Raw genomic sequence first — 54,231 nt, forward strand, 5'->3', positions numbered from 1 at the left:
ACCTCCGCCCCGGTGCGGAAGCCGAGGCGGATGCCGCCCTTGGCGTACTGGGCGATCACCTGCTGCGCAAGCTCGGGGAAGATGTCGATCGCGGCGTGCGAGAGGACCAGATAACTGCCCGAGGGAAGGTTCTCGACCAGCCCCCGGACGATGCCGTGCGCGTCCTGGTCGTCCGGGACGAAGTGCATCAGGGCGATCAGCGACAGCGCGATGGGCCGCTCGAAGTCCAGGACCTCCCGGGCGTGCCGCACGATCTCGGCCGGCTCGCGGACATCGGCCTGGATGTAGTCCGTGGCCCCCTCGGGGCTGCTGACCAGCAGGGCCTCGGCGTGCCGCAGGACGATCGGGTCGTTGTCGGCGTAGACGACCCTGGCGGCCGGCACCGTCCGCTGGACGATCTGGTGCAGGTTGGGCTCGGTCGGGATGCCCGTGCCGATGTCCAGGAACTGGTCGACGCCCTGCGAGGCGAGGTGGGCCACCGCGCGGTTCATGAAGGCACGGTTCTGCCGCGCCGCGTCCCGCGCCTCCGGCGGCAGCGTCTCGCCCACCGCCTCGTCGACGGGGTAGTTGTCCTTGCCGCCCAGCAGCCAGTCGTACACCCGCGCCGGATGGGCCCGGCTGGTGTCGATGTGGGGAGGCTGGGAATGGTCCGTCGTCATGGCAGGCTCCGTGGTCCGGGAGGTGACGCTCCGCCGCATGTTTCGATCATCGTACTGCCCCGGACCCCGTGCCATGTGCCCGGTGGACCGCGGAAGTTGCCGACGCCCCTGGGGGTCACACAACGCTCCGGCACAGGGTACGCGGCGCACGGCAGGTCCACTCCCGGCCCGCGCCGGGCGGGTTCCGGGCGCCGGAGCGGGCTCAGCCGGTGGGCGTGTGCAGGACGGCCACGGCCCTGGGGGCGAGGACGACGGCGCCGTCGGTGTCGGTCTCGCCCAGCAGTGCCTCGCCGGCGAGCCCGGGGACGGTCACGGTCTCGTCGGTCCGGTTGACCAGGAACAGGAACCGGCCGCCGGGACCGCGGCGCACGGTGGCCTCGACCGCACCGCGCGCCTCCGCGGGCAGGTCGCTCGCCACCCCGGCCGGCTCCAGCAGCCGCGGCAGCAGCGAGGCGAGCCCGTCCGCGCCGAGGCGTGTGGAGACGTAGGTGGCCGAACCGCCGCCCGCGCGGCGCCGGGTGATCGCCGGGCGGCCCGCGTGCGCGCCGGTGCGATAGCGGGCGAGGACCTCCGTGCCGGGCGCGGTGACGGTGACGTGGTCGGTCCACAGGCTCCCGGTGCCCGTGCCGTCCAGCTCCACGGTCCGCCCGTCCGGCAGCGGACCGAACTCCTCGACCCGGATGCCGAGCAGGTCCCGCAGCGCGCCCGGGTAGCCGCCCAGCCAGACGTGGTCGTTCTCGTCGACGACGCCGGAGAAGTACGTGGTGACCAGGTGCCCGCCCTGCTCGGCGTACCGGGTGAGGTCCTCGGCCAGCGCGGCCGGCACCAGGTGCAGCACGGGCGCGATGAGCACCCGGTGACGGCCCGGGTCGGCGCCGGTGGTGACGACATCGGCGCGGATGCCGAGGGAGAGCAGCGCGGAGTACCAGTCGAGCGCCTCCCGGTGGTAGTCGAGCAGCGAGGTGGGGTGCGAGTCCTGCTCGCTCGCCCACCAGGACTCCCAGTCGAAGAGGATGCCGACCTCGGCGGGCTCCCGCTCGCTCCCGGCCACCGGTGCCAGCGCCCCCAGCGTGTCGCCGAGCGCGGTGACCGCACGGAACAGGTCGCTGTCGGCACCGGCGTGCGGGACCATCGCCGAGTGGTACTTCTCGGCGCCGGCCGCCGACTGCCGCCACTGGAAGAAGCAGACCGCGTCGGCGCCGTGCGCCACGTGCGTCAGCGAGTCCCGGGCCATCTCACCGGGCCGCTTCGCCTGGTTGACGTGCTGCCAGTTCACGGCGCTGGTGGAGTGCTCCATCAGGAACCAGGGCCGGCCGCCGGCGATGCCACTGGTGAGGTTCGCCGAGAACGACAGCTCGTCGCGGTCCCGGGGCCCCGGGACGACGTAGTGGTCGTTGGCGACGAAGTCGACCTCGCCGGCCCAGTCGGCGTAGTTCATGCCCTTGGTGCCGGGCATCACCATGAAGTTGGTGGTGACGGGGACGCCCGGGGTCAGCTCCCGCAGCAGGTCCCGCTCCGCGCGCAGATGGTCCTTCAGCGCGTCCGAGGAGAACCGCTTGAAGTCGAGCTGCTGGGTCGGGTTGGGGTGGGAGGCGGCCAGCCGCGGGGGCAGGACCTGCTCCCAGTCGCCGTAGCGCTGCGACCAGAAGGCCGTGCCCCAGGCGTTGTTGAGCGCCTCCGTCGTGCCGTACCGGGCGCGCAGCCAGTCGCGGAAGGCGCGGGCCGCGTCGTCGGAGTAGTCGTACACGTTGTGGCAGCCCAGCTCGTTGTTGACGTGCCAGGCGACCAGGGCCGGATGGTCGGCGAAGCGCGTCGCCATCTCGCGGACCAGGCGCAGGGCGTGCTCGCGGAAGACGGGCGAGGTCGGGCGCCAGTGCTGGCGCGCTCCCGGCCACAGGGTCTCGCCCCGGTCGGTGACCGGGAGGATCTCCGGGTGCGCGGTGGTCAGCCAGGGCGGAGGGGAGGCGGTGGCGGTGGCCAGGTCGACGCCGACGCCGTTCTCGTGCAGCAGGTCCATGACCTCGTCGAGCCAGCCGAAGTCCCAGGTGTCGGGGCCCGGCTGGAGGCGGGCCCAGGAGAAGATGCCCAGCGACACGATGTTGACGCCGGCCTCGCGCATCAGCCGTACGTCCTCCTCCCACACCTCCCGGGGCCACTGCTCGGGGTTGTAGTCGGCTCCGAAGGCGAGCCGGGGGGCGCCCGCGCCGTCGCAGCCGCGCCTCGGCCGGGACAGGAGGGTGGAGATCATGGAGGTCCTTCCGGTGTGGTGCGTACGGCGCCGGGGCGGCGGCGGGTCGCCCGCGCAGCCGCCCGCGGGCCGCCGCATCGTGTGCTGCCTGTGCTACTTCTCGACGGTGAAGCCCTGTTCCTCGCCGTACTTGACCGAGGCCTCCTGCCAGGACTTCAGCCCCTCGGTCAGTTTGGTGCCGGAGACGTAGGCCTTGCCGACGGTGTCGTTGAAGATCGAGTTGGCGTACACCTGGTAGGGCAGGTACGCCCAGTCGTCGGCGACGTTCGCGGCCGACTCGGCGAAGATCTTGTTGGCCTTCTGGCCGCCGAAGTAGGGGAAGGCGGTGTCCTGGAACGCCGTGGAGCGCAGATCCGCGGTGGTCGCCGGGAAGGCGCCGTTCGCCAGGCGGGTCCGCACGCCGTCGCCCGCGTTCGCGTACTCCACGAAGGCGTAGGCCAGCGCCTCGTTCCCGCCCAGCTCGGGCAGGGCGAGCGCGCTGCCGCCGTTCTCGGCGCCGGCCCTGCCGCCCGCCGTCCACTGGGGCAGCGGGGCGACGCGCCAGTCGCCGGAGGCCGCCTTCGCGCCGGATTCGAGGTTGGCGGGCATCCAGGCGCCGGTGGCCAGCGTCGCGATGCTGCCGTCGCCGAGGCCCTTGTACCACTCGTCGGTCCAGCTCGGGACGGACGCGAGCAGCTTCTCGTCGATGAGCTGCTGCCATGTGTCGGTGAACTGCTTGGCGCCCCGGTCCGAGAAGTCGATCTTCACCTTGGTGCCGTCCACCGTGTAGGGCCGCGAACCGGCCTGCCAGAGCATGCTGGTGGTGAACCCCGCGTCCCCGTTGTCGGCGGTGATGTACGCCTTCGGGTCGGCCTTGTGCAGGTCGCGGGCGGCGTCCAGGTACTCGGCCCAGGTGGTGGGCACCTTGATGTCGTACTTGTCGAAGACCTTCTTGTTGTAGAACAGTGCCATCGGACCGGAGTCCATCGGCAGCGCGTACACGCTGTCCGTGCCGGCCTTCACACCGTTCCACGGGCCCGGGGAGAAGGTGTCGGAGAGCTTCTCGGCGCCGAAGGACTTGAGGTCGGTGAGCTGCTTGGTCAGGGCGTACTGGCCCATCGCGTAGTACTCGATCTGGGCGACGTCGGGGACGCCCTTCTTGGCCGACATGGCGTTCTGGAGCGCCGTGTACTCGTCCTTGTTGGTGCCCGCGTTGACGAGGTCGACCTTGACCCCGGGGTGTTCCTTCTCGAAGTCGGCGGCCACCTGCTTGAGCGTGGGCTCCCATGCCCAGACCGTGATGGTGCCGCCCTCCTCGAGAGCCGCCCGGATGTCCGCCTCGGAGACCGCCTTCCCGCTCGGTTCCCCGCCGCCGGAGTCGCCGCAGGCGGTCACCCCCAGGGCGAGGGCGCAGACGAGGCCTGTGCCGCGCAGGAGGCGGCGCGTGTGCTTGGGCATGGTTGTGCTTCCACTTCTTCGTGGCCGGAACCGGCACCGTTGACGATCAAAGGGACAGGGGACCAGGGGACCAGGGGACCAGGGGACGGGGACACGTGGGGGAGGGAGGGGCGGGGGCTACTCCTTGACGCTTCCGGCGGCGAGACCGGACTGCCAGTACTTCTGGAGCAGCAGGAACGCGGCGATCAGCGGCAGGATGGTGATGAGCGAGCCGGTGACGACCAGGTTGAAGACGGCCTCGCCGCCCGCGGTGGCGGCCTGCCGGTTCCAGGCGTTCAGCCCCAGGGTCAGCGGATACCAGTCGGGATCCTTGATCATGATCAACGGCAGGAAGTAGTTGTTCCAGGTCGCGACCATGGTGAAGAGCAGCACGGTGACGATGCCGGGCGCCAGCAGCGGCAGGGCGACCTGGAAGAAGGCGCGCACCTCGCCCGCGCCGTCGATCCGGGCGGCCTCCATCAGCTCGGTCGGGACGGCCTCGCTCGCGAACACCCACATCAGATACAGGCCGAACGGCGAGATAAGGGACGGGATGATCACCGCCCAGGGGGTGTTGGTGAGCCCCATCCCGCTGAACATCAGGAAGGTCGGCACCGCCAGCGCCGTACCCGGCACCGCCACCGCGCCGATCACCACCGCGAAGACGGCACGCCGGCCCGGGAAGTCGAACTTGGCGAGCGCGTAGCCGCCGAGCACGGCGAGGAAGGTGGCACCGCCCGCGCCGAGGCCCACGTACAGCAGGGTGTTCAGCAGCCAGCGGGTGAAGACGCCGTCGTCGTACGTGAACGTCCGGCCGATGTTGTCCCACAGCGCGAAGTCGCCGTCGAACCAGAGGCCGAAGGAACGGGACATCCCCTCCTGCGTCTTGGTGGCGCTGACGACCAGCCAGGCGAGCGGCACCAGGCTGTACAGCAGCACGAGCCCGGTGAGCACGGTCAGCAGGACGCTGCGCCGGGGCCTGTCGGAGGAGTGCCTGCGCCGGGACGCACGCAGCCGGGGCGCGGAGCGCGCGATGCCGGGCGGTGGTGCCTGGCGGCGGTCGAAGACGGTGGCGACGGGGCCGGTCATCGCAGCTTCACACTCCCTTGCGCATGCCGCGAAGCTGGACCACGTAGGCGATGACCATGGTGATCAGCCCCATGATGATGGCGACCGTCGCGGAGTAGTTGTGCTGCTGTCCGTTGAAGGACAGCGAGTACGTGTAGTAGTTCGGCGTGTAGTCGGTCGTGATGGCGTTGCGCGCCAGCGGCTGGAGGATGCTGGGCTCGTTGAAGAGCTGGAAGCTGCCGATGATCGAGAAGATCGTGGCGATCACCAGGGCCCCGCGGATGGCCGGCAGCTTGATGGCGGTGATCACGCGGAACTGTCCGGCACCGTCGATCTGGGCCGCCTCGTAGAGCGAGTGCGGGACGACACGTAGCGCCGAGTAGAAGATCAGCATGTTGTAGCCGACGAACTCCCAGGTCACGATGTTGCCGATGGAGGCCAGCACCAGGTCGGCGGAGAGCGGGTCGGGCAGTGAGACCCCGAACGCCTCGTTGACGTCACCGACCAGCCCGAAGCGGGTGCCGTACATGAAGCCCCACATCAGGGTGGCCACCACGGCGGGCACGGCGTACGGCAGGAAGATCGAGATGCGGAAGAAGTCCCGGCCGTACAGGCGTCCGCTGTCCAGCGCCAGGGCGACCAGCAGGGCGATGCCGAGCATGATCGGCACCTGGACGGCGAGGAAGAGCGAGACCCGGCCGAGCGAGGCCCAGAACCGCTCGTCCCCGAGCGCCTCGCGGTAGTTGTCCAGTCCGACGAAGGTGGTCCCGCCGATGAGCCGGTCGCGGAAGAGGCTGAGATGGATCGAGTACGCGATGGGCGCGAGGAACACCAGGGCGAACACGGCCACGAAGGGGGCGAGGAAGCCCCACCCCGTCCACGAGCGGCCCGCCCGCCTCGCCGGGGGCGGGGCGGGCCGCGGTTCGGCGGCGGCCTGCGGTTGCAGCGTCGTCATGTCGTTCCTCGCTCGTCCACGTCCTGGAGCCTCGACGTGTTTGCGTAAACATCGAGCGGCGGCGGAAGCGCTCGGGTCCGTGGGACGCCGTCCGTGGACTGCTGTTATGTTTACGTAAACATTTGGTGGCGGCATGTCTACACCGCCCCGAGGACGAGGGTCAAGGGTCCTTCGGGAGCCGGTCCCGGGCGGCTGCGGAGAGGTGGGGAGACGGCAGTGGGCACGGCTGAGGAAGTCGCCGACGCGCGGAACGCGGGCACGCGACGCCGGCGCGGCGGCCGGGTGCCGACGGCGTCCATGGCGGACGTGGCCCGGCTGGCGGGGGTGTCCTCGCAGACCGTCTCCCGCGTCTCCAACGGCTACGCCGGAGTGACCGAGGAGACCAGGCAGCAGGTGCTGGCGGCCATGAAGGAGCTGGGCTACCGGCCCAACAGCGCGGCCAGGGCCCTCAAGCGGGGCGAGTTCCGCACCATCGGCGTCATCACCTTCTCGCTGGCCACCACGGGCAACGTACGCACCCTGGAGGCGATCGCCACCTCCGCGGCGGGCGAGGGGTACGCGGTGACGCTGCTGCCGGTCGCCGTCCCGACCCAGGACGAGGTGCGGGGCGCGTTCTCGCGGCTGGAGGAACTGGCCGTCGACGCGGTGATCGTCATCATGGAGGTCCACCTGCTGGACGCCGCGACCCTGAAGCTGCCGCCCCACGTGCAGGTCGTCGTGGTCGACTCCGACGCCGGCGACCACTACACGGTCGTCGACACCGACCAGGCCGGCGGCACCCGCGCCGCCGTACGCCATCTGCTGGACCTCGGCCACGACACGGTGTGGCACCTGGGCGGGCCCGAGGGCTCCTTCGCCGCGCAGCGCCGCGCCGACGCGTGGCGGCTGACGCTCACCGAGGCCGGCCGCACGCCGCCGCCCCTCGTCCGGGGCGACTGGTCGGCGGAGTCCGGCTACCGGGCCGGTCTGGAACTCGCCGCCCGCGAGGAGTGCACGGCCGTCTTCGCGGCCAACGACCAGATGGCCCTCGGCCTGCTGCGCGCCCTGCACGAACGCGGCCGGCGAGTCCCCGGGCACGTCAGCGTCATCGGCTTCGACGACATCGCCGAGGCCGGCTCCTTCCTGCCCCCGCTGACCACCGTCCACCAGGACTTCGCCGAGGTGGGACGGCTCTGCGTGCGGGCCGTGCTGCGCAAGATGCGCCAGGAGGGTCCCGAGCGGGGCACGACGCTCGTACCGACCCGGCTGGTGACGCGGGCGAGCACGGCACCGCCGCCGGCGTAGCGGCGCGGGCCGAAGGGCCGCGGTTGGGCTCGGCGGGTTCGGGCGTTGGCGCCGCCGATGCCGAAGGCGGAGACACCGGTGCGGCTGGGGCGGTCGGCGGTGGGCCGGTCGGCGGCCTCGGTGAGGAGGGCGACCGAGTCGGTGGTCCAGTCCACGTGGGACGTGGTACGTGGAAGCGTCGACGTGGAGACGCGCCGGACGCCGCCGTCACGCGGCTGCGCGAGGACGGCTGCCGGGAGGCCGATGTCCGTCAGGGTGTCCTCGGGTGCGGGGCGTCCGCCGGTCCGCTGTGTGCCGTGTCGGTGGGTTCGGTCTGTGAGAGCGCGGCGAGGAGTCGCAGCTTCTCGTCGCTGTCGCTGTCCTTGTCGGGGTAGTAGACGACGAGGATGACGTCGTCGACGGGGAGTTTGTCCCGGTGGAGCCGCAGCTCGCCGACGACGGGGTGGTGGACCGTGGTGGTTCCTCCGTCGAGGCCACGCACGTCGTGCCGGGCCCACAGGGTGCGGAACCGCTGACTGGACAGTGCGAGTTCTCCGACGAGTTCGATGAACCGGGGGTTGTCGTCGTCGTCCCCGATGGTGGTGCGAAGAGCGGCGATGAAGTCTGCGGCGGCCCTGGCCCAGTCCTGGTGAAAGGCCTGTTCCTCGGGATCGAGGAAGAGGGAACGAAGCCGGTTCTGGCCCGGCCGCAGGCGCGGGGAGAGCGCGACGGCCATGGGGTTGGCGGCCAGGACGTCGAAGGCACGCCCCTCGACGAACGCGGGGATCCGAAGGTGGGCGAGGAGCTGGTGCACCCGTGCCGGCACCTGCTCGGGTCGCTTGCGGCGCGGGGCCCTGGGGCGTGCCGCCGTGAGGCCGAGCAGATAGGTCCGCTCCACGTCGTCGAGGCGCAGGACACGTGCGAGTGATTCGAGGACCTGGGACGAGGGGTTTCTGTCGCGGCCGCGTTCCAGTCGCAGGTAGTAGTCGGGGCTGATGCCGGCGAGCAGGGCGACTTCCTCACGGCGCAGGCCGGGCACGCGGCGGTTGCCGCCGGGCGGGATTCCGGCCTGTGCCGGTGAGACCAGCTCGCGCCGGGCGCGCAGGTAGCTGCCGAGCCGGTTGCCGGATTCCTCGTCCTTCATACCGACACCGTAATGCGGTGCGCGTGACTCGGCGGGGGCCCTGGGAGGACCAGGCAAGACGGGGGTACTGCCACACCCGGCGGATGCCGCCGAGACTGCGGTAGCACTGTCCACGAAGGACTGAAAGCATTATTCGACGCGCCGCGGCCCTGACCGCCGTCGGCGTCCTGGACGAAGGGAAGATCTCGTGGATCTCTCCAATCGCACCGTTCTGATCGTCGGCGGGACCTCGGGCATCGGGCGGGAGCTGGCCCGCCGGTTCGCCGAGGCGGGCAGCACCGTGGCCGTCGGCGGCCGCAGTCCCGAGGCGCTCTCGGAACTCGCCGCAGAAGGCTTCGGCACCGTCGGGATCGACGTCACCGACAGCGCCTCCGTCGCGTCCGCCCGTGACGCCGTGCTCGCCCAATATCCCGGCCTTGACACCGTGGTGACGATGGCCGGCGTCATGCTCATGGAGGACCTGCGCGACCCCGCGCACTTCGAGGCGGCAAGGACGACGATCGACACCAACCTGGTGGGCACCATCCGGGTGATCGACGCCTTCACCGCGCATCTGGTCCGACGCGGCGAGGGCACCTTCGTCACGGTCACCTCCGGCATCGCCTTCCTGCCCTTCCCGCCCATGCCCACCTACGCCGCCTCGAAGGCCGCCGTGCACGCCTACTCCGAGGCACTGCGCGCGCAGCTCGACGGCACCGGCGTCGGCGTCGTCGAACTCGTCCCGCCCGCCGTCGCCACCGCGGGCCGGGAAAAGGTGAACCCGCACGCGCTGCCGCTCGACGGCTTCGCCACCGAGGTCGTGCGACTGCTCTCGGAGGACCCCACTCCCCGCGAAATCCTGGTGAAGGGGGTTCTCACGCACCGCTGGGCCGAGCGCGACGGCACCTACGACGACCTCGTCGCACAGCGTTCCCGGGCCCTGGCCATGCTCCCCGGCCGTGAAGGCTGACCCCGTCAGGGGCGGGCGGGTCACTTCCGGTCGATGGCGCGGGTCCACCAGTGGTGCTCGCAGAACCAGTTCCCGACCATCGCGCCGCCGATGACGACGAACCCGACCCCGATCAGCCAGGACTCCACCACGAGCACGATGCCGACCGTGCCGTAACTGATCGCGTTGTCGAGGATGAGCGGTGTGAAGACGAGGTAGGAGAACCCGCGCAGGCCGACCAGGCCCACCATGGTCGCGACCGCCCCCGGCAACAGGTCCCGCCAGCGGACCTGGCTGCCCAGCAGGAAGTGCTGGCCCCACCAGAAGAACAGTATTCCGGTGGCGGTGGACAGCGCGATCCGCGCCGAGCCCTGGAGCGTGGTCCGCGTCTGCACCTCCTGATAGAGGTAGGCGGTCAGCGCGACCACCCAGGTCATCTGGCGCCAGACCCGGTGCCACGGGCCCGAGGGCAGCCCCCAGATGCGCTCGTAGCCGTTCTGGACGCTCGCCGCGAAGGACACGCCGAACACGGCGAGCGCGATGCCGCCCCACACACTCGTGGTGCCGATGACCTCGGGCGGGGGACTGAAGATGTCGGTCAGCACCCGGGCGGACCGGCCGGACAGCCCCATCCCGTCGGCCAGCCAGGACGCGAAGCCCCCGCGTCCGAGGGGGTCGGCGGCGGCCACCACGATCAGCAGCGGCGCCAGGGTGACCAGGGCGAGCGTCGCGAATCCCATGGCCCGGTGCATCAGCTCCAGCTCCCGGCCGCGCCGGACCAGCGCGGACGCGGCCAACCGGTCCCACACACGGTGGAACGGCCGCCACAACCGGTTCACGGGTGCTCCTCGGGCGTCCTTTCGATGGCCGCGGTCGGGAGACTGACTGACCCGGGTGGCGCCCCGGCAAACGCGGCGCCACCCGGACGGCCTCACGCCGGTCCGCCCGGACCCTCGCCCGACGGCGGCGCCCCTGGGCTCAGGGGTCCATGCGCTGCTGCGCCCGCATACGCTCGTTGTGCCAGGCGATGGCGGCACGTATCTGGGGCTCCTGGAGGCCCGTCCGGCAGCCGAGCTGCTCCATGGAGAGCGCCTGCCGGCCCTTGGTCAGGGCTCGGGCGACCTTCGCCGCCCACAGCTCCTCCGTCACGTAGGGCCGGTGCGCGTAGCCGTCCTTGATCAGGTCGAAGTGCTCGTCGGAGCACGCGGTGACGAGCCGCAGCCCGTCGAACCCTTCGTCGGTGTGGTGCGCGGCGGAGGAGTCCGGTACGTATCCGCTCACGGACCGGTCCTGGGGGAAGACCTTGGCGCACAGGTCGCACAGTTCTGTGGGGACCGGCCGCGCGGTCCGTCGGCCCTTTCTGCCCTTGCGCTTCCACATGGCGACTCCCGGGATGCCACGAGCGGTGTCGACGCCGGTGTGCGGGAACGGGATCGGCGTCCGGAATGCCGGAGTTACCCGCGGGGCGGGAAGCAAACGAAGGAGATGCGCGGGTTCTCCGGCGCGGGACGCGTGGAGGGGTCCGGTTGCCGCCATCGGCCGCAGACGATTTCCTGGTCGGTGAGACGGTCGCCGTTCCCGGAGGCCTCGATCAGCGCGCTCGGCAGGTCCTCGTGGCCGGGGCGGGAGAAGTCTCGTGCGATCACCGCTCGTCACCGCTCGCCCTCCCCCCGGGGAAGCCCGCCGCGCTCGCAGACCTGCCGGGCGATCTCGCGGAGTTTGACGTTGTGGTCCTGCGAGTACCGGCGCAGCGTGGCGAAGGCCTGGTCCTCGGTGAGACGGTGGCTGCCCATGAGGATGCCCATGGCCTCGCCGATGGTGTGGCGGGTGCCGATGGCCTCCTGCAACTGGGCGTGCGTACGGGCGCTGGAGAAGGCGACCGCGGCGTGGGAGGCCAGCAGCCAGCCGGCCGTCTCGTCCGACTCGGTGAACGCGCCGGGCCGGTAGGAGTAGAGGTTCAGCGCTCCGAGGTCCTCGTCCTCGGTGAACAGCAGGAAGCCCATCATGCTGCCGAGGCGCAGCTTGCGGGCTTCGGGGACGTACCTGGGCCAGCGGTCCGCCTCCTTGCCGAAGTCGGCGATCCGGTAGTGCCGTTGGCCGCCGGGGGTGCGTGCCGCGTCGAAGCAGGGTCCTTCCCTGACGCGTCCCTGGAGTGCGTCGCTGTCGACGACCACCTGATCGGTGGGGGCGAGCGACTGCACCCGGTCGCCGCGCAGGATGAGGATGCCGGCGGCGTCGCAGCCCTCGACCAGTTCCGTGGCCGAACCGGTGATCCGCGCAAGTGTGTCGTTCACCGATTCCTGGGCCAGCAGATCACGCGCCAGCGACGCCATCTGCTGTGCGAACCCGCGCCAGTCCATGCCGTTACCTCCTCTGCCCCCGCGCTCTGAAGAGTGCCCGGAGAAGCCGGGACGCAACAGCTGGTGGTGGCCGGGGCATCTTGTTTCACGTTACATCTAAATGCATAATGCGCTTATGGACAGGCCCCTGGACCCGGACTGCCCCGACCGCCCGGACCATCCGGCCGACCGGGACGCCTCCCCGGACGACCTGATCATCGCCCTGGAGCAGATGATCAGGTATGTGCGGCAGAGCGCCCGCACCGGCGGTCTGAGCACCGCGGCCTCCTCGACGCTGGCCAGGCTGAGCCGCGACGGCCCCCAGCGGTTGACCGAACTCGCCAGGGCCGAGGGCGTCTCCCAGCCGAACATGACCCAGCTCGTCACGCGGCTGGAACGCGGGGGACTGGCCCGGCGCACCGCCGCCGCCGGCGACGGCCGCGGCGTGCTCGTGGAGGTGACCTCCACCGGGCTGGAGGTCCTCGCACGGCGACGCGCCGAGCGCGCTCGGGCCCTCCAGGGGCTCATGGAGGACATGACCGGTCCGGAGCAGCGGGCCACCGCGACCGGGCTCCTGGCCCTGGCCCGGGTCATCCACAACCATCAGGACATCTCGGAGGAGCACCGCACATGAGCGCATCGCAAGGAGGGGCCGCCGGTCCGTTCCGGCAGCCCAAGGCCGTCTGGGCCGTCGCCTTCGCCTGTGTCATCTCGTTCATGGGCATCGGCCTGGTCGACCCGATCCTGCCCGCACTGGCCGACAGCCTCGACGCCACGCCCAGCCAGGTCTCCCTGCTGTTCAGCAGCTATCTGATCGTCACCGCCGTCGCCATGCTGATCGTCGGCTGGGTCTCCAGCCGCATCGGCGCCAAGCGCACCCTGGTCACCGGCCTGGCGATCATCGTCGTCTTCGCCGCGCTCGCGGGCACCACCGACTCCATCAACGGCATAGTCGGCTTCCGCGCGGGCTGGGGACTGGGCAACGCCCTGTTCATCGCCACTTCCCTCGCGGTCATCGTGGCCTCCGCGAGCGGCGGCTTCGGCGGCGCGATCATCCTCTACGAGACCGCACTCGGCCTGGGCATCGCCGTCGGCCCCCTGCTCGGCGGCGAACTCGGCGCCATCAGCTGGCGCGGCCCCTTCTTCGGCGTCGCCGTCCTGATGGCCATCGCCCTGGTCGCCACCGTCGCCTTCGTGCCCGACCTGCCCAGGCCCAAGCGGGTCACCTCACCGATCGCCCCGCTCAAGGCCCTGCGCCACCGCGGCCTGCTCACCATGGGCATCATGGCCCTGCTGTACAACTGGGGCTTCTTCACGATGCTCGGCTACGCCCCGTACCCGATGGAGCTGGACGCCCACCGGCTCGGCCTGGTCTTCACCGGCTGGGGCCTGCTGGTCGCCGCCTTCAGCGTCTTCTTCGCCCCGCGCCTGCAAGCCCGCTACGGCACCGCACCGGTCCTGTACGCCAATCTGCTGGGCCTCGCGGTCGTGATGGCCGTCATCGCCGCCGGCGTCGGCGACCCCACCACCGTCGTCGTCGCGGTCATCGTCAGCGGCGCCTTCATCGGCATCAACAACACCCTCACCACCCAGGCCGTCATGCTCGTCTCCCCGGTCGAGCGTCCCGTGGCCTCCTCCGCGTACGGCTTCCTCCGCTTCATCGGCGGCGGCCTGGCCCCCTACGTCGCCGGGAAGCTCGCCGACGCCACCGACCTGAGCGTGCCCTTCTACCTCGGTGCCGCCACCTTCCTGCTCGCCATTCCGGTGCTTGCCAGCGGTCACGGACTGCTCCGCCGGGCCGAGGCGGGCATGGTGGGCGACGGCGAACCGGTGGCTCCCTCGCTCACCCCCGTCGGCACCCCGGCCTCCGCCGCTGCCGACGCCCAGCCCGTCGTGGTCGCCGTCGGATCCCACCAGGCAGCCGCCGCCGTCGTCGACAGCGCGGCACGCCTCGCCCGCGACACCGGCAGCCCCCTTGAGGTCGTCCATGTGCGGGAGACCGCCGTCGTAGAGGAGCAGGCCGTCGACACCGAGACCGACGCGGAGGCGAAGGCCGCCGTCACCGCCCACCTCGACCGGCTCAGGGGCCTCGGCATCGACGCCACCGGCCAGATTCTCGCCGGCGTCGGCGACCACGCCGCCGCGGGCCGCGCCCTGGCCCGGCACGCCGCCGAGATCGGGGCGCGCACGGTCGCGGTCGGCCGTTCGCCGCGCGGCCCGCTGGCCCAGTTCGCCGACGGAAGCTTCACCAGCGCCCTCACCCACGCCGCCACCTGCACCGTCGTCCTGGTCGACCCCGACGACGAGCCCCGGCCGCTGACCGCGCGGTCCCTGACCGAACTGCGCGCCGAGGTGCGTTGAGCCGCTCCGGTTCGGCGCGCAGGCGGGCCGGCCGGGACTTCGCAGCGGTCCCGGTCGGCCGCCGAGGAATCGCGGACGGGCGTTAGACCACCGCGGTGAACGCGGTGGTGATGGCGGTGTCGACGCGGGCGTGCACGACCAGTCGCGGACCCGAGGCGTCGGCGTTGTCCTCCAGCAGCCGCCGGACCGGCGCGCTGTGGGTGACGACGGACATCAGGACACCGAGCCGGCCGCACCACTGATGGGCCCGGAGCACCGCGCTGACCGCGGCGTGGCCGCCCGCCCGCTCGGTCAGGACGATGACGACGGGGGCCGGCCGATGGGCGTCGACCAGGTCGGTGATGTGCGCGGTCAGCGTGGCCCGCCCGTCGACTCCCGGGTCCTGGTCCACCGTGACGACCAGGACCCCGCGCTCCAGGGTGTGGGACAGCATCATGGCCTCCGATCCGACGCCTGACGGCGAGGTTGCCTTCAGTGAAGGCGCCCGACACCGGGTCCGCAACGCGCGCCCCCGGGGACACCGGCCCCGAGTACGGGGCGCCGCGGCGGCGCGCAGGCCGTCGCCCCCGAGCCGTCCGCTTCGAGGAGTGCGAACTGTCCTGGATCCGGCGGACCGGCCTCACCGAACTGCTCGGCCAAGGCCTCGACCGGCGGTGGCACACGTGAGCGGGGCGGTCAGCGCTGAGTGGTCTTCTGCAGCGCCTTGTCGAGGGCGGCCGTGAAGCCGTTGGCCCACAGCTGGTTGACCCGGCTGCGCTCGGTGGCGTCCGGGTAGGCGTTGGTGCAGGACGGGCCGGGGCCGCCGCCCGACATCAGCTCGCTGCACGGGCCGGAGTAGTGGTCGGGCAGACCGAGCACGTGCCCGGTCTCGTGGGCGGTCACCCGGGTCGAGTTGTACTGCTGGTTCTGCTGGTAGTCGAGGAAGATGTACCCGCTGCCGTGCCCGTTCGTGGAGGCGTACGAGCCGCGCGAGTCGTTGCCCTCGTAGTACGCGAAGTCGGCGCCCGAGCTTCTCTCCTGGAGCCGCACGTTGGCCACCGAGCCGTTCCAGATCTGGGCACTGCTGGATATCTGGGAGCGGAAGCTGGGCGCGTTGGTGGTGCTGTAGTAGACGGTGACCGCCGCCGCCGAAGTGGGGTTGGCGGCGCGCTTCTTCGCGACGGACTCGATGACCGCCTCGAAGAACTCCTGGTTGTTCCGGGCGTCTTCGCCCGATCCGGCCAGGGGTGCGTAGCCGAGGTGGGCGGCCGGTGCCGGGGCCTGGACCTGGGGCGCGGCGGCCGTCGCGGCCGGTCCGGTGCCGAGCACGGCCGCGGTGAGGCCGAGACCGACCGCGGTGGACAGCAGGGGCAGACTGATGCGCATCGATGACTCCTTGTGCGGGGGAGTGGGGGGAAGTCGTCACCGGTGAGTGTGGAGCGCCCATGAGCCCGCTGTGATGATGGCAACAGGCGATAGGACGGAGCTATCACCGCCCGAGGCCCTCTCCGCCCGAGGCCCTCACCGGTCGGCCAACACCGGTCGGCCGTCCGGGAGAAGCTTCGACCGGAGTGCAGAACTCGCCCTGATCCGCCGCCTTTTGTTCACCTGGCGCAGGCAACTGTTCCGCCCTACGCTCCCTGCATGGAGCTTGAGGTGAGGCACCTACGCGCGCTGTGCGCCATCGCCGACGCAGGCAGCCTGCACCGGGCGGCACGTCGGCTCGGCGTCGCCCAGCCCACCTTGAGCACCCAGCTCAGCCGGATCGAACAGGCCCTGGGCGGGCCCCTGTTCGTCCGGGCCCGCACCGGCTGCCGCCCCACCCCGCTCGGCCGGACGGTCCTCGGCCGGGCCCGTCCGCTGCTGGCCGACATGAGCACCCTGGTCCGCGAGGCCCGCGCCGCCGCGGCGGGCGGCGACGACAGCCGGCTGCGCGTCGGGTCCACGGCCAGCCGTGCCCTGGCCGGCTGGCTGCGCCGGCTGAGACGGCCGGGCCTGGAACCGACGCTCCAGATGGACGTCTCCGCCAACGCGCTGCTGCGCCTGGTCGCCGACGGCCAGCTCAACGTCGCCTTCGTGCACGAGGTCGAGGGCTGTCCCCTGCACGTTCCCGAGGGCCTGCGGCTGCGGGTCCTCGTCGAGCGCGAACCGCAGTTCGTGATGCTGCCCGCCGACCACCCCGCGGCCACCCGCCCCGCGGTCCGGCTCGCCGACCTGGCCGACGACCGCTGGATGGTCGACCCCACCGTGGACGGCGAGTGGGACGGCGTACACCGCATGCTGCGCGCCGTCGGTCTCAACCCGCGCGTGCTGCACGGCGACTACCACACCGCCGCCTCCCTCGTGGCCACCGGCGAGGTCGTGACCGTCTGCCAGCCCAGCTCCCTGTCCCGCCCCGAGATGGCGGTGCGGCGCCTGCACGGCGATCCGCTCGGCGTACGCCTGCTGCTGGCCGCCCGCACCCGGGCCGGGCTGGACGCCGTCTACCCGGCGCTGGAGGAGGCGTACTGGGAGGTGGCCCGGCAGTCCACCGCGTACCGGGAATGGCTGGAGGGCGCCGGGATCCGGACGCTGCCCCGGTGCCAGGTGGCCGCCGCGGGGAAGGACCGGGTGAAGTTCGTACGGGCCCGCTGAAGCGAACCATCAGGCCAACAGAGTGATTTTCATACCGGACCGGTGTGTCTGTGTGACGGAACGGTTACGGACAGCATCATGAGCTCTGCACGACGACTCCCGCCGCTGCGTTCGCTGGCCGTGATCGGTGCCCTCGGCACCTCCGTTCTCATGATGACCGCCTGCACGAACGCCGACACGACACGTTCGAGCGTCGCGGAGGCGGCCCCCACCGGGTCCCCCTCCGTGTCCGCCACCGATTCCATGTCCGCGTCCCCCTCCGGCTCTCCGTCGGCCTCGATGAACGAGGCCAGGACCGAGCGCAGGGACCTTGTCTCGGCGACCAAGGTCACCTGGGACACGGCCGCCGACACCGCCGTCAAGGAGGTCCCCGAGGGCAAGCTCGTGGACCTCGAACTCAAGCCCACGGCGGCCGAGGCCACCGCGTCGCCGACCGGCTCGCCGAGCCCCAGCATGCCGAACCCGGCGCCCAGCCAGGGCACCCCGCAGTGGGAGGCCAGGGTCGCCCAGACCGACGGCACCGTGCACCGGATCGACATCGACGCCGTCACCGGAAAGGTCTTCCGCACCCAGGTGGTCCCGGACCAGGACGCCGACGACAAGAGCAAGGTGTCCGACCGGATCGCCAAGGCCGAGCAGACCCCGGCGCAGGCGGTCACGGCGGCCACCGACGAGGCCGCCGGCACCGTCACCCGCGTCAGACTCCGCGACAGGGGCCAGCAGGTCGTCTGGGCCGTCGACGTGGTGTCGACCGACAACTGGAACAAGACCACCGTCGACGTCGACGCCGCCGACGGCAAGGTGCTGAGCCAGAACGCCGACAACGACTGAGCCGCAGCCCCCGGACACCGACGGGAGCAGCGGGCCGCGCGGCCCACTGCTCCCGTTCTCCGTGTCCCCGGGCCGTCACACGGCGGGCGAGGACCGGAATCCCGTTGACCGCCCCGGACACCGTACGTGTTTGCCGTCGCGGTGAGAGGCAATGCGGTGTCCATGAGCGATCCGAACAAGGACACGAACCAGAAGCCCAACTCCACCTGGACCGCCGAGTCCAGGGCCCGGGACGCCGCCGAGAGGGCGACCGCGCCCGCCTCGCGGGCCGGGCAGGCCGCCGCCCAGCGTTCGGCCGAGGCCGCGAACGGCGCCGTGCAGACGGCGGCCAAGGGCGTCGAGGCCGGCCGCCAGGCGGTCATCACCACCTCGGGCCATGTCGCGGCCACGGCGCGGACGGCGTGGACGGCCGTCGCCCAACGCAAGCTCGCCGCCGCGGGCGTGGGCGTCGGCATCACCGCCCTGAGCGCCGCCTCCTACGCGCTGGGACGCCGCGCCGGACGCCGCACGCACGGTCCCCTCACCCGTCTCACCGGCGGCCGGATCTGACACGGCCGCACGGCCGCGGCACCGTGCCCCGGCCCGTCACCCACTCCGCACGCCACCGGTGACCTCCGGGCCGGACGACGGCCCGCCCGCGGGGACACACGGCCGCAGTACCCCACCTCGGACCCGGCGTTCGCCACGACGGCGGCCGGAACGTCCGGTGCCGCTCCCCCCGGACAGGGGAAGATGGGACCGCGAGCGAAGTCCCGACCGACGTGGAGGAGTGGGCGCATGCAGCACGACCGAGCCGGGAAGCCGGCCGGCCCCGAGGACCTGATCAACGTCGCAAGGCTGGTGACGGCGTACTACGCCCTGCACCCGGACCCGGCCGAGCCGGCCCAGCGCGTGGCCTTCGGCACGTCCGGGCACCGGGGCTCGTCCCTGGCCACGGCGTTCAACGAGGACCACATCGCCGCCACCAGCCAGGCCATCTGCGAGTACCGCTCCGCACAGGGCACCGAAGGACCGCTCTACCTGGGCGCCGACACCCACGCCCTGTCCGAGCCCGCGAGGACCACCGCACTGGAGGTGTTCGCCGCCAACGACGTGACCGTCCTCGTCGACACCGCCGACGGCTACACCCCCACCCCCGCGGTCTCGCACGCCGTCCTCACCCACAACCGGGGCCGCGCCTCGGGCCTCGCCGACGGCGTGGTCGTCACCCCCTCGCACAACCCGCCCTCCGACGGCGGCTTCAAGTACAACCCGCCGAACGGCGGCCCGGCCGGTTCGGACGCCACCTCCTGGATCCAGGACCGCGCCAACGAGATCATCGCGGCCGGCCTGAAGGACGTACGGCGCATCCCCTACGCGCGGGCGCTCGCCGCCCCCGGCACCGGCCGCCACGACTTCCTCACCGCCTACGTCTCCGACCTGCCGAACGTCGTGGACCTCGACGCGATCCGCGCGGCCGGCGTGCGGATCGGCGCCGACCCGCTGGGCGGCGCCTCCGTCGCGTACTGGGGCCGGATCGCCGAGCAGCACCGCCTCGACCTGACCGTGGTCAATCCGCTCACCGACCCCACCTGGCGGTTCATGACGCTGGACTGGGACGGCAAGATCCGCATGGACTGCTCGTCGCCGTACGCGATGGCCTCCCTCATCGAGCGGCGCGACCGCTTCGACATCGCGACGGGCAACGACGCCGACGCCGACCGCCACGGCATCGTCACCCCGGACGCCGGGCTGATGAACCCCAACCACTACCTCGCCACCGCCATCTCCTACCTGTACGCCCACCGCGACCGGTGGCCGGCCGACGCGGGGGTGGGCAAGACCCTGGTGTCCTCCGGCATGATCGACCGGGTCGCCGCCGACCTCGGCCGCCGACTGGTCGAAGTCCCGGTCGGCTTCAAGTGGTTCGTGGACGGACTGCTCGACGGCTCGCTCGGCTTCGGCGGCGAGGAGTCCGCCGGGGCGTCGTTCCTGCGCCGGGACGGTTCGGTGTGGACCACGGACAAGGACGGCATCATCCTCGCGCTGCTCGCCTCCGAGATCGCCGCCGTCACCGGCAAGACCCCCTCCGAGCACTACGCGGCGCTCACCGCCCGCTTCGGCGAACCCGCCTACGCCCGCATCGACGCCCCCGCCACCCGCGAGGAGAAGGCCCGGCTGGCCAAGCTGTCCCCGGCCCGGATCACCGCCGACACCCTCGCCGGGGAGCCGGTCACCGCCGTACTCACCGAGGCACCGGGCAACGGCGCGGCCATCGGCGGCATCAAGGTCACCACCGAGAACGCCTGGTTCGCGGCCCGCCCCTCCGGCACCGAGGACGTATACAAGATCTACGGCGAGTCGTTCCTCGGCGCCGACCATCTGCGGCAGGTGCAGGAGGAGGCCAAGCAGGTCGTCCTCGGCGCACTGGCCGGCTGACACCCGTGCCCGTCTCCCGGGCCGGCCGGCCCGGGAGACGGGCACGGGTCACGCGTGCGACGAACGCGTGGCACCACTGCCGCTCGTTGGTCCCAAGTGTTCTCCGATGTTTCCCGGATTTGGGGGTAGACGGGCTGGCGTAACGGTCAAGGCTCAGGAAGAGGGCGGATCGGATGGACGGGGCTGCCCAGAATGGGTACCAGCTGAGTGAAGAGCTGGTCAGGGTTTCGGCAGAGTACGAGGGCATCCCCGGCGACATCGCCCGGGGCCGGGAGCTGGCCCGGATGTTTCTGGCACGGGTACGGGCGGCCCACGGCTTCCCGGTGTCCGAGCGCGCGGTGGACCTGGTGCAACTGGTGGTCAGCGAGCTGCTGACGAACGCCTGCAAATACGCGCCCGGCCCCTCGCTGGTCGATCTGGAACTGGCCGAGGACCGGGTGGAGGTGACGGTGTGGGACAGCGAACCGGTGCTGCCGGTGGCCGAGACCGCGGACCCCGGGCGGGTCGGCCGGCACGGTCTTGAGATCGTCATGGCGGTCTGCCAGAGCTTCGAGGTGCACCGGGAACCGGTCGGCAAGCGCATGAGGGCCGCGGTCAGACTCGTCGACGACGCGAACGGCACGGCCTTCGCCAACCCGGCCTGACCACGCCGGGACAACGCGTACGACGAGACCGCGCACGGGGACGGCCGGGCCCCGCGCCACCTCCTACCGACCGATGTGACGCCGGTCCCCGGCCCGGAGCCGGTAGAGCACCGAGCGCCGCAGCGGACCCTCGGCAACACCCGGGTCGTCGAAGTCGTCGGCCGGGTCGTGGGTCATGCCGAGCCGACGCATCACCGCCCGCGAGCGGAGATTGCCACGCGCCGTCACCGCGAGGACCTCCGCGAGACCGAGGTCCGAGAAGGCATGGGCCAGCACGGCGCGCCCGGCCTCGGTGGCATAGCCGTGTCCCCAGGCCGGGCGGGCCAGCCGCCAGCCCGCCTCCACCCCGCTGAACGGCATGCCGTCCTCCACGGGATCGAGCCCGGCGAACCCGATGAACTCACCGGTCGCGGCGACCTCCACCGCCCACCACCCCCAGCCCCGCCGGTCGAGATCGGCCTGGAAACGGGCCGCCGACGCCTCGCTCTGCTCCCGGGTCGGCACCCCGGGGAGGTACTCGCGGACCACCGGGTCGGCGTTCAGCGCCGCCCACGGGGCCAGGTCGGACGCCCGCCACCCCCGGAGCACCAGCCGATCGGTTCTGAGTTCGCTCATCGGGCGAACGTAGGCGGAACCGGACCGCGCAGCCACCGAATAAGAAGCGCCCGCGGGGCGCCGCGTCCGCGCCGGGCACGCTCACTCCCCCCTTCGGCCCTGCGGGGCGGTTGATCCCCGTCGGCTGAGGGAACCTGGCGGGACGGACGGCATCGGAAGGCTGTGAGGGTCGTGACATCACGCTGGGCGGGCCACGGGGAGGGCGGCGAACCGGGGCACGACAGGGCGGACGGCGCCCCGGAGCCCGACATCGCCCCCGCCGTCCTGCGCGCGCTCGGCGCAGGCGTACTCACCCTCGGCCCGTCCGCCAGGATCACCTCGGTCAACCCCTGGGCCGAACGGCTCCTGGGACGCTCCGAACAGGAGATGCTCGGTCACGACGCGCACGACCTCCTGCACCGCTACGCCGACGGCAGCCCCGTGCCGCGCGAGCAGTGCGCGCTGCGCAACCCCCTGCACGGGGTGCCGGCCGAGGAGGGCAGCGACGAGTACTTCCAGCGGTCCGACGGCACCACGGTCCCCATCATCTGGGCGGTCACCCCGCTCGTCCGCGAGGGCAGGCAGGAGGGGCTGGTCCTCGTCTTCCACGACTTCAGCCTGCACCGCAGCGCCGCCGAGGAGACCGAGGCACGCACCAGCGCCCTGGAGAACCTCACCGCCCAGCTGCACCTGGTCGCCGAGATCTCCACGGTGCTGGTCCCCACCGAGCGCACCTCCACCACGCTGCGCCGCCTGCTGCGGCTGCTGGTGCCGGAACTGGGCCAGTGGGCGGCGGTCGACGTCCACCCCGGCGAGTCGGACGTACTGGAACGGGTCGCCGTCCGCAGCAGCACGCACCCGCACCGGGCGGAACGGCTGCGCGGGCCGGTGACCTCGCTCCCGGACCCGGCCCGCGCCGCGCTGACCCTGCTGATCAACGGCGAACGGCCCGTCCGGCTGAACGTCGAGGCGCTGCTCCGGGACCCGGAGAATCCGCTCGCCGCCACCCACCGGGTGCTGTTCGAACGACTCGGCGGGCACGCGGCCGTGGCCGTCCCGCTCAGGACCCGGCAGCGCTCCTACGGGGTGCTGACCGTCGCACGCACCGGAGACCACCCCGCCCACACCGACGCCGAGGTGGCCCTGCTGGTGGACATCGGACGCCGGGTCGGACTGGTCCTGGACAACGCCCGGCTCTACCACGAGCAGCAGAACGTCGCCGAGACCATGCAGCGCCAGTTGCTCACCCCGCTCCCGCAGGTCGACCACCTGCGCATGGCCGCCCGCTACTGGCCCGCCGAGAGCGCCATGGAGGTCGGCGGCGACTGGTACGACGCCTTCCTGCTCGGCGACGGCGTACTGGCCCTGGTCATCGGGGACGTGGTCGGGCACGATCTGCACGCCGCCGCCCACATGGCCGAGGTCCGCAACATGCTGCGGGCCCTGGCCTGGGACCACCAGGAGCCGCCCAGCGTGATCATGCGCCGTCTCGACGAGGCCGTGACCAACACCAGCGACGCGCCGATGGCCACCCTCGTCTTCGCCCGCGTCGAAGGCCCCGAGGGCGGTCCCTGGCGGCTCCAGTGGGTCAACGCCGGCCACCCGCCGCCCCTGCTGATCACGCGGGACGGCGAGACCCGCTTCCTGGAGGGCGGCCACGGCCCGCTCATCGGCATGAGCGCCACCCTGCGCCTCGGCCTCGACTGGCCCGACACCCGTGAGGAACTCCCGCCGGAGAGCACCCTCCTGCTCTACACCGACGGTCTGGTGGAGAACCGCGAGTGCCCCATCGACCAGGGCATGGACCAGCTCCGCCACCACGCGGGCGTACTGGTCCGCCGGCCCGGGAGGTGGCGCATCGACGACTTCTGCGACGAACTGCTCGCCCGGATCGCGCCCCGCGGCGACGACGTGGCCCTGCTCGTCCTGCGCCTGCCCGCCGCAGGCGTCGGCGCCCCGGGCGACACCGCACCGCCGCCACCGTCCCAGTCCCCGCACAGCCAGGCCACCCCCGACCGGGCGGCCCCCGGCTCCCGGCGCCAGGAGCCGGAGGTGGCGGATCCGACACAGGCCGCCCCGCCGGAGTAGTCGACGCGTACGCGTACGCGTCCGCCGCGGGCCGGACGCGCGTTCACCCGGCTGAGCGCCTTGAGTGGTGCCGGACGAACGGCTGGCTGACGGTGATTCACGTCGGGGCCGGGTCATCTCAGCTGACGAAGCACCAGCTGCCCGGTCGTGACGGAAGGAACCCGAAGATGCGTTCTGCTCGCACGCTTTTGACCACGGCGGCGGCCTCGGCCGTACTCGTCCTCGGCGCCGCCGGCGCCCACGCGGCCGGGAACGACTGGAACCACGACGACTCTTCCTACAGCAAGGAGCACAACGGCGGAGGCAAGTACGACGCGCCGCGCGGCGGAATGCACACGGGCGGCGGTGCGCTGGCCGCGGTGAGCGAGGGCGACTGGGACGGCGGCGGCCGTGAGTCCAAGCAGGACTCCGGGAGCCACCAGCGCGACGGCGGCGAGAAGTCCTGGGGCGGCGACCACGAGAAGCCGCGCGGCGGGATGCACACCGGAGGCGGCGCGCTGGACACGCCGACCACGACCGCGGGCGGGCTGGCCGTCCTGGCCGTCGCCGGGACCGGTCTGTACGCCGTCCGGCGCAAGAAGTCGGCTCGCGCAGGGGCGTGAGCCGTGCCGGGCGCGATAGCAGCCGGGCCGCCACCCAGGAACCGCGGGGCGGCCCGGCTCGCCGCCACCACCGTGTCCGCCCTGCCGCCGTGCCCCAGTGAGGTGGTCCCCGATGGCACTCCCCCCTTCCTCCCCCGACGACGCGACGGCACCGGCCGGCCCGGCGTCCCGTTCGGGCACGACGCTGCTGTGCGCCGTGGCCCTGCTGGTCCTGGCGGTGAGCCTGATCGGCGGCAACCACACGTCGGCCGGCTCCTCCCGCCCCGCGCCGCCCGCACAACCCGCCTCGTCGGCGCCGGCCGGCGCAGGCCACGCGGGGCAGCCCCTGCCGCGGTCGAAACCGGTGCGCCTGCTGATCCCCGAGATCTCCGTCGACGCCCCCTTCACCGACCTCGCCATCGGCGCGGACGGGCGGCTGGAGCCCCCGCCGGCCGCCGACACCAACCTCGTGGGCTGGTACGCCAAGGGCGCCTCCCCCGGCGAGAAGGGCACCTCGATCATCGCCGGGCACGTGGACACGAAGACCTCCGCCGCCGTCTTCGCCCGCCTCGACCGGCTGAACGAGGGAGACACCTTCCACGTCGAGCGGGCCGACGGACGCAAGGCGTCCTTCGTGGTCGACAGCCTGGAGACCTTCGGGAAGGACGGCTTCCCCAGCGAGCGCGTGTACGGGGACACGGACCGGGCCGAGGTACGGCTCATCACCTGCGCGGGCGACTACGACCGCAAGGCCAAGGACTACACGGACAACCTGGTCGTCTTCGCGCACCTGACCTGAACCCGCGGACGGCTCGGCACGGCGCGCTCACCCGCGCAGTGCATACGGGTCGCGCGCCGTCGGGGCCGGGCACAGGATCGAGGCACGCTGGCGTCGCATCACCGCGGCCGACGTTCACTCCCGCCCCCGCGAAGGAGATGTGCGCAGGATGACCACCACGCCCACCCCCGCTTCCGAACCGCTGGCGCGACAGGTGTCGCACCAGGTCTCCCAGTCCGTGTTCGACGGCTCCCGGCTCCGGGTCGTCCTGCTGGTGGAGGTCTACGACGGGGCCCAGCAGCAGTTCCTGGAGACGTACGAGCACCTGCGCAGCCATGTCGAGTCCGTTCCCGGGCACATCGGTGAGCAACTGTGCCAGTCCATCGAGAACCCCTCCCAGTGGCTCATCACCAGCGAGTGGGAGAGCGCCCCGCCGTTCCTGAACTGGGTCAGCAGCGAAGAGCACGTACGGATGGTCGAGCCGCTGCACAGGTGCGTCCGGGACACCAGGTCGCTCCGCTTCCACGTCGTGCGCGAGACCGGCCGTCCGGCGTCCGGCGGCGAGCGCGAACGGAGCGCGACGCGGGCGGCCCCCCGGATCGGTGACGGCGTGATCCGGCACGCGCTCACCTTCACGGTCGAGCCGGGCAGCGAGAAGGCGGTCGCCGAGCTGCTCGCCGACTACGCCTCGCCCGAACCGCGGGTCGACGACACCACGCGGCTGTGCCGTACGTCCCTGTTCCTGCACGGCAACCGGGTGGTGCGGGCCATCGAGGTGCGCGGCGACCTGCTCGCGGCCCTGCGGCACGTGGCCGAACAGCCCGAGGTGCGGGCCGTGGAGGAGGCCCTCAACCCGTATCTGGAGCAGGACCGGGACCTCGGCGACCCGGAGTCCGCCCGGGTGTTCTACACGCGGGCCGCGCTGCCCGCCGTACACCATGTGACGGCGGGGGAGCGGGACCCGGCGGCGCGGCGGCACGCCCTGTTGTACCCGGCGCGGCCGGGCCGCGGGATGCGGCTGGCCCGGCTCCTCGCCGAGCGCGACGAGGCGGCTGCGGACGATCCGCGCGGCCCGGTCCTGTGCAGCACGATCTTCCAGCGCGACGACATCGTGGTGCGACTGGTCGACGTACGGGGCGATCTCGACGCCGGCGACCCGGCGGTGTCCCTCGGTCTCGCCGACGCCGGACAGGTGGCCGAACTGACGACGCTCCTGGACGGCCCCGCCGGCGCCGCACCGGCGGGCGGCCGACTCGCCCGCGCCCTCCAGGACGCCCGCATGGACCTCGTCACCGACCGGCGCGCGCCCGACGCCTGACCGGTCCGTTCACTCGGGGACCGTGCAGTCGAAGGCGTGCAGGTAGGGGTTGACCGGGCGGATGTCGCCGATGACGAGGCCCGCGTCGGTCAGCCGGCCGGTCATGCTGTCGGTGGTGTGCTTCGCGCCGCCGACGTTGAGGAGCAGCAGCAGGTCCATCGCCGTGCTGAACCGCATCGAGGGCGTGTCGTCGACGAGGTTCTCGACGACCACGACCCGCGCCCCGGGGCCGCCGGCCTCCATGACGTTGCGCAGGGCGCGGGCGGTGCTGTCGTCGTCCCACTCCAGGATGTTCTTGATGATGTAGACATCGGCCCGGACCGGAACGGCGGTGCGGCAGTCGCCCGGCACGATGCGCACCCGGTCCGCGAGTGCTCCCGCCCCGCGCAGCCGGGGGTCGGCGTTCTCCACGACGCGCGGCAGGTCGAGCAGTGTGCCGCGCATGGCGGGGTACTTCTCCAGCAGGCTCGCCACCACATGCCCCTGGCCGCCGCCGATGTCCGCGACCGACGTGCTCCCCGACAGGTCGAGGAACGCCGCGACATCCTGGGCCGACTGCCGGCTGGACGTCGTCATGGCGCGGTTGAAGACCTCGGCCGACTGGGGGGCGTCCTCGTTGAGGTAGGTGAAGAACTCCTTGCCGTACAGGTCCTCGACGACGTTGCGGCCGGTGCGGACCGCCTCGTCCAGTCGGGGCCACGCGTCCCAGGTCCACGGTTCGGTGCACCACAGGGTGATGTCGCGCAGGCTGTGCGGGTCGTCCTCGCGCAGCAGCCGGGACATGTCGGTGTGCGCGAACGTCCCGTCCTCGCGCTCGGCGAAGACGCCGTAGCAGGCCAGGGCGCGCAGCAGCCGGCGCAGCGGCCTGGGCTCGGTCTTCACCGCGGCGGCGAGGTCCTCCACGGCCAGGGGGGTGTCGCCGAGGGCGTCGGCGACACCGAGCCGGGCGGCCGCGCGGAGGGCGGCGGCGCATGCCGCCCCGAAGGCGAGTTCCCGCAGCCGCATGGGCGGGGGAGGGGCAGTCTGTGCGGTCGTCATGTGCCGCTTTCCTTCCTGCTTCGGTCCACGGGTGGCCACGGGCTCAGCACAGTCCCGCGGGCCTGGAGGCCCCGCAGGTGTTGTTCTGGAAGGTGTTGCTCCTGGCGGTCTCACCGGTCTCGGTGTTGACGAGGTCGGCCGGGGAGTTGTCGCGCAGCCTGTTGCCGGTGACCTCGTTCTTCTCGCCCGTGACACCCACGAAGCTCTTGAACAGGACGATGCCGCCCGACAGCGGGGAGGTGCCGGAGTTGCCCTCGACCGTGTTGTCCGCGACCAGGACCCTCTCGGTGCCGGTCAGGACGATGCCGGAGCCCTGGAGCGCGTCCAGCCGGTCGGTCTTCGGGCAGGACTTGTTGTTGCCCACGACGTGGTTGTCGCGTACGACCAGATCGCCGGCCCTGGGCCTGTTCTCGTCGCCGACGACGAACACGCCCGCGCAGTTGCCGGTGACGTGGTTGCCCGCGACGGCGAGGTTGCGCAGGCGGCGTACGGTGACGCCGATCCTGTTGCCCTCGACCCGGTTGTGCGCGACGACCGTGCCGCGGGTGTCCGCGGCGCCCTGCTCGGCGTCGACGGTGTTGGCGAGGAAGATCCCGGCGTCGCCGTTGTCGCGGGCGGTGTTGCCCCGGATGACGCCGTGGACCGACCGCTCCTGGGCGATGCCCCAGACGCCGTTCCCGACCGCCGTCACATTGCGCACGGTCAGTCCGTCGGTGTCCACGGAGAACACGCCGGTGCGGGTGAATCCGGTCACCGTCAGGTCGGCGACGGTGACGCCCTTGACGTGCTCGTCCTTCGTGCCGGTCACGCAGATGCCGTTGCCGCCCTCGGCGCAGGTGTCGCCGGCCGCCTTCGCGGTGCCCGGCGTGAGGACCGTGTCCCGGCCCGTGCCGCGCAGGGTGAGGCCGGGGGTGCTCACCCTGACGCTCTCGCGGTAGGTGCCGGGCGTCACGAGCACGGTGTCGCCAGGCCTGGCGGCGTCCACCGCCTTCTGGATCGACTCCCCGGGGTGGACCACACGGGTCAGCGGGACGGAGGACGCCGGAGCCGCACCGAGTCCCGTCCCGATCATCGCTGCGGTGCACACCAGGTACACGACATGGCATTTCTTCATATTGTGAACGCTATGCCCGCGCTCTTGCGCCTCCGGCCGGATGAGCCATCCGACGGCGTGTCATGAACCCACGGTGAACCGGTCGTTCGCGGGCGGCGTCAGCCGCGCAGGGTGCGCACGGGCAGGACGGCCTGTGCCGCCGAGGTGAGCGTGTCCTGGTGGTTGGCGAAGGCGGCGACCGCCGCGCTGTCGCCGGGCTCGCCCCCGGACCAGGGACGCGTGGCGAAGACGAGGCACGCGTAGCCGCGCCGGTCGACCGCGGCCCGCCACTGCGGTGTGGGGGCGAACTGGGCGTTGATCCCCGGCATGGTGAGGGAGGCCGCGCCCGGCACGACGAGCAGACCGACCGGCAGATCGGGCAGGACCGTGGCGTCGAGGACACCCTCGCCCACGGGGAGCCCGGCACGGCGCAGCAGTTGCCCGACGGCGGCCGAGGTCGCCTCCGGGCCGCTCGCGCCGTCGCCGAGGGAGCAGGCGAGGAGGAAGGGGACGTCGCCTTCGGGGGTCTCACGGCTCCAGGACATGATGACGAGCGTGCCGAGGTCGGCGGTCCGCAGGGGGCGCGTGTCAGGAGAGATCGAGGTCACCGCGAAACCGTACGGGCGCGCCGGGACGCACCTGGCCGGCTCTCACTCGACTGGAGGACATCCCCGCGTTTCTTCACACGAACGAGGGGCGCGCCCGGTGCCGTGACAGCCGGCCTCGGAGGTCGTCGAAGTGCCGGTGCGTGGCGCCGGCCGCGCCGGTCGGCCGTGTCACGAGTGGTTCGCGTGCTCCGGGTGGTCCAAGGAGACGGTGGCCGGTGGAGCGCCCGGAACGTCACGTGCGGTAACTGTCTCCGTATGATCTGTAGACGAGACGCTCATCAGGGCGACGCGCGCGGCACGCACGGCCGCCGGGTCCGGACCGTCGCGGTGGCCCTGCTGGCCATGACCGCACTGGGGACGACCGCGGAGGCGGCGGCCTCGCCGGCCGTCCCGCAGCGCACCGACTGGGACGCCATCGCCGCCTGCGAGTCCAGCGGCAACTGGCAGGCGAACACCGGCAACGGGTACTACGGCGGACTGCAGTTCGCGCGGTCGAGCTGGATCGCGGCGGGCGGCCTCAAGTACGCCCCGCGCGCGGACCTCGCCACCCGCGCCGAGCAGATCGCCGTGGCCGAACGCCTGGCCCGCCTCCAGGGGATGTCCGCCTGGGGCTGCGCCTGACACCCGGGGGCTCCGCGCCCGTCCCCCGGACCCCGGACCCGGGGCGCGGGGCGCGGGGCCTAACCCTGGACGCGCCGCCCCGAGTAGGCCGACCAGCGGCCGTCGCGCCTGGCCACCGTGATGTCCCGGCCGAAGCAGACGGTCAGCAGGGGGTCGGTCAGGACGTCGTCCACGGGCCCGTGGGCCAGGGTGCGGCCCTCGCGCAGCAGCAGGGCGTGGCTGACGGCCGGGAACAGCTCCTCCAGATGATGGGTGACCGTCACGGTGGCCAACTGCGGGCGCCCTTCGGCCAGTTGGTGCATGGCCTCGACGAGGTCCTCGCGGGAGGGCAGGTCGAGGGCGTTGAACGGCTCGTCCAGGAGCAGCAGGACCGGATCGGCCATCAGCGCCCTGGCGATGAGGACGCGCGCCCGCTGACCGCCCGAGCAGACGCCGTACGGCCGGTCGGTCAGCTCCTTGACGCCGAGTTCGGTCAGCAGCTCGTGGGCGCGGAGCCGGACCTCGGCGTCGTACGTCCGCCACAAGGGCTGCACGGTGCCGCTGTGGCCGGTGAGCACGACCGCGTGGGCGGTGAGGTCCTGCGGCACCCGCTGGGCGGAGGTGACATGGCCGATGCGCGCCCGCAGTTCGCGGACGTCCACCCGGCCGAGCCGGCTGCCGAGGACCTCGACCGAGCCGGCCGTGGGGTGCATCAGGGCGCCGAGCAGCCGCAGCAGGGTGGTCTTTCCGGCGCCGTTGGCCCCCAGCAGGGCCCAGTGCTCGCCCGGCCGGACCGTCCAGTCGATGTCGTCGAGGATCACCTGGTCCGTCGTGTAGCGGCGGACGCTCACGTCCTGGAGCCGGACGACGGCCGCCTCGTTCTCGTCGGCCAGGGAGCTGGCTTTCTGTCCGGCCATGCCGTGACTCCTTCACGCGGGACACCGATCGTTCACCCCGAACGGTAGATGCATCCACCACGCGCCTGCCGGACCGTCCGGTTCCTGGACGCCCCCGGCCGGGCCGGGGCGGTGGCTCAGCCGGCCGGGACGGGCGGCGGGTCCCCCCTCCGGCGCACGGTCATCTGCAGGGTGCGGGGCCGGACCGTGGCGGCGGCGACGGGCCGTACCTCCTGCCCGGGTGCGAGTTCCAGCCGTACCCGCCGCACGATCGTGGCGACGGCGGTGACGAGTTCGGTGAGCGCGAACCGGTCGCCGATGCACTTGTGCTTGCCCGCGCCGAAGGGCAGGAACGCCCGCGTGGGCCGGGGCCGGCTGTCGTCCAGCCAGCGGTCGGGGTCGAAGGTCAGCGGGTCGGGGAACAGGACGGGGTCGCGGTGGAGGGCGTGCTGGCAGTAGGCGAGTTCGGTCCCGGCGGGCACCGTCCACGGACCGAGCCGGGTCTCGGTGACGGTGCGGCGGGTGACCAGCCACCCGGTGTGGTGCAGCCGCAGCGTCTCGTCGACGACCCGCCCCAGGTACGGCAGCCGGCCCAGGTCGTCGAAGGCCACCGGCCGGTCGCCGAGTACCTCGTCGAGTTCGGCCAGCACCCGCGCCTCGATCCCGGGGTCGCGGGCGAGTTCGTACAGCACCCAGGAGAGCACCGAGGCGGTGGTCTCGGTGCCGGCCACGGCCAGGGTGAGGATCTCGGAGGAGATCTGGTGCCCGGACAGGGGCCGGCCGGTCTCCTCGTCGACGGTGCGCAGGAGCAGGGACAGCATGTCGCCGGTGTCGTGGCCGGAGGCCCGGAGGTCGGTGACGGCCCGGTCGACGGTGGTCCGTACGGCGTCGCGCGCCGCGGTGAAGCGGCGGTTGACGGGCAGCGGCAGCCGCTCGATCCAGTCCGGCAGCATGACGCGGGCGCCGACGCCGTTCATCACGACCGACAGGTCCGCGCGCAGCCGGCGGAAGGCGGCGTCGTCGAGGCTGCCGGAGAACACGGTCTTGGCCAGCATGTTCAGGCTGAGCCCGACCATGGCCTCGCGCACGTCGAGGCCGCGGCCGGGAACCCAGCCGTCGACGGCGGCGTCCGTCTCGCCGCGCATGATGTCCACGTAGCGGGCGATCCGATCGCCGCCGAAGGCCGGCTGGAGCTGGCGTCGCCTGCGGACATGGCTCTGGCCGGACGCGGTGACGACGGAGTCGCCCAGCAACTGGCCCATCTTCTCGAAGAACCGGCCCTTGTCGAGGCTCGGTCCGAGGTCGGTGAGCATGGTCCGGACGAGGCCGGGGTCCTGGACGACGAGGGTCCGGGTGCCGGGCTGGAGGGTGATCTCGACGAGTGGTCCGTAGGTGGTGCGCAGTGCGGCGACGAAGCCGAGGTTGTCGCGCATGAGCTGTATCGCGTGACCCAGAAACGGCAGCGAGCCCGCTGCCCTGGGTATGGGGGGAGGCGCTACGAGCGTCACGAGGGCGTGTCCCTTCGAGTCGATCTTGGGCGCCTCCATGGCTTCCCTCATCGCTCACGGGCGCAATCCGCGCGACGGCGTGGTGTACGCCACGTGCCCCGCGGGCGCCGGCACGGTGTGGGAGGGCGGGCGGCAGGGCAGACTCCGCTTTCGGCCGCCTCCCGGACGGCGCCCGCGTTCCTGGACCCGTCGCCTAGCGCAGGACCAGTTGTACGAGCGCCACGGTGCCGACCGTCACGATCAGCGTCCGCAGGACCACGGGGCTGAAGTGGCGGCCCACCCTGGCCCCGGTGTAGCCGCCGAGCGCCGAGCCGGCCGCGATGAGGGCGACGGCGGTCCAGTCGAAGTCGGCGGCGAAGAGGAAGAAGAGCGCCGCGACGGTGTTGACGACGGCGGACAGGACGTTCTTGACGGCGTTGAGGCGTTGCAGTGACTCGTCCAGGAGCACGCCCATCAGCGACAGGTAGATGATCCCCTGCGCGGCGGAGAAGTAGCCGCCGTAGACGCCGGCGAGCGTGAGGCCGGCGAACAGCAGGGGGCCGCCGTCACGCCGGGGCGAGGTGCCGGTGCGCTCGCGGTGGCGCCGTACCAGCCTGCCGAGCCGGGGCTGCAGCGCCACCAGGACCAGGGCCAGACCCACCAGGGCGGGCACGATCGTCTCGAACGCCTCGGCCGGCAGCGACAGCAGCAGCGTGGCGCCGGTGAGGCCGCCCAGCAGTGAGCCGACACTCAGTTTCAGAACGCGCCGGCGCTGGCCGCTCAGCTCCGCGCGGTAGCCGACGGCCCCGCTGACGGAGCCGGGGACGAGGCCGAGCGCGTTGGAGACGGTGGCGGTGACCGGCGACAGACCCGCTGCCAGCAGCACGGGGAAGGTGATCAGCGTCCCGGAGCCGACGACGCTGTTGATGGCGCCGGCCCCGACGCCCGCCGCGAACACCGCGGCCATGGCCTCCGGCGTCATCCGGCGCCGTCCCCCGCCGAGCCCGCACTCGGCCGGAAGGTGTCTTGTGCATCCATCACGAGGCCGACTGTACCCATCGTGGCAAAGGGCACCCCGAGTGGTCGCCAACCGGTCCTGGATGTGCGCTTCTTGACGTAAATTCACCTGATCATGCGGTGATACGATCACCGCGTTTGCGGAGCGGGCGGATGGGTGAAAGAGGGCATCCCCGACTTCAGGGACACCCGCGCGGCTACCCCGGTGCGGGCGGTCCCCCGCCCGCGAAGACGGGAATTCAGCAAGCCGGCCTTCAGTCGCCTGAAGAGAGTCTTATGACGGAATACACAGGAAACCCATTGCTCTGGGTCGCCCTGGTCGCCCTGGTCGCCGCCGCCGTGCTCATCAGCCGCCAGCGCAGGGCGGCGCGAGCGTTGCGGCGGCAGGTCCAGGGCCTGAAGGATCATTACACCGAGCTGGAGAACAATTACGGAAAGTCCGTGCTGGCGGCTCAGGAGCGGGCCGAGGACGAGACGAAGACCGTCCTGAAGTCCGCCATGCGCACCCTCCAGGGACTCGCCGCCGAACAGCAGTTGGTGCTCTCCCGGCTGCAGAACAAGTACGGCGACTCCTCCCTCTTGCAGGATCTGCTGGAGATCGACCACACCAACTCGCAGTTCGGCCGCCGTGCCCAGTCCATCGCCGTGCTGTGCGACGGCTGGCTGGGCGGCCGGCGCGACACCGCCTCGGTGTACGACGTGGTCCGCAGCGCGCAGGGCCGTATCCGGCACTTCCGCCGGGTGGAGATCCTCTCCCAGGTCGACTTCGGCATCACCAGCCGGGCCGTCGAACCCGTCGCCCTCGCCCTGGCCGAGCTGCTCGACAACGCGACGAGCTACTCCAGTCCGGACACCGTCGTCGAGATCAACATCCGGACCGTGCCCAAGGGCATCTGCGTCGTCGTCGACGACGCCGGTGTCGGCATGAGCGACGAGGAGCGCACCCGCGCCGACAAGCTGCTCGCCACCGAGCGGGCCTCGGGCGTGGCGGGGCTCGGCAATCCGCCGCAGTTCGGCTTCGCGGTCATCGGCCTGCTGTGCGAGCGCTTCGGCTTCGAGGTGTCGGTGGACTCCTCCTCCCCCTACGGAGGGGTACGGGCGGTGGTCCTGCTGCCGCACGAACTGCTCACCGGCATGCCGGAGCGCAAGGCGCCCGCACCCGCCGCCCGCGGCACGGCCCGCCCGGCCCCGGACGGCGGACCGGAGACCGCGCTCTCCTCCGCCGAGACCGGCGACGGCCTGCCCCGGCGGCGCCGCAAGCGGCCGATGGCCATCGTGCCCGGCAGCGCGTCCACCCCGCGCCAAACGAGCCGTTCCGACTCCGAACAGGCACAGATCATGGGTGCCTTCCAGCGGGGAACGCAGTCCGGCCGGGTCACCGAACCACAGGACACCGACCGGACGAGCAGAACACCTGGTAGCAGCGAAGGACATGAGGTCTCGTGAACGACGATCTGTCATGGATGCTCGACAGCGCACTGGAGATTCCCGGCGCCCTGCACGCGGTCCTGATATCCGCCGACGGTCTGCTGATGGCCCGGACGCAGGACTTCGACAAGGACGACGCCGACCGGGTCGCCGCCGCGATGAGCGGCGTGCAGTCACTCAGCCGGACGCTCGCCTTCTTCTGTGAGGACCCGAACCAGGCCTGGCGGCAGACCCTGGTCGAGTTCGACGGCGGCTGGGTCTTCCTGATCTCCGCCGGCGAGGGCGCCTACCTGGGCGTCTCCGCGTCCCCGGAGGTCGACATGGCGGACATCACCTTCCGGATGCAGCAGCTCGTCGCCCAGCTCGGCAAGCGGCTGACGACACCGCCGCGCGAGAACCTCGGCGCCCGCTCATGACCGGCCGCGACGGCTGGGAGCCAGAGGCCGCCGAATTAGTACGGCCGTACGTCATCACCAAGGGCCGCGGCCTGCCCGACGAGGACGACCTCTCGCTCATCACCCTGGTCACCGCGTCCACCGAGGACGCGCGGCGGCCGAGCCGGCTGTCCCCGGAGGAGCAGAGCCTGCTCGACCTCTGCTCGGCCGGCTACCTCTCGGTCGCCGAGATCGCCGGACACACCCACTTCCCGCTGGGCGTGGTGCGGATCCTGCTGGCATCCCTCATGGAAGGCGGCTATCTCATGACCCGCCCGCCGGTGGCCCGCGCCCGCCTGGCCGACAGGGAAATCCTTGAGGAGGTGCTCAATGGCCTCCGCGCCAAGTTTGGATGAGCAGGACTACGTGCGCGGCGGGGCGACCCAGACCGCGGTGAAGATCCTCGTCGTCGGGCACTTCGCGGTGGGCAAGACCACCCTCATCGGCTCCATCTCCGAGATCGAGCCGCTGTCCACCGAGGAGACGATGACGCAGGCCGCCGAGTCGGTCGACGACCTCAAGGGGGTCCAGGGCAAGACCACCACCACGGTCGCCATGGACTTCGGCCGGCTGACCATCAGCGACCGCGTCGTGCTCTACCTGTTCGGGACACCCGGTCAGCAGCGCTTCGTGCAGATGTGGGAGGACATGGCCCGCGGCGCGCTCGGCGCCCTGGTGCTGGTCGACCCCGACCGGCTGGCGGACTCCTTCCCCGTGATCGACCTCATCGAGCACTACGGGCTCGACTACGCCATCGCCGTCAACCACTTCGACGGCGTGCCGCTGCGCGACGAGCGGGCGCTGCGCGAGGCGCTCGACCTGCTCGACGACACCCCAGTCATCACCTGCGACGCCCGCGACGAGAAGTCCTCGGCCGCCGCACTGACCACCCTCGTCCGCTACTTGCTGGACCGCACCCGCTAGGAGCTGGGAGCAGACATGAACGCTCACGACACCGCCCCGGTGCCACCGCCAGGGTGCCCGGCCCATGGCTCCGGCGCCCGTGTGCCCCTGCACGGACCGGAGTTCGCCGCCCATCCGCAGGCGTACTACGAATACCTGCGCCACTACGGTGCCGCGGCGCCCGTCGAACTGGCCCCCGGGGTCGAGGCGACGCTGGTCACGGACTACGCCGCGGCGCTCCAACTGCTCCAGGACTCCGGGTCCTTCCGCAAGGACGCGCGTCGCTGGCGGGCCTTCAACGAGGGCAAGGTGGGTCCGGACAGCCCGGTCGCGCCCCTGCTGGCCTACCGGCCCAACTGCATGTTCGCCGACGGCGCCGACCACCTCAGACTGCGGCAGGCGGTCACCGACAGCATGGCGCGGGTGGACACCCGCCGGCTGAGCCGGAGCACCGAGCAGATATCCGGCTACCTCATCTCCCAGTTCGGCGGCCGGGGCTCGGCGGACCTGCTCGGCGACTACGCCAAGCAACTGCCGCTGTTCGTGTTCAACGAACTCTTCGGCTGCCCCGCCGACATCGGCGACCGGGTGCTGTTCGGCATCTCCGGCATGTTCGACGGCGTCAACGCCGACAAGGCCACCGCGGTGCTCTTCCAGGCCGTGGGCGAGCTGGTCGCGCTCAAGCGCGGCAAGCCCGGTGACGACGTCACCTCCTGGCTGATGCGGCACGAGGCGAGGCTCACCGACGAGGAGATGGTCCACCAGCTCGCGCTGCTGCTGGGCGCGGGCGCCGAACCGCTGCGCAACCTCCTCGGCAACACCCTGCACCGGCTGCTGACCCACGAGCGGTACGCCCGCGAGGGCGGTCTGATCGACGAGGCCCTCGACGACACGCTGTGGGAGAACCCGCCCATGGCGAACTACGCGCCGCACTATCCGGCCGCCGACACGGAACTCGCCGGACAGCAACTCCAGGCGGGCGACCTGGTCCTGGTCAGCTTCGCCGCGGCCAACACCGGTCCCGCCCTCAAGGCCTCGCGGCAGGCGGGCAGCAACCGCGCGCACCTCGCCTGGAGCGCGGGGCCGCACGCCTGCCCGTCCAAGGAACCGGCCCGGCACATCACGGTCACGGCCATCGAGCACCTGTTCAACGAGCTGCCCGACGTCGAACTCGCCGTCCCCGAGGACAGCCTGACGTGGCGTCCGGGCCCCTTCAACCGCGCCCTGGCCACCCTCCCGGCCCGTTTCACCCCGGTGCGTCCCGGCCGGCGCTCCGAACCGCGGCCGGCGAACGCGGCGGCCGAGCAGGAGAGGGCGGTTGGTGCGGCCCGCCCCGCCGAACGCAACGGCATGTGGAGCCAGTTCCTCAACTGGCTCACGCGGTGATCTGCGCAACACCTCCTGATCCGCCCCTTTCGCATAAAGGCTGAACGGCGCGGGTAGTGAGCAACGCGGCATTCAAGTTGCTTACGAGTAGAAGGAGGTGTCGTGGACCACATATCCACGAACGCCGCTTTCCCGCCGCCGAAACCCCCGATACCCGCCCCACCGGGCGGGTATCGCGCTGTGCGGCTCCGACCGGGGACGGGCCGGTGACCCCCCGACCGACGGGCGCCGGCCCCCTGGACACCCCGACGCTCGGCTCGCTGACGAGCGGTCAGTTGCGAAGACTCGGCGCGGTGGCCGGCCTCGGCGAGCGCGACGCCGAGAGCTACGCGCGGGTGCTGACCGACTCGCTCGGCCCGGTGGCGGACCGGCCGCTGAGCCTGCCACCGCCCGCCCCCACCTTCCTGTCCGACGACCACACGCCCGTGGAGTACTCGCTCTCCTTCCAGCCGGACGCGGCCCCCTGCCTGCGGGTGCTCCTGGAACCGGGCTGCGGCGCAGACAGCCCGGCCGCCAACGGCCGCGCCGGACTCGAGACCGTCCGGGACATGGGGCGGCGCTGGCACTTCGGCACCAACGTCCTCGACGAACTGGAGGACCTGTTCCTGCCGCCCTCTCCGCAGGGCCCGTTCGCCCTGTGGTGCGCCCTGGAGCTGAGACCGGGCGGCGTGCCCGGGGTCAAGGTCTATCTGAACCCGGCGGCCCATGGGGAGGAACGTTCCGCCGCGACGGTGCGCGAGGCCCTGCGCCGGCTCGGCCACCGGAAGGCCTACGCCGGACTGCCCCGGGGCGGCGGACACCCCTTCCTCGCGCTGGACCTCGGGGACTGGGCACACCCCCGGGCGAAGGTCTACGTGCGGCACGACAACCTCACGGCCGGCCGGGCGGGGCGCCTGTCCCGGATGGACCCGGGGCCCAGTCCCGCGGCGATCGAGGCGTTCTTCCGCACGGCCGCCGGCCTCGGCCCCGACGCCGCCGGGCTGGGCGGGCGGCCGGGCCTGTCCTGCCACTCCTTCACCGACACCGGCACGGCGCGGCCGAGCGGATTCACCCTCCACATCCCGGTCAGGGACTACGTCCGGCACGACGCGGAGGCCCTGGTGCGGACGCAGAGCGTGCTGCGCCACCACGGCATGGACGCCTCGGCGCTCGTGCGCGCGCTGTCCGCCGTCACCGACCGGCGGCCCGAGGAGGGGGTGGGACTGATCGCCTACCTGGCGCTGGCCCATCAGCAGGGCCGGCCGCCGCGGGTGACGGCGTACCTGTCCGCCGAGGCGTACGCCGTCGGGCCGCCGGCCGAGGGAGCCGTCCGCCGTCCGGCGGCGGTGCGCTGAGCGGGGCGTTCGGAGCCGGCGGGGCCCCGGTGGAGTCACCGGGAGCCCCCGGGCGCGGTCGTGGCCGGGCGTCGCCGAGGGCGGCGCCCGGCACGCCGGCTACACGGGCAGCGACTCCTGGAACTCCGCCAGATACGGGCCCACGTCGACCTGGATCGAGGCGCCCTGCGTTTGGCCGTAGCGTTCGGCGATGGCGGCGAGGTACGTGCCGATCTCCTCGCGCATCCGGTCAGGCGCGGGCAGCGCGGCCCCGCCCTCGATGATCCGCGTCACCCACCTCGCCTGGGCCTCCACCAGCCGGGTGATCGAGCCCACCGGCCGGACGAGTCCGACGAAGTACAGGCCGGGCCGGCCGGGCGGGACGATCCGTCGGTACAGCTCGACCGAACCGTCCGCGCCCACCGGGCAGCCGGCGGGCAGGAACGGGAAGGTCATGCGGAAGCCGGTGCAGTAGACCACGGCGTCCGCCGGCACCGAGGTGCCGTCGGTGAAGACGACCTGGTCGCCGTCGAACGAGGCGATCGCGGGCTTCGGGGTCACTGCCCCGTGCCGGATCCGGCTGAGGATCTCGTCCGAGAGGGTCACGGCGGAGGAGAAGACCGGGTGGTCGGGCTCGGGCAGGCCGTAGTCCGCGAGCCTGCCGCGGGCGACGAGCAGGGCCTGCTCGACCCACTGGCGCCGCTCGGCGAAGGACATCTCGTTCCACCACGGCGCTTCGGCGATCTCGTCGACCGACATCCCGAAGAGCTGCTTGGGCACGACGTGCAGCCCCCGGCGCACCGACAGCACGGTCTGCGCGGCGTGCCGGGAGAGGTCCGCCGCGATGTCCACCGCCGACGCGCCGAGACCGACCACGACGACGCGCCGACCGGCGAAGTCACTGCCGTCCTGGTAGTCGAGGGAGTGAAGAATCGTTCCGCCGAAGGAGTCGGCGCCCACCGGGAGCGGGTCGGGCAGTGCCGGGTCGGTGTGGTGCCCCGAGGCGACGACCACCTGCTCGAACCGCCGCGAGGCCACCGCGCCGTCCGCCCCCCGGCTGGTGACCGTCCACAGGCCGTCCCCGTCCTGGCGCACGGACAGCACCTCGGTCCGCAGCTCGACGTGGTCGAGGAGCCCGGCCCACTCGGCGAAGGAACGCAGATAGGCGGCGAACTGACTGTGCCGGGGATAGAGCGGATACGAGGACGGCATCGGGAAGTCGGCGTAACCGGTCAGCTGCTTGGCGGTGTTGAGATGCAGGGACCGATAGCCGGGACCGCGCTCACCGGCCCCCGGCCGGCGCCAGATGCCGCCAACGTCGGGCGCCCGGTCCAGGCAGACGAACCCGATGCCGCGGTCCTTGAGACAGTGGGCCACCGCCAGCCCGGACAGACCTGCACCGATCACACACACACGCACGGGATTCCCCCCAGGATGTACTCAACCTCCCCCGATCATGCGTTTACTGCCCATCCGTATCACTGCGCACACCGGAACGAGAGACGAACGCACGTGTCCGTCCTCACGTTTCACGCACCGCGCAGATCCCTGACCCGGCGGATCTTGCCGAGCGAGCGCTCCAGGGTCTCCGGATCGACGACCTCCACCTCCACGGTGACGCCCACGCCGTCCTTGACCCCCCGGCCGATCGTCCGGGCGGCGGCCTCGCGCAGCGCGGAACCGGCGTCGGGACGGGCCTCGACCCGCACGACCATGTGGTCCATGCGGCCGCGCTCGGTGAGCCGGATCTGGAAGTGCGGGGCGACGCCGGGCGTGCGCAGTACGATCTCCTCGATCTGGGTGGGGAAGACGTTCACTCCACGCAGGATGATCATGTCGTCGCAGCGGCCGGTGACCTTCTGCATCCGGCGGAAGGCGGGCCGGGCGGTGCCCGGCAGCAGCCGGGAGAGGTCGCGGGTGCGGTAACGGACGACGGGGAGCGCCTCCTTGGTGAGGGAGGTGAAGACCACCTCGCCCTCCTCGCCGTCGGGCAGCACCTCGTCCGTGAGCGGGTCGACCACCTCGGGGTAGAAGTGGTCCTCCCACACATGCAGTCCGTCCTTGGTCTCCACGCACTCCTGCGCCACGCCGGGACCGATCACCTCGGACAGGCCGTAGATGTCGACGGCGTGGATGCCCACGCGCTCCTCGATCTCGCGGCGCATCTCCTCCGTCCACGGCTCGGCCCCGAAGATGCCGACCTCCAGGGAAGTGGCACGCGGATCGATGCCCTGCCTCTCGAACTCGTCGAGCAGGGTGAGCATGTAGGACGGGGTGACCATGATGATCTCGGGGCGGAAGTCCTGGATGATCTGCACCTGCCGCGCCGTCATGCCGCCGGAGGCCGGGATCACCGTGCACCCCGCGCGCTCGGCGCCGTAGTGCGCGCCGAGGCCTCCGGTGAACAGGCCGTATCCGTAGGAGATGTGCACCTTGTGACCGGGGCGGCCGCCCGCGGCACGGATCGAACGGGCGACAACGTCCGCCCACACGGACAGGTCGTTGTCCGTGTAACCGACCACGGTGGCACGGCCGGTGGTGCCGCTGGAGGCGTGGACGCGCCGTACGTCGGCCATCGGGACGGCGAACATGCCGAAGGGGTAGGTGTCCCGCAGATCGGCCTTGGTGGTGAACGGGAACCGGGACAGGTCCGCCAGTTCGCGGCAGTCGTCGGGCTTCACCCCGGCCGCGTCGAACTTCCTCCGGTACAGCTCCACGTTCTCGTAGGCGTGCCGCAGCGTGGCGCGCAACCGGTCGAGCTGAAGCTCGGCGAGCTGCTCCCGGGACAGGCGTTCGGCGTCGTCCAGCAGGTCGTGGGGGAGGGGCTCGCCCCTTCGGGGCGCCGGGGCCACCCCGGTCGTCGGCTCACTGCTCATCGCGACTCCTTCGTCGTCGTGCCCGGCGTCTCGCGCGCCCCGGCGTCCCGTACGGTGCGGCTGCGTCCGCGGAACTCCGCGATCACGTCCTCACCGCGCCGCACGCTCACGTCGTAGACGCCGCTGCGGCCGAACCGGGCCCGCTCCTCGGCGCGGGCCACGAGCACGTCGCCCTCGTGGGCCGGGGCGACGAACACGACATCGGCGCCGGCCGCGACGGTCACGGGACCACGGCTGTTGCAGGCGACGGCGAAGGCGGTGTCGGCGAGCAGGAACAGAAAGCCGCCGTGGGCGATCCGGTGTCCGTTCACCATCGCGGCGGTCACGGCCATCCGCAGTACGGCGGTCCCCTCGCCGTGCTCGACCAGCTCGATGCCCAGTCGTCGGGAGGCCTCGTCCGCGCGGAACATCACCTCCGCGGGCGTCGGCCCAGTGGCCTGCGACACCTGTTCCACCACCTCGTGTACCGGCTCGTGTACCGACCGACCATTCGGTTCGCGTGCGGCACGGCTCAGTAATCCAGCCACCCGGTCGCCCTGTCAAGAGTGTGCGCGGGGCGTGGTCCGGGTCTTGCCCGGCACCCGGAAACCCGTCACACTGATACCGAACGAATGGTCGGTTGGGAAGCTGGTGACGATGACCACGACACACGCCGCCGAGGCGCCGCCCCCGAAGGGTCTCCAGGAGCACTTCGACGCGGCGATCGCGCACGACCGGCGCGTCGAGCCGCGCGACTGGATGCCGGACGGGTACCGCAGGACGCTGATCCGGCAGATCGCCCAGCACGCCCACTCGGAGATCATCGGCATGCAGCCGGAGGGCGAGTGGATCACCCGGGCCCCTTCGCTGCGCCGCAAGGCCATCCTGTTCGCCAAGGTCCAGGACGAGGCCGGCCACGGGCTGTATCTGTACTCGGCGGCCGAGACGCTCGGCGTGGACCGCGCGGACCTGACCGAGCGGCTGATCGAGGGACGCCAGAAGTACTCGTCGATCTTCAACTACCCCACCCCGAGCTTCGCCAACGTCGGCGTGATCGGCTGGTTCGTGGACGGCGCGGCGATCTGCAACCAGGTGCCGCTGTGCCGCAGCTCGTACGGGCCGTACGCGCGCGCGATGGTGCGCATCTGCAAGGAGGAGTCGTTCCACCAGCGGCAGGGCTACGAACTGCTGATGACGATGATGCGCGGCACCGACGCCCAGCGCGAGATGGTCCAGGACGCCGTGAACCGCTGGTGGTGGCCGTCCCTGATGATGTTCGGCCCGCCCGACGACGCCTCGCCCAACTCCGCGCGGTCGATGGCCTGGAAGATCAAGCGGCACAGCAACGACGAACTGCGCCGCCGCTTCGTCGACATGACCGTCCCGCAGGCCGAGAAGCTCGGCGTCACCCTGCCCGACCCGGAGCTGCGCTGGAACGAGGAGAGCGGTCACCACGACTTCGGCACCCCCGACTGGGACGAGCTGACGCGCGTCATCAAGGGCGACGGCCCCTGCAACGCCCAGCGGATCCAGCGGCGGCGCACCGCCCACGAGGAGGGCGCCTGGGTGCGCGAGGCGGCCACCGCCCACGCCGCCAAGCAGGCCGCCCGCGCGCGTAAGGGAGCGGCGGCATGACCTCCGAGAAGCAGACCTGGCCGCTGTACGAGGTGTTCGTGCGCGGCAAACGCGGCCTCAACCACGTCCACGTCGGCTCGCTGCACGCCGCCGACGACGCGATGGCCCTCACCCACGCCCGCGACCTGTACACCCGGCGCAACGAGGGCGTGAGCATCTGGGTGGTGCGCTCCGAACACATCGCCGCCTCCACCCGCGACGAGAAGGACCCCTTCTTCGCGCCCAGCGCCGACAAGGTCTACCGCCACCCGACCTTCTACGACATCCCCGACAACGTCCCGCACATCTAGGAGCAAGGGCATGAGCGACGAGCACGTCTATCTGTCCCTGGCCGAGGGACACGAGGACGACACCCGCTGGGCCTACGGCACCGGCTTCGAGGACCCGCTGCACGGCGTCGACACCACCGTGCCCGAGGGCGTCGACGCCAGTGAGCTGGCCGCGGACTGCGTGGCGCTCGCCGACGACGCCCTGGTCTCGGCCCAGCGACTCGCCGAGTGGGTCACCCGCGCCCCCGAGCTGGAGGAGGAGGTGGCGCTGGCCAACATCGGCCTCGACCTCCTCGGCCAGGCCCGCCTGCTGTACGCCCGTGCCGGACAGGTCGACGGCAGCGGCCGGGACGAGGACGCCTACGCCTACTTCCGGGACGCCGGCGACTTCCGCAATGTGCGCCTGGCCGAACTGCCCGGCGGCGACTTCGCGTTCACCGTCGCCCGGCTGCTGGTGCTCGCCAGCTGGCGACTGGCCCACTTCCGGCGGCTGGAGACCCACCCCGACCCGGTGCTCGCGGCGGTCGCCGCCAAGGGCGTCAAGGAACTGACGTACCACCGGCAGTACGCCGCCGAGTGGGCCGTGCGCCTGGGCGACGGCACGGACGAGTCGCACCGCCGGATGCGCGCGGCACTGGACCGGGTCGCCCCCTACCTCGGTGAGCTGCACACGGCGTACGACGTACGGGACGAGGTCGCCGACGACCTGCGCCAGGTCACCGAGGCGGCCGGACTGCCCCTGCCCGTGTACCGGCCGCTGCCCGGCTCCGGCCGGGCCGGCGAGCACACCGAGCATCTGGCGCCGCTGCTGGCCGAGTTGCAGGGCGTGGCCCGCGCCCACCCGGAGGCGACATGGTGACCGCGCTCCTGGACACCCGCCGTGCCCGGCGCCTCGCCGGGCAGGTGCCCGACCCCGAGCTGCCCATGCTGACCCTCGCCGACCTCGGCGTCCTGCGCGAGGTGGAGGTGAGCGGGGACGGGACCGTGGTCGCGAGCCTGACCCCCACCTACTCGGGATGCCCGGCCATGGCCGAGATGCGGGCGCACGTCGCCGCGCGGCTGCGGGAGGCGGGGTACGAGCGCGTGGAGATCCGCACCGTCCTCGACCCGCCCTGGACCAGCGACTGGATCACCGAGTCCGGCCGCCGCAAGCTCGCCGAGCACGGCATCGCCCCGCCCGGACCCGCGCCCCGCGGCCCGGTCTCCCTGGTCCTGTCGCCCACCCGGCTCGCGGTGCCCTGCCCCCGCTGCCATTCGGCGGACACCGAGGAGACCTCCCGCTTCGCCGCCACGTCCTGCAAGGCGCTGTGGCGCTGCCGGACCTGCCGCGAGCCGTTCGAGTACGTCAAGGAGATCTGATGGCTTCGACCGCCCCCGTCTCGGCGCCGCCATTGCGCGCCCGCCGCCGGCGGCCCGTCTTCCACCGTCTGCGCGTCGCGGCCGTCGAGCGGCTGTGCGCGGACGCGGCGGCCGTGCGCTTCGAGATCCCGGACGAACTGGCCGAGGAGTTCGCCTTCGCGCCCGGTCAGTCGCTCACCCTGCGGCGCGAGGTCGACGGCCGGGACGAGCGCCGCTCGTACTCGATCTGCGCGCCGGCCGGTTCCGCGCCGCGCATCGGGGTCCGCGTGGTGCCGGGCGGTCTGTTCTCGGCATGGCTGGTCGACGAGGTGCGTCCGGGTGACACCGTCGAGGTCATGGCGCCCACCGGCCTGTTCACACCGGACCTGACCACCCCCGGGCATCATGTGCTGATCGCGGCCGGCTCGGGCATCACGCCCATGGTGTCCATCGCCGAGTCGGTGCTCGCCGCCGACGACCGCTCGGCCGTCACCCTCTTCTACGGCAACCGCCGCACCGACACGGTGATGTTCGCCGACGAACTGGCCGACCTGAAGGACCTGTACCCGGCCCGCTTCCACCTGGCCCACGTGCTCTCCCGCGAGCCCCGCGAGGCCGAGGTGCTCTCCGGCCGCCTGGACGCCGCACGGCTCACCGCGCTCGTCGGCTCCCTGGTGGACGTGGCCGGTGCCGGCCACTGGTGGCTGTGCGGCCCGCACGGCATGGTCCTCGACGCCCAGCAGGTCCTGACCGGCCTCGGTGTCCCGGCGGACCGCGTCCACCGGGAGCTGTTCTACGCCGACGACGAGCCCGTGCGCGAGGCCCGCCACGAGGAGGCCGGCCCGGGGGGACCCGTCAGCGAGGTCACCATCACCCTGGACGGCCGCTCCACGACCGCCGCCCTCTCCCGGCAGCGGTCCGTCCTCGACGGCGCCCAGCAGACCCGCCCCGACCTGCCCTTCGCCTGCAAGGGCGGAGTCTGCGGCACCTGCCGCGCCCTGGTCACCGACGGCGAGGTCGACATGCGCCGCAACTACGCGCTCGAAACGGCCGAGGTCGACGCGGGCTATGTCCTGACCTGCCAGTCGTTCCCGGTCTCCGAGCGGCTCACCGTGGACTACGACAGCTGACGATGCATCACATCCCTTTGCGCCGGGCCGGGTTGCGGCCGTGCGCGAGGCCTGCGAAGAGGCGGGGCGGCGTGCGGGCCGAGGGCGGCTGCCGAACAGTATGAACGCAATGATCCAAGGGGTGGCCCCGGCGTCGAGGGATTCCTAACATCCCCGCTCGCAGCGCAACTTCGCGCAGAGCACGTACAGGAGCCGCACCTTGACCACACCCGACGCACCCCCGCGGGCCACCGGGGACACCTGCCGCCGCCGGCGCCGCCCGGCCGCGGTGGCCGCCGCCCTCGCCGCCGTGTTCCTCGGCACCGTCTCCGGAGCCCCCGCGCAGGCGGCGGCAGAGCCCGTGCCCGCCGACTGCCCGCCCAACCTGACCGGCCGGGCGACGTGTTACACCGGCCAGGACACCAACGGAGCCCCCTACACGCTGGCCGTGCCGGTCCACTGGAACGGGTCCCTGGTCGTGCACGCCCACGGCGGCCCCGACCTCGGCGACACCCCCGACCCGGCCCGCAGCACCGACGACCTGGAGCGCTGGGCGGTGATGGTCGACCAGGGGTACGCGTGGGCCGGCTCCTCCTACCGGCGCGGTGGCTACGGGGCCCGCATGGCGGCCGCCGACACCGAGAACGTACGCCGCCTGTTCGTCGACCGGTTCGGCCGGCCGGCCCGCACCTATCTGCACGGCCAGTCCTGGGGCGGCAACGTCGCCGCCAAGGCCGCGGAGACCTACGGCACCCGGCCGGGCCGCTACGACGGGGTGCTGCTGACCAGCGGCGTCCTCGGCGGCGGCTCGCGCGGCTACGACTACCGCGTGGACCTGCGAGTGGTCTACCAGTACTACTGCCGCAACCACCCCCGCCCGGCCGAGCCGCAGTACCCGCTGTGGCAAGGGCTGCGCCCCGGCTCCACGATGACGACCGCCGGGCTGCGCGCCCGCCTCCAGGAGTGCACGGGCCTCACCTCCGCCCCGGTGGAACGGACCCCGACCCAGCAGCGCAACCTCGACGACATCCTCGCCGTCACGGGCATCCCGGAGCGCAGCCTCGAATCCCATCTGCGGTTCGCCACCTTCACGTTCCGGGACATCGTGGCGAACCGGCTCGGCGGGCACAACCCGTGGAGCAACCAGGGGGTGCGGTACTCGGGTTCACACGACGACAAGGCGCTCAACGCGGGGGTGGAACGCTTCTCGGCCGACCCCGCCGCACGCCGGGACCTCTCCTACGACAGCGACCTCACCGGCCGCGTCTCCCTCCCGGTCCTCACCCTGCACGCCATCGACGACCCGACGGCCTTCGTGGAGCACGAGTCGGCCTACCGCGCCACTGTCCGCGGCGCCGGCCGGGGCGGCAACCTCGTCCAGACCTTCACCAGGGAGTCCGAGCACAGCGCGCTGAGCGATTCCGAGTACGCCAACTCCATCTCCGCGCTGGACACCTGGGTGCGCACGGGACACCGGCCGACCGCGCGCTCCCTCGCGGCCTCCTGCGGCGCCTTCGACGCGACCTACGGCAGCGGCTGCTTCTACGACCCCGGCTTCCACCCCGCGCCGTACGCCTCGCGGGTGCGGCCCCGGCCCGGCGGGCTCGGCTGGCCCGCCATGACCGCCGCTCGGGAGCGGGCGTGGAGCAGGATCGACGGCGTCGGGATCGCGCCCTAGGGGCGGATCGCGCCCGGGAGGCCGGTCTCGGTCAGTACCGTCCGGATCACGTGGCGGGCGTTGCCGGCCATCGCGGGGTTGGTCTCGTGGTGGTACGGCGGCGCGATCAGTGCTTGCGAGAGGGGCCGGCCCCGGCCGCGCCGCCAGGTCGCGTCGTCCACGCCGAGTGCCTCGCGGAACACCCCCCGGCGCCGGCAGGCAGCAGGTTCCACGCTGGGAAGAGGCCGCAGGCCGGGTCGCCCGCCCCCCACGCACCCGAAGTCGATCACCGCGGCCGGGGCGCCGCAGTCGACGCCTTCCCCGGGCAGGCCGCGCAGTTCGTCGAGCGCGGCCCGGGTCGCCCCGTCCAGCGAGGCGAGCGGGCCGCCCCGGTGGGCCGCCGGCGCGCCCGGCAGGGTGACGCTCCGCATCGCCGCCACGAATCCGGCCGGATCCCGGGCCGGCGGCACGGGATGGCTCAGCGCTCCGGCCTCGGGGATCTCCCCGGGCGGCCACCGGTACACCGACCAGGGCCACGGAAAGCCCTCGGCGGGCAGCCCCGCCCACCGGGGGAACTGCCCGTCGACCAGCCGTCGACCAGCCGGTCGTCGAGGGGACAGGGGTCCGGATGCGTCCGCCCTTGAACCCATGGACCTCATCCGGTTCTTCGACGCGGAGGGCCGTCAAACGCTTTCCCGCCGCCGGGGCCCGCGCGGGTGCCGGGGGAGTGGTGCCGGTGCCGCCGATGTCGGGGGACGGCTCACGGGCGAGCCCTTCGAAGCCTCGCGAGGACCGGCGTGCCGGCCGATGCCGCCACGACCCCCGTGCCCGCCGCCGTCGCCAGAGCGCCCGGCAGGGACCAGGCCGCGAGCGGTCCGGCGGCGGCCACGCCGAGGGCGAACGCGGTGATCTTGAGGCTGGCCCCGGTGGTGAAGATCTGGCCGCGCAGGTGCTCGGGAGCCTCCCGGTGACGCACCGCGAAGAGCGCGGTGAGCTGGGGGCCCTCACCGATGCCCAGCGCGAACGCGGCGGCGACGAGCGCGGCCGGCCGGCCCGTCGCGGCCAGCGCCGGCGCGACGGCCTGGACCAGGGCGCCGGCCCGGACGATCGTGTCCGGGGCGACGGAACGCGGGAACCGCGCGAGTACGGCGTTGGCCGCGAGAGCGGAGGCGGCCGCGCAGGAGAACAGCAGCGCGCCACGGCCCGCCGAGCCGAGGACCCGGGCGCCCAGCAGGGGGACACAGGCCGTCAGCATGCCCCGCGCGGCACAGCTGACGACCGAGACCAGCGTGGCGCGGGCCAGTCGCGGACGCCCGACAACGGCCCGGAATCCGGCGGCGAGGGCGCCGGCCACCGGAACCGGCCGCGCCTGCGGACCGGGGGCGGAGCGTGCGGGCAGCCGCCACGCGCACGGCACCGCCACCGCGACCAGCGCGGCCGAGACCACCACCGCTGCGGAGCCTCCCAGCGCCTCCGCGACGCCGCCGGCGAGCGCAGGTCCGGCCAGGCTCGCCACGCCGAAGGTCATCGCGTCCAGCGCGTTGGCCCGCGGCAGGCGTCCGTCCCTCGCCACCCGGGGGAGCTGCGCGGTCCAGCCGCCCGACAGCGCCGGGCCCAGCAGCCCCGTGAGCACCGCGATCAGGACGGTGACGCCGAGCGGCAGCCGGCCGAGCCCGGCGAGGATCACGGCCAGTCCCGTCGCGTACAGGGCGAGCGCGCCGGCCAGCAGGCGGCCGGGGCGCGCAGCCCGGTCGAGGAGTGCCCCGAGCACCGGTCCGCCGACCGCGGCCGAGACCGTGATGCCCGCGAGCAGCGACGACGCCCCCGTGGCCGAGCCGGTCAGGGCGAGAGCGGCCAGCAGCAGCGCCGGTCCCGACATCTCGTCACCGGCACGCGCTGCCACCGCTCCGGCCAGGTAGGAGCGTATGGAGTAACCCTTCGGCATCCGGGAGACGTTACGGAGGTAACTCAAAACTCCGCAATATGCGTTACATTCACCGGATGTCCTCCCGCCTCGACGACGACTGGTCCACCAGGCACTCCGTGCTGACCACGGCCCGGCGCACCGCCGCGCTCGTCAACGCCCTCGCCGGCGACCGCCCCGACCCGGGAGCGGTCGCCGACGTGCTTCGCGCCTACGGGGAGAAAGGCCCCGTCGAACTCACACCCGCCGATGTCGCCGGGATGCGCACGGCCGCCGCCCTGCTGCGGGAGGTCTTCGCGGCGGACCGGGTCGACACCGCCGCCGACGCGCTCAACAGCCTGCTGCGCGAGCACACGGGACAACTGCGCCTGAACGTCCCACCGGGGCGCCACCCCCTGGCATCCGCACCTCGACCACGACGACGACGCGCCCTGGCCGCAGTGGTTCCTGGCCTCGTCCTGCATGGCGCTCACGGTGCTGGTCTGGGACCACCAGTGCCCACCCGGCCGGGTCTGCGCGTCGGCCGGCTGTGCGAACGTCTTCATCACCCGGGGCAGCGGTCCGGAACGCCGCTACTGCTCGCGCCGCTGCGCGACCCGGGAACGCGTCGCCGCGCACCGCCGCCGGCGCTGACGGACGGCATTCCCCGTGGGTAAAGAGAGAGTAAAGGCCCTCGTGGGGCCGTAGTAGGCTGCCCGAGCAGAAGGCGCCGGCCGGCCGGCGGACCGGGTGGGGGGTGACGCGTGGCTCGATCGAAGGGGGCGTCGGTCGCCGCGCCCCGCGAGCCGCTCCGTATCCCCGCCGCGCTGCGCACGGTGTGGTCGCGCGAGGTCGGCTGGTTCGTCACCATCGGCATCGCGTCGACTGTCGGACAGGCCTTGCTCTACTGGGTGTTGCGCCTGTGGTGGCCCCCGGCCGCCGCCAACCTGGTCTCCCTGCTGGTGCTGACCGTGCTGAACACGGAGGCGAACCGGCGGCTGACCTTCCGGCGGGCCGCCGCGGGGCCGGTCCGCGCCCACCTCGGCGCCGGTGGACTCTTCGTGCTGGGCTACCTGGTGACCTCCGGCGCCGTGCTGTGGTTCACGCACGCCGAGCCCGGTGCCTCGCCCGCCGCCGAGACCGCGGTCCTCGCCGCCGCGTCGGTCGCCGTCACCGTGATGCGCTTCGTGGTCCTGCGGCTGGCCGTCTTCCGCGGACCGCGCGCCCGACGGAGCTGAACCGGCCGCCGCCCTCAGACCTCGAAGCGGCGGCGGGAGGCCTCGATGTGGCCCAGGTACCTGTGGGTCCAGTCGCACATGCGGGCCGTGGTCTCCCGCAGCCCCCGCCCCGGCTCCGTGAGGGAGTACTCGACCCGCGGCGGCACCGTGGGATGCACGCGCCGGGTCACCAGCCCGTTGCGCTCCAGCATCCGCACGTTCTGCGTGAGCATCTTGTGGCTGATGCCCTGGACCTCGTCACGCAACTCGCCGAAGCGCAGCGTGCGCTCGCCCAGCGCGTCGATGATCAGCAGCGCCCACTTGTTGGCAACGTCGGAGAAGATCTCCCGCGCCAGCGAGTCCGCGCGCCGGAGGTCCGCCTCGTCCGGCGAGCCGCTGAACTCCTTGGTCACCATCGGGTTCCCCAGTCACTGAAAAGTGCGTTCTTCCATGTCAGCGGTCACTCTCCTACGGTTCCCCAGTAACCACAAGAGACCTCATGGGCAAGGAGAGCGCATATGGCCATCACCCTGGTGAACCCCGGCGGGCTGCCGGAGATCGATGTCTACCGGCAGGTGTCGATCGCGTCCGGATCGAGGCTGGTCTTCGTCGCCGGGCAGGTCGCCCGGGACGCCGACGGGGTCACGGTCGGCGAGGGCGATCTCGCCGCCCAGACCGAGCGGTGCTACCTGAACGTCGGCACCGCCCTGGCCGCGGCCGGCGCCTCCTTCGACGACGTGGCGAAACTGAACGTCCATGTCGTGGACTGGACCCCCGACAAGATGCCCCTGCTGCTGGCGGGCATCTCCCGGGCCGCCGCAGCGCTGGGGGCGACCCCGCTCGCGCCGGCCACCCTGCTGGGCGTCGCGGCACTGGACGTGCCCGAGCACCTGGTCGAGGTCGAGGCCACCGCGGTCCTCGACTGAACGGCCGCTGCGCGCCCCGGCCGCACCCGCGAGGGCGGCTCAGTCCTGGTCCTGGACGGGGAGCGTGAGCCGGAAGCGGGCACCCCGCCCGACCCCGGTCGTCAGCTCGACATCACCGCCGTGCGCACGGGCGAGGGAACGGGCGATGGCGAGACCGAGCCCGGCATTGGTGCCGTCGGCCCGGCTCCGGGAGCGGTCGGCCCGGTAGAAGCGGTCGAAGACACGATCCGCCTGTTCGGCCGTCATCCCCGGCGCCTCGTCCGCGACTTCGAGCACGGCCCGGCCGCCCACCGTCCCCACCCCGATCCCGACCGGAGTGCCGGGCGGCGTGTGGGCGGCGGCGTTGCCCACCAGATTCGTGACGACCTGCCGCAGCCGCGCCTCGTCGGCGTGGACCGGCGCGGGGGCGGGCGGACCGGCCCCGCCCGGCCCAGTGAGTTCGACCGGGCGCGACGGGTCGAGGACCCGCAGGTCGTGACGGGCGTCGCCCGCGAGGGTGCGCAGGTCCATCGGCGCCGGGTCGAGCTGGCCCTCGGGCGCCTGGTCGAGCTGGGCGAGCAGCAGCAGATCCTCGGTGAGGGCGGTGAGCCGGGTGGCCTCGCGCCGGATGCGGTGCATCGCCTCGTCGACGTCGGACTGCTCGGGCAGCGCGCCCATCCGGTACAGCTCGGCCGTCCCCTTGATGCCGAAGAGCGGAGTGCGCAGCTCATGGCTGACATCCGCGACGAAGGCCCGCATCCGCGCCTCGGACGCCGCCCGGTCGGCGAAGGCCTGTTCGAGCTGGCCGAGCATGGTGTTGAGCGACGCGGCGAGGCGCCCGATCTCCGTGCCCGGCGGAGCGAGCCCGGGGACCCGCCGGGTGAGGTCGCCGTCGGCGATCGCGGCCGCCGTGTGCTCGATCCGGCGCAGCGGCCCCAGCCCCCGCCCGAGGGCGAACCAGCCGACCGCCGTCAGCAGGACCAGCAGCACCGCGCCGCTGACCAGGCTGGTGGTGCGGAGCCGGTCGATGGTGGCGTCGGCGTCGGCCAGCGGCGCCGCGGCGATCACCGTCCCGTCCCGCGCGTCGGTCGGCCGGGCGACGGCCCGCCAGCGCTCCGAGCCGTCCGCGGCCCGCAGATCGACGGCGGTCGTGTCGGTGGGTACGGTGCGCAGCCCGTCGGGCGAGGGCAGGTGCGAGCGGTCCAGGCCGGGGGTGTGCACGCGCCGGGTCACCGCGCCGTCCGGGTCCAGGTACACCAGGTACGGGGCACCCAGCAGATCGAGGCCGGGGCCGAGGAGGTCGGGGCGGACCGCGGCGGCCTCGACGCCCGAGGGACCGATGGCGGGACCCCGCGCGACGAGCGCGGTGAGCGAGCGCAACTGACGGTCCAGCCGGTCGAGTTGGTAGTGCTGCAACTGGTCGGACACGACCGCGCTGACCAGGCTCAGCCCGGTCAGCAGCAGCCCGGCGGTGAGCAGCAGCAGCCTGGCCCGCAACGAGAGCCGCCGCAGCAGGCGCCTCACCGACGGGGCTCGCGCATCACGTAACCCACCCCGTGCACCGTGTGGATGAGCTTCGGCTCCCCGGTGTCGACCTTGCGGCGCAGATACGAGATGTAGGTGTCGACGATGCTGGCGTCGCCGCCGAAGTCGTAGCGCCACACCCGGTCCAGGATCTGCGCCTTGGACACCACGTGCCCGGCGTTCTCCATCAGGTAGCGCAGCAGCCGGAACTCCGTGGCGGAGACGCGCACGGGCAGCCCCGCCCGCGTCACCAGGTGCCCCTCGGCGTCCAGCGCCACCGTGCCCACCGTCAGTACGTCGCCCGGGTGGCCCGTGGTGCGGCGCAGGATGGCGCGGATCCGGGCGATCAGCTCCTCCAGGTCGAACGGCTTGGTCACGTAGTCGTCGGCGCCGAGGGAGAGCCCGGTGACCTTGTCCGCCTGCCGGTCCCGGGCGGTGAGGAAGAGGACGGGCACCGCCCGGCTCCGGCCGGGCGGGCGCCTCTCGCGCAGCCGCCGGACCACCTCGAAGCCGTCCATGTCCGGCAGCATGACGTCGAGCAGCACCAGGTCCGGCGGCTCCTCAACGGCGGCGGCGACCGCCTCGCCGCCGGTCGCCGCCGAGGTCACCCGGAACCCGGCGAAACGCAGCGCCGCCGAGAGCAGCTCGCGCACGGTGGGCTCGTCGTCCACCACCAGCAGCCGCTCGGCGTCTCCTCGGGGCGTCATCGCCCGGCCCGGCCGTTCCATGCCGGCCAGGATACGAACACCCGCCCGCGGGGAGCGTACGCGCCTCGTGCCGCCGCCCTCCGCGCCGTCCCGGGCGTCATACGTCGCGGCGCCGGAAGACGACGAACGCGCAGACCAGCACGGCGGCCACGCCGAGGCACATCCCGCCGAGGTTCAGCCAGGGGTGCGGATAATCGGGGTCCGGGACCGTCGCGAGGACGGCGGACCCGCCCCGGCTCGGCCAGATGTCGACCACACCCTGGAGCCAGGAGGGGAAGAGGCCGGCGACGGAGGGCACCAGGAAGACGATCCCCACCAGGGTGGCCAGGGCCCCCGCCGTGGCCCGCACGATCGTGCCGAGCCCGACGGCGAGCAGCGCGATGGCCGAGAGATAGAGCCCGCCGCCCGTCACGGCGGAGAGCACACCGGGGTCGCCCAGACGCGCGTAGGGAACGTCCTGCGTGGTCAGGACGGCCTGGCCCAGCAGGAAGGACGCGAACATCAGCGCCTGGCCCGCCACCACGGCGACGGCCGCGGCCAGCACCACCTTGGCCGCCAGCAGCCGGTGCCGGCGGGGCGTCGCGGTCAGTGAGGTCCCCATCAGAGCGGTCGCGTACTCGGAGGTGACGACCATGATGCCCAGCACCCCGACGACCAACTGGG

56 protein-coding genes and 2 pseudogenes (2 of these 58 cut by a window edge) are annotated in these 54,231 nt (G+C 72.6%); 30 read left to right on the top strand and 28 right to left on the bottom strand.

The features are described from left to right. The 5 genes from AC4IHM_RS30900 to AC4IHM_RS30920 form a co-directional block, all read right to left on the bottom strand. A protein-coding gene (locus AC4IHM_RS30900; RefSeq protein WP_490870260.1) for an SAM-dependent methyltransferase crosses the window boundary here: on the bottom strand, positions 1-659 show its 5' portion. 133 nt of this gene lie to the left of the window's left edge; the window shows 659 of its 792 coding nt (coding positions 1-659); it begins with the start codon at positions 657-659; its stop codon lies off the left edge, out of view. 202 nt (positions 660-861) lie between these two features. Beyond that, the gene (locus AC4IHM_RS30905) at positions 862-2,907 is read right to left on the bottom strand and encodes a beta-galactosidase (protein ID WP_490870261.1); all 2,046 of its coding nucleotides are present in this window, start codon (positions 2,905-2,907) and stop codon (positions 862-864) included. A gap of 93 nt (positions 2,908-3,000) precedes the next feature. Next, complete coding sequence (locus AC4IHM_RS30910; protein ID WP_490870262.1) at positions 3,001-4,344, bottom strand: ABC transporter substrate-binding protein; 1,344 nt, start codon at positions 4,342-4,344, stop codon at positions 3,001-3,003. Between the two features lie 117 nt (positions 4,345-4,461). Next, positions 4,462-5,412: a carbohydrate ABC transporter permease gene (locus AC4IHM_RS30915; RefSeq protein WP_490870263.1), complete on the bottom strand. Its 951-nt coding sequence runs from the start codon at positions 5,410-5,412 to the stop codon at positions 4,462-4,464. Between the two features lie 7 nt (positions 5,413-5,419). Then, the gene (locus AC4IHM_RS30920) at positions 5,420-6,346 is read right to left on the bottom strand and encodes a carbohydrate ABC transporter permease (RefSeq protein WP_490870264.1); all 927 of its coding nucleotides are present in this window, start codon (positions 6,344-6,346) and stop codon (positions 5,420-5,422) included. 216 nt (positions 6,347-6,562) lie between these two features. On the opposite strand from AC4IHM_RS30920, the gene AC4IHM_RS30925 reads away from it, so the two are divergent. Then, positions 6,563-7,630 carry a LacI family DNA-binding transcriptional regulator gene (locus AC4IHM_RS30925; protein ID WP_490870265.1) on the top strand — a complete coding sequence of 356 codons (1,068 nt, stop codon included), beginning with the start codon at positions 6,563-6,565 and terminating at the stop codon, positions 7,628-7,630. A gap of 250 nt (positions 7,631-7,880) precedes the next feature. Here AC4IHM_RS30925 and AC4IHM_RS30930 read toward each other — a convergent pair whose 3' ends face one another. Next, positions 7,881-8,753, bottom strand: coding sequence for a helix-turn-helix transcriptional regulator (locus AC4IHM_RS30930; protein WP_490870266.1), 873 nt, complete (start codon positions 8,751-8,753; stop codon positions 7,881-7,883). Positions 8,754-8,940: 187 nt separating this feature from the next. Between AC4IHM_RS30930 and AC4IHM_RS30935 the strand changes: the two genes are divergently transcribed. Next, complete coding sequence (locus AC4IHM_RS30935; RefSeq protein WP_490870267.1) at positions 8,941-9,702, top strand: SDR family oxidoreductase; 762 nt, start codon at positions 8,941-8,943, stop codon at positions 9,700-9,702. A 20-nt stretch (positions 9,703-9,722) separates the two neighbouring features. On the opposite strand, the gene AC4IHM_RS30940 is transcribed toward AC4IHM_RS30935, so the two are convergent. The 4 genes from AC4IHM_RS30940 to AC4IHM_RS30955 form a co-directional block, all read right to left on the bottom strand. Then, positions 9,723-10,520 carry a ribonuclease BN gene (locus tag AC4IHM_RS30940; RefSeq protein WP_490870268.1) on the bottom strand — a complete coding sequence of 266 codons (798 nt, stop codon included), beginning with the start codon at positions 10,518-10,520 and terminating at the stop codon, positions 9,723-9,725. A gap of 139 nt (positions 10,521-10,659) precedes the next feature. Further along, on the bottom strand, positions 10,660-11,061 hold the full coding sequence (locus AC4IHM_RS30945) for a hypothetical protein (RefSeq protein ID WP_490870269.1): 402 nt from the start codon (positions 11,059-11,061) through the stop codon (positions 10,660-10,662). Between the two features lie 74 nt (positions 11,062-11,135). Then, on the bottom strand, positions 11,136-11,327 hold the full coding sequence (locus tag AC4IHM_RS30950; protein ID WP_490870270.1) for a hypothetical protein: 192 nt from the start codon (positions 11,325-11,327) through the stop codon (positions 11,136-11,138). 6 nt (positions 11,328-11,333) lie between these two features. After that, on the bottom strand, positions 11,334-12,041 hold the full coding sequence (locus tag AC4IHM_RS30955; RefSeq protein WP_490870271.1) for a GAF and ANTAR domain-containing protein: 708 nt from the start codon (positions 12,039-12,041) through the stop codon (positions 11,334-11,336). A 100-nt stretch (positions 12,042-12,141) separates the two neighbouring features. On the opposite strand from AC4IHM_RS30955, the gene AC4IHM_RS30960 reads away from it, so the two are divergent. Both AC4IHM_RS30960 and AC4IHM_RS30965 read left to right on the top strand, forming a co-directional pair. Further along, the gene (locus AC4IHM_RS30960; RefSeq protein WP_490870272.1) at positions 12,142-12,654 is read left to right on the top strand and encodes a MarR family winged helix-turn-helix transcriptional regulator; all 513 of its coding nucleotides are present in this window, start codon (positions 12,142-12,144) and stop codon (positions 12,652-12,654) included. Continuing rightward, positions 12,651-14,381: an MFS transporter gene (locus tag AC4IHM_RS30965; RefSeq protein ID WP_490870273.1), complete on the top strand. Its 1,731-nt coding sequence runs from the start codon at positions 12,651-12,653 to the stop codon at positions 14,379-14,381. The genes AC4IHM_RS30960 and AC4IHM_RS30965 overlap by 4 nt, the downstream gene beginning before the upstream one ends. 82 nt (positions 14,382-14,463) lie before the next feature. Here the strand turns inward: AC4IHM_RS30965 and AC4IHM_RS30970 are convergent, their stop codons facing one another. Continuing rightward, on the bottom strand, positions 14,464-14,814 hold the full coding sequence (locus AC4IHM_RS30970) for a hypothetical protein (RefSeq protein ID WP_490870991.1): 351 nt from the start codon (positions 14,812-14,814) through the stop codon (positions 14,464-14,466). A gap of 41 nt (positions 14,815-14,855) precedes the next feature. On the opposite strand from AC4IHM_RS30970, the gene AC4IHM_RS30975 reads away from it, so the two are divergent. Beyond that, positions 14,856-15,047 (top strand): hypothetical protein, encoded by a 192-nt coding sequence (locus AC4IHM_RS30975; protein WP_490870274.1) that lies wholly within the window; start codon positions 14,856-14,858, stop codon positions 15,045-15,047. Between the two features lie 9 nt (positions 15,048-15,056). On the opposite strand, the gene snpA is transcribed toward AC4IHM_RS30975, so the two are convergent. Beyond that, a complete protein-coding gene (gene snpA, locus AC4IHM_RS30980; RefSeq protein WP_490870275.1) occupies positions 15,057-15,746 on the bottom strand; it encodes a snapalysin in 690 nt (229 codons plus the stop codon). Between the two features lie 258 nt (positions 15,747-16,004). Here snpA and AC4IHM_RS30985 point away from each other — a divergent pair, with 258 nt between their 5' ends. From AC4IHM_RS30985 to AC4IHM_RS31005, 5 genes are all read left to right on the top strand, one after another. After that, positions 16,005-16,994 (top strand): LysR family transcriptional regulator, encoded by a 990-nt coding sequence (locus AC4IHM_RS30985; RefSeq protein ID WP_490870276.1) that lies wholly within the window; start codon positions 16,005-16,007, stop codon positions 16,992-16,994. 78 nt (positions 16,995-17,072) lie between these two features. Next, positions 17,073-17,825, top strand: a complete 753-nt coding sequence (locus AC4IHM_RS30990) for a PepSY domain-containing protein (RefSeq protein WP_490870277.1) — start codon at positions 17,073-17,075, stop codon at positions 17,823-17,825. Between the two features lie 162 nt (positions 17,826-17,987). Continuing rightward, positions 17,988-18,374, top strand: coding sequence for a hypothetical protein (locus AC4IHM_RS30995; protein ID WP_490870278.1), 387 nt, complete (start codon positions 17,988-17,990; stop codon positions 18,372-18,374). A gap of 228 nt (positions 18,375-18,602) precedes the next feature. Continuing rightward, entirely contained in the window at positions 18,603-20,243 is a 1,641-nt protein-coding gene (gene pgm, locus AC4IHM_RS31000; RefSeq protein ID WP_490870279.1) for a phosphoglucomutase (alpha-D-glucose-1,6-bisphosphate-dependent), read from the top strand. A 173-nt stretch (positions 20,244-20,416) separates the two neighbouring features. After that, positions 20,417-20,887 carry an ATP-binding protein gene (locus AC4IHM_RS31005; RefSeq protein WP_490870280.1) on the top strand — a complete coding sequence of 157 codons (471 nt, stop codon included), beginning with the start codon at positions 20,417-20,419 and terminating at the stop codon, positions 20,885-20,887. A 63-nt stretch (positions 20,888-20,950) separates the two neighbouring features. Here the strand turns inward: AC4IHM_RS31005 and AC4IHM_RS31010 are convergent, their stop codons facing one another. Next, positions 20,951-21,502 carry a GNAT family N-acetyltransferase gene (locus tag AC4IHM_RS31010; protein ID WP_490870281.1) on the bottom strand — a complete coding sequence of 184 codons (552 nt, stop codon included), beginning with the start codon at positions 21,500-21,502 and terminating at the stop codon, positions 20,951-20,953. Positions 21,503-21,673: 171 nt separating this feature from the next. Between AC4IHM_RS31010 and AC4IHM_RS31015 the strand changes: the two genes are divergently transcribed. The 4 genes from AC4IHM_RS31015 to AC4IHM_RS31030 all read left to right on the top strand — a co-directional run bounded on the left by AC4IHM_RS31015 (position 21,674) and on the right by AC4IHM_RS31030 (position 26,246). Beyond that, positions 21,674-23,569 carry a PP2C family protein-serine/threonine phosphatase gene (locus AC4IHM_RS31015; protein WP_490870282.1) on the top strand — a complete coding sequence of 632 codons (1,896 nt, stop codon included), beginning with the start codon at positions 21,674-21,676 and terminating at the stop codon, positions 23,567-23,569. 167 nt (positions 23,570-23,736) lie between these two features. Further along, a complete protein-coding gene (locus AC4IHM_RS31020; protein WP_490870283.1) occupies positions 23,737-24,171 on the top strand; it encodes a hypothetical protein in 435 nt (144 codons plus the stop codon). Between the two features lie 112 nt (positions 24,172-24,283). Further along, the gene (locus tag AC4IHM_RS31025; protein ID WP_490870284.1) at positions 24,284-24,949 is read left to right on the top strand and encodes a class F sortase; all 666 of its coding nucleotides are present in this window, start codon (positions 24,284-24,286) and stop codon (positions 24,947-24,949) included. Between the two features lie 148 nt (positions 24,950-25,097). Further along, positions 25,098-26,246 carry a SchA/CurD-like domain-containing protein gene (locus AC4IHM_RS31030; RefSeq protein WP_490870285.1) on the top strand — a complete coding sequence of 383 codons (1,149 nt, stop codon included), beginning with the start codon at positions 25,098-25,100 and terminating at the stop codon, positions 26,244-26,246. A 9-nt stretch (positions 26,247-26,255) separates the two neighbouring features. Here the strand turns inward: AC4IHM_RS31030 and AC4IHM_RS31035 are convergent, their stop codons facing one another. The 3 genes from AC4IHM_RS31035 to AC4IHM_RS31045 form a co-directional block, all read right to left on the bottom strand. Next, positions 26,256-27,284, bottom strand: a complete 1,029-nt coding sequence (locus tag AC4IHM_RS31035) for a methyltransferase (RefSeq protein WP_490870286.1) — start codon at positions 27,282-27,284, stop codon at positions 26,256-26,258. Positions 27,285-27,327: 43 nt separating this feature from the next. Next, positions 27,328-28,398: a right-handed parallel beta-helix repeat-containing protein gene (locus AC4IHM_RS31040; protein WP_490870287.1), complete on the bottom strand. Its 1,071-nt coding sequence runs from the start codon at positions 28,396-28,398 to the stop codon at positions 27,328-27,330. 98 nt (positions 28,399-28,496) lie between these two features. After that, on the bottom strand, positions 28,497-28,985 hold the full coding sequence (locus tag AC4IHM_RS31045) for a DUF5949 family protein (RefSeq protein WP_490870288.1): 489 nt from the start codon (positions 28,983-28,985) through the stop codon (positions 28,497-28,499). A gap of 342 nt (positions 28,986-29,327) precedes the next feature. Between AC4IHM_RS31045 and AC4IHM_RS31050 the strand changes: the two genes are divergently transcribed. Beyond that, the gene (locus tag AC4IHM_RS31050) at positions 29,328-29,606 is read left to right on the top strand and encodes a transglycosylase family protein (protein WP_490870992.1); all 279 of its coding nucleotides are present in this window, start codon (positions 29,328-29,330) and stop codon (positions 29,604-29,606) included. A 59-nt stretch (positions 29,607-29,665) separates the two neighbouring features. On the opposite strand, the gene AC4IHM_RS31055 is transcribed toward AC4IHM_RS31050, so the two are convergent. The 3 genes from AC4IHM_RS31055 to AC4IHM_RS31065 form a co-directional block, all read right to left on the bottom strand. Then, entirely contained in the window at positions 29,666-30,502 is an 837-nt protein-coding gene (locus AC4IHM_RS31055) for an ABC transporter ATP-binding protein (protein ID WP_490870289.1), read from the bottom strand. A gap of 116 nt (positions 30,503-30,618) precedes the next feature. After that, complete coding sequence (locus AC4IHM_RS31060) at positions 30,619-32,040, bottom strand: cytochrome P450 (RefSeq protein WP_490870290.1); 1,422 nt, start codon at positions 32,038-32,040, stop codon at positions 30,619-30,621. A 142-nt stretch (positions 32,041-32,182) separates the two neighbouring features. After that, complete coding sequence (locus AC4IHM_RS31065; RefSeq protein ID WP_490870291.1) at positions 32,183-32,950, bottom strand: sulfite exporter TauE/SafE family protein; 768 nt, start codon at positions 32,948-32,950, stop codon at positions 32,183-32,185. A 311-nt stretch (positions 32,951-33,261) separates the two neighbouring features. On the opposite strand from AC4IHM_RS31065, the gene AC4IHM_RS31070 reads away from it, so the two are divergent. From AC4IHM_RS31070 to AC4IHM_RS31095, 6 genes are all read left to right on the top strand, one after another. After that, positions 33,262-34,431, top strand: a complete 1,170-nt coding sequence (locus AC4IHM_RS31070) for an ATP-binding protein (protein WP_490870292.1) — start codon at positions 33,262-33,264, stop codon at positions 34,429-34,431. Continuing rightward, positions 34,428-34,829: a roadblock/LC7 domain-containing protein gene (locus tag AC4IHM_RS31075; RefSeq protein WP_490870293.1), complete on the top strand. Its 402-nt coding sequence runs from the start codon at positions 34,428-34,430 to the stop codon at positions 34,827-34,829. Before AC4IHM_RS31070 ends, AC4IHM_RS31075 begins: the two co-directional genes overlap by 4 nt. Next, positions 34,826-35,203, top strand: a complete 378-nt coding sequence (locus AC4IHM_RS31080) for a DUF742 domain-containing protein (RefSeq protein ID WP_490870294.1) — start codon at positions 34,826-34,828, stop codon at positions 35,201-35,203. Before AC4IHM_RS31075 ends, AC4IHM_RS31080 begins: the two co-directional genes overlap by 4 nt. Beyond that, the gene (locus AC4IHM_RS31085; protein ID WP_490870295.1) at positions 35,178-35,771 is read left to right on the top strand and encodes a GTP-binding protein; all 594 of its coding nucleotides are present in this window, start codon (positions 35,178-35,180) and stop codon (positions 35,769-35,771) included. Before AC4IHM_RS31080 ends, AC4IHM_RS31085 begins: the two co-directional genes overlap by 26 nt. Positions 35,772-35,786: 15 nt before the next feature. After that, entirely contained in the window at positions 35,787-37,136 is a 1,350-nt protein-coding gene (locus AC4IHM_RS31090; RefSeq protein WP_490870296.1) for a cytochrome P450, read from the top strand. A 206-nt stretch (positions 37,137-37,342) separates the two neighbouring features. Then, complete coding sequence (locus AC4IHM_RS31095) at positions 37,343-38,470, top strand: tryptophan dimethylallyltransferase family protein (protein WP_490870297.1); 1,128 nt, start codon at positions 37,343-37,345, stop codon at positions 38,468-38,470. Between the two features lie 99 nt (positions 38,471-38,569). Here AC4IHM_RS31095 and AC4IHM_RS31100 read toward each other — a convergent pair whose 3' ends face one another. From AC4IHM_RS31100 to paaI, 3 genes are all read right to left on the bottom strand, one after another. After that, positions 38,570-39,868 (bottom strand): flavin-containing monooxygenase, encoded by a 1,299-nt coding sequence (locus tag AC4IHM_RS31100; protein ID WP_490870298.1) that lies wholly within the window; start codon positions 39,866-39,868, stop codon positions 38,570-38,572. A 110-nt stretch (positions 39,869-39,978) separates the two neighbouring features. Then, complete coding sequence (paaK, locus tag AC4IHM_RS31105; protein WP_490870299.1) at positions 39,979-41,325, bottom strand: phenylacetate--CoA ligase PaaK; 1,347 nt, start codon at positions 41,323-41,325, stop codon at positions 39,979-39,981. Next, on the bottom strand, positions 41,322-41,771 hold the full coding sequence (gene paaI, locus AC4IHM_RS31110; protein ID WP_490870300.1) for a hydroxyphenylacetyl-CoA thioesterase PaaI: 450 nt from the start codon (positions 41,769-41,771) through the stop codon (positions 41,322-41,324). The genes paaK and paaI overlap by 4 nt, the downstream gene beginning before the upstream one ends. A 190-nt stretch (positions 41,772-41,961) precedes the next feature. On the opposite strand from paaI, the gene paaA reads away from it, so the two are divergent. The 6 genes from paaA (at position 41,962) to AC4IHM_RS31140 (ending at position 47,333) form a co-directional block, all read left to right on the top strand. Beyond that, entirely contained in the window at positions 41,962-42,939 is a 978-nt protein-coding gene (paaA, locus tag AC4IHM_RS31115; protein ID WP_490870301.1) for a 1,2-phenylacetyl-CoA epoxidase subunit PaaA, read from the top strand. Next, a complete protein-coding gene (gene paaB / locus AC4IHM_RS31120; protein WP_490870302.1) occupies positions 42,936-43,229 on the top strand; it encodes a 1,2-phenylacetyl-CoA epoxidase subunit PaaB in 294 nt (97 codons plus the stop codon). Before paaA ends, paaB begins: the two co-directional genes overlap by 4 nt. A gap of 10 nt (positions 43,230-43,239) precedes the next feature. Next, on the top strand, positions 43,240-44,067 hold the full coding sequence (gene paaC / locus AC4IHM_RS31125) for a 1,2-phenylacetyl-CoA epoxidase subunit PaaC (RefSeq protein WP_490870303.1): 828 nt from the start codon (positions 43,240-43,242) through the stop codon (positions 44,065-44,067). Continuing rightward, on the top strand, positions 44,061-44,567 hold the full coding sequence (gene paaD / locus AC4IHM_RS31130) for a 1,2-phenylacetyl-CoA epoxidase subunit PaaD (RefSeq protein WP_490870304.1): 507 nt from the start codon (positions 44,061-44,063) through the stop codon (positions 44,565-44,567). Before paaC ends, paaD begins: the two co-directional genes overlap by 7 nt. Next, positions 44,567-45,676, top strand: coding sequence for a 1,2-phenylacetyl-CoA epoxidase subunit PaaE (gene paaE / locus AC4IHM_RS31135; protein ID WP_490870305.1), 1,110 nt, complete (start codon positions 44,567-44,569; stop codon positions 45,674-45,676). The genes paaD and paaE overlap by 1 nt, the downstream gene beginning before the upstream one ends. A gap of 199 nt (positions 45,677-45,875) precedes the next feature. Then, on the top strand, positions 45,876-47,333 hold the full coding sequence (locus tag AC4IHM_RS31140; protein WP_490870306.1) for an alpha/beta hydrolase family protein: 1,458 nt from the start codon (positions 45,876-45,878) through the stop codon (positions 47,331-47,333). Here AC4IHM_RS31140 and AC4IHM_RS31145 read toward each other — a convergent pair. Together AC4IHM_RS31145 and AC4IHM_RS31150 are read right to left on the bottom strand one after the other, a co-directional pair. Next, a pseudogene (locus AC4IHM_RS31145) lies at positions 47,330-47,913 on the bottom strand (protein kinase family protein). The gene AC4IHM_RS31140 and the pseudogene AC4IHM_RS31145 sit on opposite strands and share 4 nt — an antisense overlap. A gap of 159 nt (positions 47,914-48,072) precedes the next feature. Continuing rightward, a complete protein-coding gene (locus tag AC4IHM_RS31150) occupies positions 48,073-49,257 on the bottom strand; it encodes an MFS transporter (RefSeq protein WP_490870307.1) in 1,185 nt (394 codons plus the stop codon). 56 nt (positions 49,258-49,313) lie between these two features. Between AC4IHM_RS31150 and AC4IHM_RS31155 the strand changes: the two are divergent. Together AC4IHM_RS31155 and AC4IHM_RS31160 are read left to right on the top strand one after the other, a co-directional pair. Continuing rightward, positions 49,314-49,869 (top strand): annotated as a pseudogene (locus AC4IHM_RS31155) (CGNR zinc finger domain-containing protein). 110 nt (positions 49,870-49,979) lie between these two features. Further along, a complete protein-coding gene (locus tag AC4IHM_RS31160) occupies positions 49,980-50,453 on the top strand; it encodes a GtrA family protein (RefSeq protein WP_490870308.1) in 474 nt (157 codons plus the stop codon). Positions 50,454-50,467: 14 nt separating this feature from the next. Here AC4IHM_RS31160 and AC4IHM_RS31165 read toward each other — a convergent pair whose 3' ends face one another. Continuing rightward, entirely contained in the window at positions 50,468-50,848 is a 381-nt protein-coding gene (locus AC4IHM_RS31165; protein WP_490870309.1) for a winged helix-turn-helix transcriptional regulator, read from the bottom strand. Positions 50,849-50,950: 102 nt separating this feature from the next. Between AC4IHM_RS31165 and AC4IHM_RS31170 the strand changes: the two genes are divergently transcribed. After that, positions 50,951-51,358 (top strand): RidA family protein, encoded by a 408-nt coding sequence (locus tag AC4IHM_RS31170; RefSeq protein ID WP_490870310.1) that lies wholly within the window; start codon positions 50,951-50,953, stop codon positions 51,356-51,358. Between the two features lie 39 nt (positions 51,359-51,397). On the opposite strand, the gene AC4IHM_RS31175 is transcribed toward AC4IHM_RS31170, so the two are convergent. From AC4IHM_RS31175 to AC4IHM_RS31185, 3 genes are all read right to left on the bottom strand, one after another. Beyond that, positions 51,398-52,861 (bottom strand): sensor histidine kinase, encoded by a 1,464-nt coding sequence (locus tag AC4IHM_RS31175; RefSeq protein WP_490870311.1) that lies wholly within the window; start codon positions 52,859-52,861, stop codon positions 51,398-51,400. Continuing rightward, positions 52,858-53,589, bottom strand: a complete 732-nt coding sequence (locus AC4IHM_RS31180) for a response regulator transcription factor (RefSeq protein ID WP_490870312.1) — start codon at positions 53,587-53,589, stop codon at positions 52,858-52,860. The genes AC4IHM_RS31175 and AC4IHM_RS31180 overlap by 4 nt, the downstream gene beginning before the upstream one ends. Before the next feature lie 76 nt (positions 53,590-53,665). Next, a protein-coding gene (locus AC4IHM_RS31185; protein WP_490870313.1) for an ABC transporter permease crosses the window boundary here: on the bottom strand, positions 53,666-54,231 show its 3' portion. The gene runs 232 nt beyond the window's last position; only the last 566 of its 798 coding nucleotides appear in the window; the start codon falls outside the window, past its right edge; the stop codon is at positions 53,666-53,668.

The sequence above is a fragment of the Streptomyces sp. SL06 genome (assembly GCF_058244745.1).

Excerpts from the sequence above, each read along its gene's own strand:
- AC4IHM_RS31085 (WP_490870295.1), top strand. The coding sequence starts at position 35,178 with ATGGCCTCCGCGCCAAGTTTGGATGAGCAGGACTACGTGCGCGGCGGG.
- snpA (WP_490870275.1), bottom strand. The coding sequence starts at position 15,746 with ATGCGCATCAGTCTGCCCCTGCTGTCCACCGCGGTCGGTCTCGGCCTC.
- paaK (WP_490870299.1), bottom strand. The coding sequence starts at position 41,325 with ATGAGCAGTGAGCCGACGACCGGGGTGGCCCCGGCGCCCCGAAGGGGC.
- AC4IHM_RS30905 (WP_490870261.1), bottom strand. The coding sequence starts at position 2,907 with ATGATCTCCACCCTCCTGTCCCGGCCGAGGCGCGGCTGCGACGGCGCG.
- AC4IHM_RS30970 (WP_490870991.1), bottom strand. The coding sequence starts at position 14,814 with ATGCTGTCCCACACCCTGGAGCGCGGGGTCCTGGTCGTCACGGTGGAC.
- AC4IHM_RS30945 (WP_490870269.1), bottom strand. The coding sequence starts at position 11,061 with ATGTGGAAGCGCAAGGGCAGAAAGGGCCGACGGACCGCGCGGCCGGTC.
- AC4IHM_RS30910 (WP_490870262.1), bottom strand. The coding sequence starts at position 4,344 with ATGCCCAAGCACACGCGCCGCCTCCTGCGCGGCACAGGCCTCGTCTGC.
- AC4IHM_RS31150 (WP_490870307.1), bottom strand. The coding sequence starts at position 49,257 with ATGCCGAAGGGTTACTCCATACGCTCCTACCTGGCCGGAGCGGTGGCA.
- AC4IHM_RS31090 (WP_490870296.1), top strand. The coding sequence starts at position 35,787 with ATGAACGCTCACGACACCGCCCCGGTGCCACCGCCAGGGTGCCCGGCC.
- AC4IHM_RS30915 (WP_490870263.1), bottom strand. The coding sequence starts at position 5,412 with ATGACCGGCCCCGTCGCCACCGTCTTCGACCGCCGCCAGGCACCACCG.
- AC4IHM_RS31070 (WP_490870292.1), top strand. The coding sequence starts at position 33,262 with ATGACGGAATACACAGGAAACCCATTGCTCTGGGTCGCCCTGGTCGCC.
- AC4IHM_RS31050 (WP_490870992.1), top strand. The coding sequence starts at position 29,328 with ATGACCGCACTGGGGACGACCGCGGAGGCGGCGGCCTCGCCGGCCGTC.
- AC4IHM_RS31055 (WP_490870289.1), bottom strand. The coding sequence starts at position 30,502 with ATGGCCGGACAGAAAGCCAGCTCCCTGGCCGACGAGAACGAGGCGGCC.
- paaD (WP_490870304.1), top strand. The coding sequence starts at position 44,061 with ATGGTGACCGCGCTCCTGGACACCCGCCGTGCCCGGCGCCTCGCCGGG.
- AC4IHM_RS31025 (WP_490870284.1), top strand. The coding sequence starts at position 24,284 with ATGGCACTCCCCCCTTCCTCCCCCGACGACGCGACGGCACCGGCCGGC.
- AC4IHM_RS30995 (WP_490870278.1), top strand. The coding sequence starts at position 17,988 with ATGAGCGATCCGAACAAGGACACGAACCAGAAGCCCAACTCCACCTGG.
- AC4IHM_RS31005 (WP_490870280.1), top strand. The coding sequence starts at position 20,417 with ATGGACGGGGCTGCCCAGAATGGGTACCAGCTGAGTGAAGAGCTGGTC.
- AC4IHM_RS30990 (WP_490870277.1), top strand. The coding sequence starts at position 17,073 with ATGAGCTCTGCACGACGACTCCCGCCGCTGCGTTCGCTGGCCGTGATC.
- paaE (WP_490870305.1), top strand. The coding sequence starts at position 44,567 with ATGGCTTCGACCGCCCCCGTCTCGGCGCCGCCATTGCGCGCCCGCCGC.
- AC4IHM_RS31040 (WP_490870287.1), bottom strand. The coding sequence starts at position 28,398 with ATGAAGAAATGCCATGTCGTGTACCTGGTGTGCACCGCAGCGATGATC.
- AC4IHM_RS31165 (WP_490870309.1), bottom strand. The coding sequence starts at position 50,848 with ATGGTGACCAAGGAGTTCAGCGGCTCGCCGGACGAGGCGGACCTCCGG.
- AC4IHM_RS30965 (WP_490870273.1), top strand. The coding sequence starts at position 12,651 with ATGAGCGCATCGCAAGGAGGGGCCGCCGGTCCGTTCCGGCAGCCCAAG.
- AC4IHM_RS31180 (WP_490870312.1), bottom strand. The coding sequence starts at position 53,589 with ATGGAACGGCCGGGCCGGGCGATGACGCCCCGAGGAGACGCCGAGCGG.
- AC4IHM_RS31170 (WP_490870310.1), top strand. The coding sequence starts at position 50,951 with ATGGCCATCACCCTGGTGAACCCCGGCGGGCTGCCGGAGATCGATGTC.
- paaB (WP_490870302.1), top strand. The coding sequence starts at position 42,936 with ATGACCTCCGAGAAGCAGACCTGGCCGCTGTACGAGGTGTTCGTGCGC.
- AC4IHM_RS30985 (WP_490870276.1), top strand. The coding sequence starts at position 16,005 with ATGGAGCTTGAGGTGAGGCACCTACGCGCGCTGTGCGCCATCGCCGAC.
- paaC (WP_490870303.1), top strand. The coding sequence starts at position 43,240 with ATGAGCGACGAGCACGTCTATCTGTCCCTGGCCGAGGGACACGAGGAC.
- AC4IHM_RS31010 (WP_490870281.1), bottom strand. The coding sequence starts at position 21,502 with ATGAGCGAACTCAGAACCGATCGGCTGGTGCTCCGGGGGTGGCGGGCG.
- AC4IHM_RS31020 (WP_490870283.1), top strand. The coding sequence starts at position 23,737 with ATGCGTTCTGCTCGCACGCTTTTGACCACGGCGGCGGCCTCGGCCGTA.
- AC4IHM_RS30920 (WP_490870264.1), bottom strand. The coding sequence starts at position 6,346 with ATGACGACGCTGCAACCGCAGGCCGCCGCCGAACCGCGGCCCGCCCCG.
- AC4IHM_RS30930 (WP_490870266.1), bottom strand. The coding sequence starts at position 8,753 with ATGAAGGACGAGGAATCCGGCAACCGGCTCGGCAGCTACCTGCGCGCC.
- AC4IHM_RS31065 (WP_490870291.1), bottom strand. The coding sequence starts at position 32,950 with ATGACGCCGGAGGCCATGGCCGCGGTGTTCGCGGCGGGCGTCGGGGCC.
- AC4IHM_RS31030 (WP_490870285.1), top strand. The coding sequence starts at position 25,098 with ATGACCACCACGCCCACCCCCGCTTCCGAACCGCTGGCGCGACAGGTG.
- AC4IHM_RS30960 (WP_490870272.1), top strand. The coding sequence starts at position 12,142 with ATGCATAATGCGCTTATGGACAGGCCCCTGGACCCGGACTGCCCCGAC.
- paaA (WP_490870301.1), top strand. The coding sequence starts at position 41,962 with ATGACCACGACACACGCCGCCGAGGCGCCGCCCCCGAAGGGTCTCCAG.
- pgm (WP_490870279.1), top strand. The coding sequence starts at position 18,603 with ATGCAGCACGACCGAGCCGGGAAGCCGGCCGGCCCCGAGGACCTGATC.
- AC4IHM_RS31035 (WP_490870286.1), bottom strand. The coding sequence starts at position 27,284 with ATGACGACCGCACAGACTGCCCCTCCCCCGCCCATGCGGCTGCGGGAA.
- AC4IHM_RS31060 (WP_490870290.1), bottom strand. The coding sequence starts at position 32,040 with ATGAGGGAAGCCATGGAGGCGCCCAAGATCGACTCGAAGGGACACGCC.
- AC4IHM_RS30955 (WP_490870271.1), bottom strand. The coding sequence starts at position 12,041 with ATGGACTGGCGCGGGTTCGCACAGCAGATGGCGTCGCTGGCGCGTGAT.
- AC4IHM_RS31080 (WP_490870294.1), top strand. The coding sequence starts at position 34,826 with ATGACCGGCCGCGACGGCTGGGAGCCAGAGGCCGCCGAATTAGTACGG.